This is a genomic window from Solibacillus sp. FSL W7-1472 (genome assembly GCF_037969775.1).
Classification (GTDB): domain Bacteria; phylum Bacillota; class Bacilli; order Bacillales_A; family Planococcaceae; genus Solibacillus; species Solibacillus silvestris.
In genome coordinates, this window is record NZ_CP150208.1 from 327843 (window position 1) to 385513 (window position 57671).

Consider the following 57671-nt stretch of genomic DNA (forward strand, 5'->3'; position numbering starts at 1 on the left):
ATGGGGGCAGCTGGTCTAGAAATTAATAATTCTACAACATCGATTATGAGTATCCTGTTATTTGCTGCAGTAATCGATTACTCGTTATTCGTATTCTCACGTTACCGTGAGGAATTAAACCATTATGAAAACAAATATGAAGCGATGAAATATGCGATGCGTGCAACTGGCGAGCCGGTATTCTTTGCTGGTGGTACAGTGCTTGCAGCAATGCTTGTTCTATTCTTCGCAGATTTCCGTGACTACCAAAACTTCGCGCCAATCTTTGGTACAGCGGTCTTTGTTATTATGCTAGGTTCCATCACATTAGTTCCCGCGTTATTCGCACTATTTGGCCGTAAAGCATTCTGGCCAAAAGTACCGAAATTCGGTGAATCAAAAGAAGTGAAACATGGAATTTGGGGAGCAATCGCCAAGTTTGTTGTGAACAAACCTTATTTATCAGGCGGATTAGTTCTGATTTTCATGATTATTACTTCATTAAATGTATTTAATTTAGAGTATGAATTTGACACGGTGAAATCATTCCCGGAAGAATTGCCATCCCGCGTCGGCTATGAAATCGTCGAGTCGCGCTTTGATAAAGGGGAACTTGCACCGACTTCCTTATTAGTTGAAAGTGAACAGGCCTTAACAGAAGAGCAAAAACAAGGTTTAATGGAAGCATTATTAGCCGAAGATGAAATAGCTTCGGTACGTTCATCAGCCGTTTCGGACGATGAAACAAAAATGAAATTGTCAATGGCGTTTGATCTAAATCCATATGATCCGGAAGCAATCGATAAACTTGGAGAAATGCGTGACAACAGCGCGGATTATTTAGCGGCAGCCGGGATTAACGGTGAACTGCACTTTGCAGGAACAACGGCTAAATTGCTGGATGAGCGTAATGTAAACAACGCTGATATCATTAAAATTGTAATTTTAGAAACGATTTTAATTTTAGTACTATTGTTTGTTCTTACGAAGTCTTGGAAAATGCCGATTTACATGATGGCAACAATTTTAGTGTCGTATTTATCGGCATTGGGATTAGGGTTATTCCTTGTCGACGTATTATTTGGTTACGATGCAATCAGTACGCGTGTACCTGTCTATGCATTTATCTTCCTAGTTGCGTTAGGTATTGACTATAATATTATTTTAGTGTCCCGATTCCTTGAAGAACGCAAACGTGCCACAGTAAAACAGGCGCTGGAAATCGCCATTCGCAATACAGGCGGTGTCATTTCATCAGCGGGTGTTATTCTGGCAGCGACTTTCGCGGCTTTAATGACGATGCCAATTGCCGATTTATTCGTATTCGGCTTTATCGTCTCAGTAGGTATCCTTATTGATACATTCCTAGTGCGTGGTATGCTATTACCAATGTTGATATTAACATTTGAAAAAGACAAGAAGTAATGGTTAGATTGAGGGGCATCGAGTATTTCGATGTCTCTTTTTATGGATAGAATGAGAGTAAATTTATATGTAATGGAACTTCAAATAAAAGGCGGTGATCCAATGCGGATATTAGTTGTAGATGACGATGCATTTATACGGAAATTAATCGGCATCCATTTGAAAAAAGAGGGATTCGAAGCACTGTTTGCAAGTGATGGTATGGAAGCGCTGAATTTATTGCAGCAGGAGCCGGTAGATTTGGCCATTGTCGATGTAATGATGCCGAAAATGGATGGCGTAACATTGACGAAAAACCTAGCCGAAATCGGTGTGCCCGTATTGATGCTAACTGCCAAAACAACGCTGGATGATAAGGAAAAAGGGTTTTTGGCAGGGGCAGATGACTATATGGTGAAGCCATTCGAGCCGAAAGAACTGCTTTTTAGAGTACGTGCAATTTTACGCCGCTTTCAAAAAACTGAACGCAGTCAAATAAAGATCGCCAATATGCTCATTGACCGGCAAACGTATGAAGTAAAGGTAGGAGAACAAGTATCGTTACTGCCTTTAAAAGAATTTGAGCTATTAAGCATCCTATGTTCAAGACCGGAAGTCGTATTTACGCGAGACCAGCTAATGGAACAAGTGTGGGGCTATGACTATGACGGGGATGATTTCACACTGACAACACATATTAAGCGTCTACGCAGCCGGTTGGAAGAAGTGAATGCACAAGTGAAAATTCAAACTGTACGAGGAATCGGCTATAAAATAGAGGAATTGAAATGAAAACATTATACAGGCAATATATTGTCGTGACATTGACAGTAATTATTATAAGCATTACGATGTCGATGCTGTTAATCGGTCAAATTTATAAATCGCAAATCAGACCTGATACAGATGCCAAAAATTATGGGGTAGCACAGGAAGTACAGCAAATTTTAAAATCAATGCCAAAAGAAAGTGCTGATGCCTACTTTCAATCCATTGCAAAGCTTGGCTATCAAATAGGGGTCATCTATCCCGATGGAAATTTAGTTTCATACGGAAGTGCGTTTAAAAAAACAAATCTCACGCCTGAAATGTTAAGTATTATCGGTAAGGATGAAGTGTATCACGGCATTCGTGATTATTATGGTTCTTCTTACTTTATGAATCATTTCGCGAACGATATTAAAAATACAATTGGTGTGTCGTTTCAACTAGATGATGAGAGCTATGCCTTTTTCATACGGCAGGAAAATGCCACACTCTTTTCTGAAATGCATTTATTGATCGTTAGTTTTATTATTATTACCGCTGTCGTAATTTTATTGACGATGATTTTGCTTGCCCGTCAGATGGTAAGACCATTGAAACAATTGCAGCAGGCAACAAAGCAAATTGCCCTTGAAAATTACGATATTCAATTAACGATTGATCGGAATGATGAGCTTGGGCAGCTTGCAACACAGTTTCAAAAGATGGCTAATCGTCTTGCTGAAAATGATCAGATTAAGAAAGACTTCATCAACAATGTATCGCATGACTTTCAATCGCCTTTGCTCAATATTCAAGGCTATGCGAATGTGCTGAAGGATGCGGAAAATACGGAAGAAGAACGTGTACAGTATTTGGAAATTATAGAACAGGAAACAAAGCGACTATCCGCATTAACAAAGCAATTGTTATTACTAAGCTCGCTTGACCAGAAAAACTTACCTGTCCAAAAAAAGACTTATTCATTAGATAAACAGTTGAAGGAACGGCTATTTTCAAAGCGATGGAAACTGGATGATAAGCAGATGGAGTTAGTATATGAGCTGGAGCCAGTTGAAGTTTTTGCAGATGAGCAGTTAATGGAACAAGTATGGGACAATTTGCTGTCAAATGCCATTCGTTACAGTGAGGACAAAGGGAAAATTATCGTAACCTGCAGTAAAAAGGACAATCAGATTTTTGTGACAATAAAAGATAACGGCATTGGTATTCCAGAACAAGCACTTGAAAAGGTAAAGGAACGATTTTACCGGGTAGACCCTTCGCGATCGAGTCAAAGTAGCGGATTAGGCTTGGCGATAGTAACAGAAATCGTTAACCGGCATGCGGGACAGTTTGTTATTGAAAGTGAGCTTGGAAAGGGAACTAAAGTGACAGTTGTTTTAAATGTACAATAAATAGAAGGAGGGCGTGTTAAAGGGGAAGTGAGACTTTTAACACGCCCTTTTTTATTATTGAAGTTCTTTTAATGAAGAGAGGGATTCGATTGCACCTACTTTTTCGCATACTTTTGATGCAGCACGGTTGGCGAATTCGATCACGGTTACCCATTCATTAAACGAGAGATTTGTGTCTTCATATTTACTTAACTGATATAAAACTGCACCGACAAACGCATCACCTGCACCGGTTGTATCAACGGAATTTACGGGAAATGCCGGAACGGTTGTAATTTGTCCATTTTGAATAAGCATTGTACCGGAAGCGCCTTGTGTAATGGCAATTGTTTTATCGTTTAACTGTGTCAGCCATTCAATTGACTGTTCGAAGTTATCTGTTCTTGCGAATAATAACAGTTCTTCATCACTCATCTTAATGAAATTTGCAGCTTCAATAAAAGGTTCGCATTTTCGAATAAATTGTTCAGTATCATGCTTCCACAAGTCAGCCCGGTAATTCGGATCAAAAGAAATAAAATAATCTTGCATTAACATTGTTTGCATTAATTGCTCGTACGTCTTACTGAAAGGTTCGCTTAAAAGGGCAGTGGCTGAGCCAAAGTGAAACATATCGGATATCATTAGCTGCTGTAAATTCAAATCTTCGATACATAATAACTCATCGGCACCGCGATTGAAAATAAAATCCCGCTCCCCATCTTTCTGTCTTGAAACAAAGGCCAAAGTAGTAGGTGCAGACGGATCCATTATAAGCTGATCTGTATGAACACCTGCTTGCTCCAACGTTTGTTTCAAAAAGTGGCCAAATGCATCGTTGCCCACTTTTCCGCAAAAATATGCCTGTCCTCCAAGCATCGCGATGGTTGCTGCTACATTTGCGGGAGCACCACCAGCCTGTTTTTCAAATGTTTTCGCTTCTATAATGGATACTTCCGTATGCGTTGTAAAAAAATCGATGAGCAATTCGCCAATACAAAGAATTTTTTTCATATCCGTTTCCTCCAAATATATGTGTTTCACTAAATTTTGGCATAAAATAACTAGAATTAAAAATATTTACCCTATGAGTTTATAAAAAGCGACAAAAAACGTGAGTACGGAAATGTACTCACGTTTTATCTTTTACTCATTTAATTGCAATTTTAATATTCAGAGGGTGGTTTTATCTTATAAAATTCTGGGGGAATGTTATAGAGAAAAAATGTGACACCTTTTTGAAAATATAAAATTGCACCTTATATATCGAGTATGAATTATTAACTTACCAAATCATATCTGTTAAGATGAATAACAGGGTAGGGCAAAGTAAGCAGCCTAATCCTGTGTAGAAAGTAGCTGTAACGGCGCCATACGGGACCAATCGTACATCCGTTGCAGCTAATCCTCCCGTAACACCGGAAGTAGTTCCTAATAATCCACCATACACCATTGCAGTTAATGGATTGTTAAGTCCAATGAACCTTGCAATAAATGGAGTTCCTACCATTACGATGACCGATTTTACTAACCCTGCTGCAATACTGATTGCAATAACTTCTGAACTTGCACCTAATGCAGCTCCTGTTACTGGACCAACAATATAAGTAACTGTGCCGGCACCGATTGTAGCAAGACTTACAGCATCTGTATAACCGAAAATAAGTGCAAAAATAATACCAACTACAAACGATAATGCTACACCGATAAAGAGTGATGAAATCCCGCGAATACCTGCTTTTTTAATTTCGTCAAAGTTTGCTCCGAATGATGTAGCTACAATAGCAAAGTCACGAAGCATACTACCGCCAAGTAAACCGATTCCTGCGAATAATGAAATATCAGCTAAACCTTTAGTTCCTTCACTGTAAACTCCTCCGAAATAAGCTAATACTAATCCAAGAACGATCGCAATAGCGGAGCCATGAATAAGTCCCTTTGTTAATTTATTCGAAATCAAGTATGCGACATACATTGTAATACCGACAATGACGAATCCTGTGATTAAACCGTTAGATTCTAACGCAGTTTTAAGAGCATCCCACATATTAGTTTACCTCCCCTGTTGCTGCGTTATTTTTATTGAACTCAATGGCAGACTCTTTCGCCTTTTTTCCGCTCAATAATGGAACACATAACCAACTAATAAGAACAACTGCAATTCCTGCAATGATCGCAAGAGGACCTCCAGTTAATGCACCTAATACATTTTGACTTGCTGCCATTGCAATAACGATCGGGATATACATTGCATTCCAGAAAGCTAGGCCACTTTGAGCAGGCAGACTGATTTTCCCATTCTTCTGTAATTTATCAACGACTACGATTAATAGTAACATCGCAATACCTACGCCACCCACATTCGAATCAATCCCCATTAAAGCGCCGATCAATTCACCGCAAAACATTCCAAATAAGAAACACCCAGCTAAAATGGCAACACCATATATAACCATAATTCCACCCCTTTATATTGTTTAGAACAGTCGACTGTATTCTGAATATAGAATAAACAATAATATTTACATAAGCAAGGAAAATATTATTTTTTTAAGAGAAAAAATGATTATACGATTGAAATTTACGTTTTAAAGATATAATATGTATTGTATACAGTCGACTATGTTTAGTTAAAAGGAGAAGGTTTAGTTGAATTATTTTGAGAGAGCATTGGACAATGCCTTATCGATTAGAATCGCCAATAACTTGTTGGAACAAGTGTTGAGTGGCGAGTTAAGACCAGGAGATCAAGTCGTTGAATCGATATATGCAGAACAGTATGAAACGAGCCGCTCCCCTGTAAGAGAAGCAATTTATTTATTAGCGACAGAAGGAATTATTGAACGTGTTCCAAGAAAAGGGGCATTTATAAAAGGCTACACATTAGATGATATGAAAGATCTATTGGATGTGCGCAATCATTTGGAAATGCTGGCAGCAGAACGTTTAGAAAATCCCAGTAAAGAAAAAGGCACACTGAAAGAAATGAAAGCCGTATTAACTAAAATGACAAAAACGAAAAGCTATACAGAATATACGCACTTAAACTATCAATTTCACTTTCTTATATTCAAGTTAAGCAACAGTCCTGTTCTGAATGATATGTACAGTAAAATTGCGCTGCCATTACTGCGAATTCAAGTAATCCATTTTTCCAATAACGAAATTATTGAAAAATCGATTATCGAGCATACAAAAATATATGAATGCTTAAAGAATGATGACTTGGATCAGCTGAAATCCATATTAAGAAAGCATACAGAGGATGTTATTTTCAGCGTCCGAAATAAGCAGTTATAAAGCAAAGGGAGGGGGAAGTCAATAATGAAGCAGGCATGGCTTTTTCCAGGGCAAGGTTCGCAATATGGCGGGTTTTTAGATGCACTTCCTACACACCCAACTATTAAAGAAACCTTGGATGAAGCTTCAGATGTTTTAGAAACAGAAATTAAGCTGCTTGCAACAGCTGAAAAATTAAAGAGCACAAAAAATGTCCAGCTTACTATGCTGACGGCCGGTGTTGCAACAGCCCGGACCTTTCTAAATGAAGGCGCAGCACCAGACTATTTGGCAGGTCACTCGGTTGGCGCATTTGCCGCCGCGGTGACAAGCGGGGTACTAACATTTAAAGATGCCCTGCATTTAGTTTCACTTCGTGGGGAACTGATGGAATCTTTGCAGGATGAGGCGTATGGAATGGCAGTTGTTGTAGGCTTACCCGAATCAACTCTTATAGAAATTACGCAAAAATTCCATACGGATCAAAAACCGGTCTATGTATCAAATCGCAATGCACCGCAGCAGCTGACTTTATCAGGTCATAAGGAAGCGATGCAAAATGTACTGGACTACGTATCTGGAAAAGGGGCAAGTTCAGCAAAGATGCTGAATGTTTCTACACCATCCCATTGTCCATTGTTTCTACCTGTTCAGGAAAGATTAGCAGTGGAACTGGAGAACATAACGCTTCAAAGGCCGAAATTTCCGTTGATTGCAAATCGCAATGCACGGGTACTTCGCCAGCCTTCTCATATCGTTCAGGATTTGGCTGAAAGTATTGCTTTACCTGTCAGATGGCATGATGCAACTTCGATCTTATTTGAAAATGGAGTTCGTCAATTTATTGAAATGTCGCCAGGGGATGTGTTAAAAAAACTTGCCAAAAATGCGTTTCCAGAGGCGGATAGTTATAGCGTGGAAAAGAATGGGTTTACTGATTGTCTATATTTAGCAAAAAATGAAGGGGTGTAAATATGGTATTAATTCAACAGCAACGTTCTTGGTCAACAAGATTGGAAGGAAAGAAAAAGAGATTAGCGGAAGTGGAGCATCTAGTAAAGGGTGTAACAATTCCAACAGAGAAAATTGTAGATGTACTTGAGTTGCTTATTAAACCGGGGGATCGGGTTGTTTTAGAAGGAAATAATCAAAAGCAGGCGTCATTTTTATCTCAAGCACTCGTAAAGGTCGATCCAGAGCGTGTACATGATTTACATATGATTATGTCCAGTGTGTCACGTCCGGAACATTTAGATATTTTTGAAGAAGGCATTGCTAAAAAAATTGACTTAAGTTTTGCTGGTCCGCAAAGTTTGCGCATCGCCCAAATGATTGAGGATGGAAGGTTAATTTTAGGGGATCTGCACACGTATGTTGAACTTTATGGAAGATTATTTATCGATTTAATTCCGAATGTAGCGTTAGTTGCAGCAGATAAAGCAGACCGCTTCGGAAATTTATATACAGGACCAAATACAGAAGAAACACCAACAATTGTAGAAGCAGCAGCTTTCCGTGATGGAATTGTAATTGCTCAAGTAAACGAAATTGTGGATGAATTGCCACGTGTCGATATTCCGGGTTCTTGGGTCGATTTCATCGTTGAAGCGGATGAACCATATGAGCTGGAGCCGTTATTTACACGTGACCCGCGCCATATTACAGATATTCAGATTTTACAGGCGATGATGTGTATTCGCGGTATTTATGAAAAACATGGCGTTCAATCATTAAACCATGGGATTGGTTTTAATACAGCTGCAATTGAACTGCTATTACCTTCATATGGTGAACAATTGGGCTTGAAGGGGAAAATATGCAAAAACTGGGTTCTTAATCCGCACCCGACATTAATTCCGGCGATTGAAACAGGCTGGGTAGAAAGTGTTCACTGTTTTGGCGGTGAACTAGGGATGGAAAAATATGTGCAGGCACGTCGAGATATTTTCTTCACAGGGAAAGATGGCAGTCTTCGTTCGAATCGTACATTGGCGCAGCTTGCAGGTCAGTATGCAGTTGATCTATTTATCGGTTCGACGTTGCAAATGGATGCATACGGCAATTCTTCGACGGTAACAAAGGGACGTGTTGCAGGTTATGGTGGTGCACCAAATATGGGACATGATCCGGGCGGACGCCGTCACTCAACGGAAGCTTGGTATAACATGATGACGAGTCAGGATGAATTGGCTCGCGGGAAAAAGCTTGTTGTACAAGTTGCCGAAACATTCCAGGATGCCAACACACCTGTTTTTGTTGAACGTTTAGATGCAATTGATGTAAAGAAACAGGCGAATTTAGCAGTTGCCCCGGTCATGATTTATGCGGAAGATGTTACACATGTTGTGACAGAAGAAGGGATTGCCTACCTATATAAAACTGATAGTCCTGCAGAACGAAGAGAAATGATTGCTTCGATTGCAGGGGTAACGCCGCTAGGGATGGAAAATGATGTAAAGCGTACAAAATTACTTCGCGAGCGCGGTTTAGTGGCAATGCCGGAAGACTTAAATATTTTACGCGGTGAAGCGAACCGTTCATTGTTGGCAGCAAAAAATATTGACGAGCTTGTTCAATGGTCTGGCGGATTATATGAGCCACCATCAAAATTCAAAAGTTGGTAAGGAGCTGAAGGAATGAAACAGCATGTGATTTGTAAACGGATTGCTGATAAGGCTGTTGAAGCATTAATCGAAGAAGTTCAATTGACACCAAAGCCAGGTTTAGTAGATACAGAAAACAATGGTGCACATCATGATTTATCTTTAACAAAAATGCAGAATTCAGCACATTCTTTGCACAATACGTTTTATCAAATGGCAATGCTGAGTTTCAACCGACCGCCAACAGTAGAAATAAGGGAACAATTTGGTGCAATTGGACGGAATGGTGAAAAGGAAATGTTTGCGGTTACTGAAAATAGTAATACGCATAAAGGGGCAATCTGGTCGATTGGATTACTTTGTTCCGCAATAGCTCGAAGACAGGGCCAAGTGCTCTTCCCGCAAGTATTTAATGATGCTGCGGAAATGGCCAATCTTCCGGATCAATATATTCCAAAGTCCAAAACAAACGGAAGTAAAGTGAAAGAGAATTATGGGATTCCAGGTGCCAGAGAAGAAGCACAGCAGGCGTTCCCTCATATTCAAAAGTTTAGTTTGCCAGCATTTTTACAAGCGGCTCAAAGGATGTCGCTAAGAGATGCTAAACTTCATACGTTACTAGTATTGATTGCAAATTTAAACGACACTTGTTTACTTCATCGAGGCGGTCTGGAAGGATTGGAGTTTGCGAAACAGGAAGCGAAGAAACTGCTAACAAACTTTTCAATTTCAAATATGAAGAAACTAGATGAGTTATATATTAAGCACTGGTTATCTCCAGGGGGATCGGCTGATTTGTTGGCGGCTACATTATTCGTAATTAATATGTCAGATAAACTGAAAAGGGGTGCACAGCATGGAAAAGTTGAATTACACGTTTCAGGCAAATCGTCCGGTTACTAAGCAAGCACATATTGGGGTTGTAGGATCGGGGGATTTAGAAATACTGATCCAGCCAATCGAAGGCTCGGAAACAAAAGTAGAAGTTCGTACAGGTATTACGGGTTATGCTGAAACTTGGCAAAAAGTAGTGGAGCGTTTTGTTTTACAGCAAGATATATTGGCTTCAATTAAGATTAATGATTTCGGGGCAACACCAGGTGTCGTATCGATACGACTTGCACAGGCAGCGGAGGTGGTTTTCGGTGAATAATTCTATTAAATTACCTGTAAGTATAGTAGAGAGTAAGGCAAGAGAACGTGCACTATTACTACTAGATGAAGGAACAGCAAATGAAATATTAGGTCCATTCGACTTTTTTGAATCACCACATTTAGAAGCACAAAATATTGTACCGCAAAGTGATGACGGGATGATCATAATGCAAGGGACAATTCGAGGTCGTCGTTCATTAGTTATTTCAATAGAAGGAAGTTTCCAAGGTGGGGGAATCGGTGAAGTTTCCGGGGCGAAATTTGCAGGTGCCTTAGAGCGTGCATATGAATCTTGTGAAGCAGGGGAACTGATTTACCCGGTCATCATTTACGATACAGGCGGCGTTCGTCTCCAAGAAGCAAACTACGGGTTGCTTTCGATTGCTGAAATTAGTTCGGCGATTGTTGCTTTGAAAAAGTATGTACCTGTAATCGGCATAATTCCGGGGAAAGTCGGTTCTTTCGGAGGGATGTCTCTAACAGCTGGACTTTGTTCTGCTCTAATCATGACACGAGAAGGTCGACTTGGTATGAATGGCCCTGAAGTAGTTCAGCAAGAAGCGGGTATTCAAGAGCTAAATGCAAAACAGAAACCTTTCATTTGGAAAATGATTGGTGGATCAATGCGCTACAATTCGAAATTAGTCGATGCTGTTATTGAGGATGATGTTGTCAATTACTTAGATACGCTGGAAAACTTATGGACAAATAACAACTTCAAACAAAGAACAATGGAGTACGATACATTCTTAAATATGCTGAACCATTTGCAGTTTGAACAGAAAATCGGTACTGATGAAGCCCAGGAGATTTTAAGTAACCGATCGGAATTGGCAGCTGGTGAAGCAACGATTACAGATGGGGAAAATACGAGCAGAGGCCGTACGTGGTTTAATGCATTTACAAATAATGCACCATCAATTTCAGAAACGCCATCTGTTTTAGTGGCAGATGCCCATTTAAATGGAGAAAAAGCTCGTTTCATTGCTGTTGTGCCAAACAGTGAAAATAAATTTTACCGTGCCCGCAATGGGGAGTTTGGTCTGCAGGAAGCCTGGACGGTTGCGAAATATGTTCGTCAGGCAATCGAAGAAGATAAGGATTCAGCAGAAAAGAGATTAATCGTTCCAATTGTCGATGTTCCGGGTCAGGCATTCGGCTACCATGAAGAATTATTCGGCATTTATTTAGCGTGTGCAGCAAGTGTTGAGGCATATGCAGTTGCTCGACAAAGTGGGCACCCAATTGTTACATGTGTTGTAGGAAAAGCAATTTCAGGGGCATTTCTGGCACACGGTATGCAAGGAAACCGTATTATTTCGCTTGATGATTCAGAAGTGCAAGTACATGTAATGTCCAAGAAGTCTGCAGCTCTTGTTACAATGCGTACTGTTGAAGAATTGGACGAATTCGCGAAGTCTGTTCCATCGATGGCGTATGATGTCCATTCATTCAAAACACTAGGTGCATTATATGAGTTAATCGACGGTATTAACGCAGACGAACCAACTAATGAACAAGTTCAAAAAGTCATTCATTCGATTACATCGGCAAAAGAAGATATTATTCAGTCCGGAGATAGAACGTTGGCAAATCGAATTCAATCAACAATAGCGGTTGAAAATGGTCGTAAGGCATCGATTGCTGTACGTGGGAAAATCGCACAACAATGGAACTAACTGTACATGATCTAGTGTTTTTGAAGTCCATGGATCAGATTGATTACTTTGGTCAATATCCTGATTGGATGAATGAGGATGAAATGGCTCAAGGCATTGCTGTTGTGAGACGAATGAAAGTAGAGGACGGGAAAGTTGCGATAGGCTTTCGTGGGGACAATCGGTCTAAACGATTTGCAGCGATTACAACTATAACTAACATTAAACGAGTAATTCGGCCGTTTGATGTTCTGGCAAATTCATATCCTGCAACCCATATCCAGTCGCTTACTTATATCGAAAAGGTATTGGATGGTTTGAAATGGGGAATTGGCGGAAGTGTAGGTTTTTCGATGGCAACAGGAATCACTGTTTGCCATGAAAACAGTGATATTGATATTATTTTATACTGCAAAAGGTTGCAGGAACTCGATCAGTTGACACCAATTTTTTCTCAGCTGCAGAAAAGTAAAAGTGCTCACCGTGTTGATGTCCAAGTGGAGATTTTAGGCGTTGGGGCGGTTGTTTTAGCTGATTACTTAAACCACTCTTCTTTTATAGTAAGAACGAGTACTGGACCGATCCTGCTTGAAAAAGAGTCATTGATCTATAAGGGATAGCAAATTATATAATTTTTTCCTCATTAAATAACGAACAGTTATTTAATGAGGGTTTTTGTTATTCGAAAAAAAAAGGCCTATTTCTAATTAAAGAAATAGGCAGTAGGGAATTAAATCAGTCGGTTTTTAGCCGTGAATACATATTGATATCGATAAAGTTTCCTTTAGATTTTTCGTATTGTCTAAGAGTTCCTTCAAACTTGAAATCAAGTTTTTGTAAAACCTTGATTGAATTGACATTAGCGGGTTCTACTTTTGCCTCAATTCTATTCAGTTTTAAAGTTCCGAAAGCACATTCCAGTAACGCACTAATACCTTCTGGAGCAAATCCCATGCCCCAATAGGCTTTGGCAATGTCGTAACCAATCTCCGCCTTTGCATTGTCAAAATCTATAGCGTTAAATCCACACGTACCTATTATTTCATTCGAATCCCGTTCAATCATGCTGAAACGAACAGCTTTACCGGCCTGAGCCAAACCCTCAAGCAGTTCGATCATTTCTTTCGCCTGAGTTTCATGCGTAAAGCTGGATATGTTCATGAATTCAGTTACATGTGGATCAGACCATATTTTAAACAAGCTGGGTGAGTCTGAAGGTTCCATTCTTCTCAAATACAATCTTTTAGTATTCAGTTCTAGTATCAATTTTATTACCTCCAATATTTTTTAATCAGTTAGATAAAAAATATTGCCATCTGCGCATAGTTCAGTCCCTTCAAGGTTATAGATTTTATATTCAGATGATACCAGGAAAAGGAAAATAAAAAAACACCTACACATAAATTCGTGTAAGTGTCTGTATGTTGTTATGGCTGTATTGCTTATGTAAGCAGCCACATTGCCGTAGTTATTATAGAAAGTTTTAAACCACCACTCCTCAAAGTGGGTGTTCGCAAATGCTATCCTGTCTATCCTGAAGTCAAAAGAGTCCAGGCACGCCATTCCAACATCGATGTAAAACTCCCTGTATAAGTATAAAGGTTAAAACTTAATATTCGTACGTACAACGTAGCCTTATTGTTATCTTATAGTAAGTTAATGTGGAATGCAATAAAGTATGTTTTAAAAAAAAAGTCAAATAATTTGAATGGTTTTATTGAAGTTTTTCGAAATCAAAAGCTGGATTTATTACCAAAATAAAAAAGCCTTCCTTATATATTAGGAAGCCTTCCGTTATTATTCTGTATGCTGCTGTAAAATATTTTCTGTTAAAAGTGCAATATCGATGACTGTCTTTTCCGTTACAACATCCGATAAAATTTCGTTACGGAAATAGTCTACAGATACCGGCAGATCGATCAACAGTAACTTGCTTAGTGCAGTTTCATACATATGAACAAATTCTTTGTCGGTATTTCCTCGCTTCAGTTCTGAAAATGACTCGTAAAACTGATCCAGCTTATCAGCAAACTCAAGCAGTCGTCCTTCAATTGTATGATCCTTGCCTTCTTTCATACGGTCAAAAAATACGTCCTGTAAATCAAGCGGAATTTCTTCCAGAATAAATTTTTCCATCATTTTCTCTTCGACATGTGAAAGCATTTGCTTTAGTTCAACGCTTGCATGTTTGACAGGTGTTTTAATGTCCCCGATAAACACTTCGGCAAAGTCATGATTAATCGTCTTTTCATATAACGATTTCCAATCAATTTGACTGCCTGCACGTTCCTCCAATGTTGCAAAAAACATCGCATACTGCGAAACCTTCCACGAGTGTGCTGCCACATTATGCTCTTCAAATTTAAAGCGGCCCGGACAACGGATGATACGCTCTAAATCATTTAAACTGGTAAAAAACGTATGGATACCTATAATAATCACTCCTTTTTGTTTATATCATCATTGTACTATTAGTTATACCCGAAAAATGATTTTTTAAAAGTGTTTAACCGAAATTTAACGTGCGGTTTACATTAAGGGATGATGTTTTTCTAATTAAATGAAAAAAATTCTAAAAAGCGTATTCAATTGTCCAATTAAAGTTGGATTATCTAATATAGTATGAAGAATTTCTAAAATGTCTCCTCGTTTTGCTAATATGTGATTCAGAAGTGCCAATAACAGGAGTCTAATTTCTAATAACTAAAAAAATCTTCTAATATCTTCAATCCTGCCAAATGCAAAACCTGTATTTAAAAACAGAAAGGACGCTCACGTAAAATGATGAGCGTCCTTTCTTATTTTTAAAACTAAACCTGGACGTCAATCATTTGTCCTTTATAAGGGTGGGGTGCTGGAGTTGCTTGCGGTTGGGGCATTGCTTCAATCATTTGAATAGCGGTTGCCGCGCCGGTATTCATTGCCTTGTCTAAAATACTCATCTGCACAGTTTGCTGTAGCGAGGCGAGCTGAGCTGACATGATGGTGTTTAATTCCATAGTAAACCCTCCTTTTCATTTGTACTACCCGTAAAAGCCCGATTGGTTCGGGCCAACACGAAGTTGGTCACATAAATGTTGTCACAGGATGTGACGGTTTTAACTTGTGTTCCTCCAATCCGTAATGGGTGAAAAACCCCCTACTGGTTGAAGTTTCACTTTATCCCGCTTTAACGGGCAGTAAATTATCTGCCTCGAAAGCGTAGCGGCAGAGGCAAAGCTTCGGCTTCTAACTGGGAAATCAACTGCCCGTAAAAGCCCGATTGGTTCAACTAACAACCAGTAGGGGATGAACACCCCCTACTGGTTGAAGTTTTACTTTATATCGTCAAAATTGAAAGAATTATTAAAGGAATAGGCGGATTTGTAATAAGTCTGAAAACGAATTCCCATTTATTATTTCTTCTTTTCCTGTCACTTCGCAAAAAAATGGAAAATCTATGTATAAATCGCTTCAAATTTAGTAATAATTATCCAAAAGCTCTGCAATGTGCTTGTAATGGAGGGTTCATATCCGCGTCATCGTGTTGCAATGTATTTGCTGTAAGGTTAAAGCAGAGTCAAAACAAATTAAATTTATTTGGGAAATATGGAGGGACAGAAATTTGACAAAGAAAAAATTAATGGCAGTTCTATTGGCAGGAGTATTCGCTACAGGGGGGCTATTTGCATCTCAAGCTTCTGCAGATACTTATACAATCCAACCTGAAGATACACTTTATAAAATAAGTAAACAGTTTCAAACATCAGTTGAAGAGATAAAGGAATTGAACAATTTAAATAGTAATACAATTTTTGTTGGGGATACATTAAAAATTGGTGGTCATGATGAGAAAGTATATACGATTTCACCAGGGGATACGTTGTTCCATATTGCATTGGCCCATGATGCAACAGTTGATCAGTTACAAAAATGGAACAATATCGATTCAGATTTAATTTATGCGGGTGACGCCATTACAGTATCCGGATCTCAACAGGAGTATGCCAAGAGTGAAGTGAAAAGCGCGACAGGCGGTACACAAGCGAAAACTTCAACAAGTTCAGTTCCTGATACAGGAAGAACAATGACTGTTGAAGCGACAGCATACACAGCCTATTGTGAAGGATGTTCAGGTACAACGGCAAATGGTACGGATTTACGCGCCAATCCAAATTTAAAAGTAATTGCAGTAGACCCACGAATCATTCCGTTAGGGACAAAAGTTTGGGTTGAAGGATATGGGGAAGCCATTGCAGCTGACACAGGCGGGGCAATTAAGGGAAATAAAATTGATGTATTTATTCCAGATTTAGATAACGCCTACGAATGGGGCCGCCGTTCAGTAACAATCAAAATTTTAGACTAATATGAAAGAAGCCACTCAAATTTTGAGTGGCTTTTTTGTATAATCAGCCCTCTTTATTGAAATACTAGCTGCAAGGAGGGGATAGTGTGCGAGTAATTAGCTTATTTGTATGTGTACTATTATTAAGCGGATGTAATTTATTTCAAAAGGAAACCGTCCCGGTAAGTGCACCAGAAGCATTATCTGCGAAGGCGCAGATGTATGATACAAAGAACAACCTAGTTGGTGAAATCTTATTTAAAGAATCATCTAAAGGAGTCGAACTGACTGCTGTTTTAAATAATTTACCGCCGGGTGATCACGGAATCCATCTACATGAGTTTGGGAAGTGTGAACCTCCAAGCTTTGAATCGGCAGGTGCCCATTTCAATCCAACGAAAAAGCAGCATGGCGTCGATAATCCAGCAGGCCCACATTTAGGGGATCTTCCGAATATTACTGTGGATGATGCAGGTGAAGTGGAATTAAACTTTGTGACAGCCGATTTTACACTTGAAAAAGGGAAAGAAAATTCCCTGTTTGATGAAGATGGCACATCTGTTGTCATTCACGAAAAAGCAGACGATTATAAAACAGACCCATCAGGGAATTCGGGAGCTCGGATTGTATGTGGGGTAGTTAAGTAATAGTTAAAGCACGGAATCGAATGCTAAACACGAAAAATACCATTTTCTCCAAAAGTGAGAAAGGGTATTTTTTATTTTAAGTAATAAATTAGAAGTAGAAATGCAATTTGAGTTGTAGATATCATATATTAGAAAAATAAATTTATTCATTTATTATGCATAACATTACATTATTTGATAGAAGAAATTGATTTCGAAATTTAAAAAGTTAGTGAAAAACATCATTCTATAGCACTTTTATGCTTTTAATAGAAGATTAAAAAATACCGAATAATTAGACTTTTAAGATATTAATTGACTTTTGAATATTTGTGTATGTAAAATGAATTCTATAATAAGGTAAAAAGGGGGATAATTTCATGTTCAAGTCTAAAAATATGCTTTTCTTATTAGTGCTAAGTGCATTCATTTTAGTTCTGGCTGCATGTGGTGCAGATGATGAGGCTGAAACATCATCAGGTACTGAAACATCAACTGGTACTGACACAACGGATTCTGGTTCTGAAAAAGCAGATTTCGGGGATGTTAAATTTTTAAGTATTTTAACAGGTGGTACGCAAGGGACTTACTATCCATTAGGAGGAACATTTGCGGATTTAATTACAACGGATACAGGGGTAAAAACAACTGCTGAGGTATCACAAGCTTCAGCTGCCAACATGACAGCTTTAGCTGCAGGTGATGGTGAAGTTGCATTCGTTCAAACTGATATTGCTTACTATGCAACTCAAGGTACTTTAATGTTTGAAGGACAAAAAATTGACTCTGTAGTAGCATTAGGTGCTTTATATCCGGAAACAGTTCAATTAGTAACATTAGCGGATTCAGGCATTAAAACATTTGCAGATTTAAAAGGTAAAAAAGTTTCTGTAGGTGCACCAGGTTCTGGTACTTATGCAAATGCTGAGCAATTATTGGAAATCCATGGATTATCAATTGAAGATGATATTCAAGCACAAAACTTAGACTTCGGTGAATCTACTGATGGTATTCAATCAGGTCAAATTGATGCAGCATTCATTACAGCTGGTTACCCAACTGGTGCTGTAGAAGCTTTAAATGCTACAAATGGTGTACACATTATTCCGGTTGAAGCAGACAAAGCAGCAGAATTAATCGAGAAATACCCTTACTATGCAGTAGATAATATTCCTGCTGGCACATATGGTTTAGAAGCAGAAGTTCCTGCTGTTTCTGTAGGTGCAATGTTAGCGGTAAATAAAGACCTGCCAGAAGATTTAGTGTATGCAATGACAAAAGCAATCTATGATAATACAGATAAAATTGGTCATGCTAAAGGCGAATTTATTAAAGCTGAAACAGGCTTAGACGGAATCGGTATTGAAGTACACCCAGGTGCACAAAGATACTTTGACGAAGTAAAGTAATTAGGGAAAACTAAGGGCCTCTGTCGCAAAAAAAGCTTCAGAGGCCTTTGTTGTATTTTTATATTTAAGCGAGTGATCATCCAAATGAAAAAATGGATTTTTATCATCCTTGTTCTTCTAAGTATTATCGTTTGGTTTATTCCTTTTGAACGGAGCATAACTTTTACAGAGACAAGAGTAGAAAAGCCGGTTCAACACTTTTTGCCGTTAAAGAATGAAAATGAGTTCCAGCTGGTTTTCACCCATTCCATACATTTAACGGATGTGACAGAGAGCTATAAAGTGCTGCCTACAAATGAATTTCAGCTGCTTGCAATGGAATACACCGATGTAGCTATTGGGATGCCCGGACATGCAGAGGAAGGGCAGACTCTTCATTATGAAGATGGTGTTTATACACTTCAATACAACGATGCAAAATTAGAAGAATTTACGTTACATATTGGGAATGTCAACTATAAATTAAATCTTCAGCATAAAGGCATAGTCATTCCTTTAAAAAAGCATTTAGTACGTGGGAAATCCTATTTAGTAACAATTAAAAGATTGTCTTTATATGACAAATTGAAAGGAGTCGAATTAGATGACTGACAAAAAAGCGGCTTTAGATCCTGGAGCTTTACACGAATCACTTACTTTGGAACAGCAGCAGGAATTATTGGAAAAATACGATTTGGAATCGAATCAGCGTAACCCTCAAAATTTCATGAAGCATATTATCTATTTTGGTTTGCTGGCATTTACACTTTTTCAAGTATACACGGCAATTTTCGGACAGTTTCCAGCGCAAATCCAGCGTACGGTTCACCTAGGATTTGCACTGACGTTTGTGTTTCTATTATTCCCGGCAAGCCGTAAGCTATCAAAACGGACAATTCCGTTTTATGACTATATTTTAGCTGTTATTGCTATTGTTGTAGGGAGTTATTGGGTAATCAATTATGACCGGCTTGTTCAAAGTTTAGGTCAACTTCAAACAATGGATTTCTATATTGGAATTCTGGCGGTAATTATCGTATTGGAAGGTGCCCGTAGAGCGGTAGGATTGCCGATCACAATAATTGCCGGGCTGTTTTTACTTTACGCATTTTACGGTCCGTATATGCCGGACTTTATGGCACACCGCGGGCAAAGCTTAGATAGCATTGTAAACTTGATGTTCTTCTCGACAGACGGGATTTTAGGGACACCATTGGCAGTATCTTCTACATTTATTTTCGCGTTCCTATTATTCGGCGCGTTCCTTGTAAAAACGGGGGTAGGGGAATACTTCAATGACTTAGCGATTTCGGTTGCCGGAAAATTAGTAGGTGGTCCTGCCAAAGTAGCGATTTTCTCATCTGCCCTGCAAGGCACAATTTCAGGAAGTTCTGTAGCGAATGTAGTAACTTCCGGATCATATACGATTCCGATGATGAAACGTCTCGGCTACAATAAAAACTTTGCTGGTGCAGTAGAAGCATCGGCATCAACAGGTGGTCAGTTAATGCCGCCGATTATGGGTGCTGCAGCATTCTTAATGGTTGAGTTTATCGGTCGTGATGTTACGTATTGGGATATTGCCAAGGCAGCTGCCATTCCGGCAATTTTATACTTTACAGGTATTTGGATCATGACACACTTTGAAGCGAAGCGTTTAGGATTACGTGGCTTAAAAGATGAAGAGATGCCGGATCGCTCTAAAGTATTCAAGAAAATCTATTTACTTATTCCAATTGTATTAATTATCATCCTCATGATGTCTGGTGTACCGGTAATTCATGCGGCGCTATACGGTATTATCTCCTGTATCATCGTCGGGTTTATTAATCCGGATGTGAAATTCGGTCTTAAAGAAATTATCGATGGAATGGTTGATGGTGCACGTTCGGCATTAGCAGTAGCTGCTGCAACAGCTTGTGCGGGTATCATCGTCGGTGTTGTTGTAAAGACAGGTCTAGGGCTGTCTCTTGCAAACAGCTTAGTAAAATTAGCAGGGGGCAGTATTCTCCTTACATTATTCTTTGTAATGATTGCTTCGTTAATTTTAGGTATGGGTGCACCGACAACGGCAAACTATGTTATTACATCAACGATTGCTGCACCGGCTATCATTGCATTACTTGCACCGGATGTACCGGCAAGTGCAGCTCCACTGATTGTAGTTTTATCAGCGCACTTCTTCGTGTTCTATTTCGGTATTATAGCCGATATTACACCACCTGTTGCGCTCGCCGCCTTTGCAGCATCCGGTATTTCAGGAGGAGATCCGATTCGTACCGGTGTGAACTCCGCGAAGCTTGCCATCGCGGCATTCATTATTCCGTATATGATTGTCTTCTCACCGGCATTGCTTATGATTGATGTAACGATCTGGCAAATCTTATGGGTAGTGTTTACTGCAGTCATGGGTATGATTGCAATAGGTGTCGGAATTATTGGCTACTGGTATCGCCCTGTGAGCTGGATTGAACGCATTGTTTTATTGGCAGCAGGTTTAGCGATGATTTATCCTGAATCATTATCGGATACAATTGGACTTATTGTATTTGGAATTATGTTCGTGATTCAATACGTTACTAGAAATAAAGAAAACGGTTCAAAAGTGGCCATTTCATAAAAAAGAGAGCGTCTGAATATTTAATTCAGGCGCTTTTCTATTTATCTCGAAAATAGATAGATTTAATACTTTTTATGCATTAAGTGCATTTATTTGTTGATTTTCTTGAAAATCCATTATATTATTTAAATTAATTAAAAATTCAAATAATTAAAGGGGAGAAATAATATGTCAACACTTTTAAAGTCGACGTTTGAAACATACTTATTTGACGAAGAGGTGGAATTTGAGTTAGCCGAGCAGCAAGAGGTAACGGAAAGTGAAGAACGCACTCAATATCCCCAAGGGTTTTTCTCAAGCTTATAAAGGAGTTTTTAAAATGAATTTAAAAATATTACGGCGTCTATCCAGCGAAACTATTTGGATAGATGTCGTTTTTTTAGGCACTAATAATGTAGTATGCGAAAATTGTACTGTATAATAGAAGTACTAAATAATATTCGAGGTGCGTTTCATGTTAGCGGTTAATTCTACGGAACAAATGATTTTTGATTGGTTTCAATATTTCCATGCAAACCCTGAAGTAAGCTGGAAGGAGATAAAAACAACAGCAAAATTAGCAGAAATTTTAGATGATATGGGCGTAAGCTATAAAAAATTTAACGATGTGACTGGCCTTGTCGCGGAAATCGGAAAAGGCGAAGAAACAATTGCGGTTCGCGCGGATATTGATGCACTATGGCAGGAAGTGGATGGCGTTATGCAGGCAAATCACTCTTGTGGACATGATGCAAATATATCGATTGTTTTAGGTGCGCTCTATGCATTAAAGAATGAACCTTTGAAAAAGAAAATCCGATTTATTTTTCAACCGGCTGAAGAAACAGGTGGCGGGGCATTGGCGATGATTGATCGCGGTGTAATGGAAAATGTTACCCATTTATTCGGTGTTCATTTACGTCCTATGGAAGAGCTGCCATTAGGGAAAGTATCACCCGCAATCTATCATGGTGCTGCAGCATTCTTAACTGGGACAATTACTGGTATTGATGCACATGGCGCTCGTCCGCACCAGGGAAAAAATGCGATTGATGTCGTCGTAGCGATTCAGCAAATGCTGAAAAATATTCATGTCGATCCATTTGAAGTATACTCTGCGAAGATAACAAAAATTGTAGCAGATGGCGGAAGCGTCAATATTATTCCGGGTAATGCGACCTTCTCGATCGATGTGCGTGCACAGAAAAATGAAGTCTTGGCGCAAGTACAGCAGGAAGTTGATAAAGGCTTGAAACAAATTGCGGAGATGTTCGATACTGGGCTGGCATGGAATTGGATGGATGTTACACCAGGTGCGGAAGTATCATCCGAAGCGGCTGCAATTGCAGAACGCTCGATTGTTGAAGCACTTGGAGAGCAAAGTTTAGCACCGGCAGTGATGACACCGGGAAGCGATGACTTCCATTTCTATACGATCAAAAATACTGAGTTGAAGGCAACGATGATCGGCGTTGGTGCAGATCTTGGTCCTGGACTCCATCATCCGAAAATGACCTTTGATGCAAAGGCATTGCTTGATGGCGCCAAAGTAATAGCAACAACATTGAAAAACAGTGCAACGAAATAAGAAGGTAGGGCGATGCTATGAAGTTTATAGCATCGCTTTTGTTTTGCGCTTGAATGGTTGCCGTGATATTAGAAAAGTTAACCCGGATATAAGACAAACGGCGATACTTATTAGAAGATCGGGTACCTATATTGGAACATCTCGGCCCTTTATCGGAACATCGGCCCTTTATTAGAACATCAGGAGTTTATTAGAACTTTTCAAGCGATATTAGAAAAAGTATGCCATTTATTAGAAAAACGTGCCTCCAGCAATCCGGACCAAATAAAAAAGTGCCGCGATTACTTGGCGGCACTTAAAACAAAACCTTATTTCATCGGGCAAAATCCGCAAGCCATTAAGCCTGGGATGTCTTTTGAAAAACAGCAGCTTTTGCGGACAGGCTGATTGATGAGAGCGGAAGGGCTTTTTCCGCCTGTATAATTTAAAAACAGCGATTTGTCCGAGAAGTAGCGCCAAACATTTTTATCTTCAAGCATGTCCAAGTCCTCGAAAGCGCGGTCAGCCAATGCCGGATTTTCGAGTAATGTATGGAAGTGCCAAAGCATGTATCCGAAAATATTTTCCCATAAAGTAAGCGGCGAAATGGACGTTGTTTTACGCAACTGGCCAATGACGACCGATGTCTTATATAAAATGTCCGTCATCACTCGTTCGCGCTCATCATCTTCCACATAGCGGAAATCATTTGGGTTTATATACATCCCGAGTGTATGAATGCCGAACTCCTGTACAATAGCAAAGCGCAGATCTTCAGGCTTGCCGTCCCAAACTTCATCATACGTAGTCAGCATATAAAACTGCATTGCGACAAACATGCCGTAGCGACGTCCGAAGTGGGAAATGGCTGCAGCTTCTGTAGCAGCATTTGTAATGCCCATCATTAAATTGCGGAAATCCGTCAAATAGAAGTCTTTATGTAGATTCGCCAATGTAAATAATGGACGGTCAGGTTCTTCGGTAAAAATACTATAGGAATTTAATTGTCGTACTTGATCATAAGAAAGTGCAGGCATACATATCACCTTTTCTAAAAAAATATTTATATTTACTATACCATTTCTCTTCCCAAACGAGGTGAAAAACGCTAAAATGAATAAAACAGATAAGAAAGGTTGGTTTTTAATGACGAAACCGATTTCTATACCAAGACCATTAGTTCGTGTAAATCAGTGGGTAATATTTTTATCAGTCGTTGTCACATGGGTGTCAGGACAATTCTGGATTTTGGGCATTCCGTTAATTGCAAATTTACTTGGGATTTTCACCGGGTTTAATCCAATTATGCGCTTTGCAAAATTGTTTTTAACGAAAGATATTAAGTCATATATTCCTGAAGAGATCGGACAGCAAAAGTTCAATTCAGCGGTTGCGAGCCTATGTCTGGCAGGCGGAATAGCAGGGTTTGCCTTTAATCTGCCAGTCGTTGCCTATAGCTTTACGATTATGGTGGCAGTTGCATCATTTGTAGCAATTTTAGGCTTTTGTATCGGTTGCTTTATGTTGTTCCAATACAAACAGTACCAATATCGCCGTTCATTAAAAAATACTTAAAAAGATTTTTGGAAACGGGTTGACAATGATACTGATAATCATTATCATTATAACTGTAGCAAGAGCTTATTTGTAATACAGTACAAATAAGTCTGAGCTAACAACTTTTCTCCAGGAGTTTGTTAGCTCAGCCATAGCGTTCTAAACCCCCTCATTTAGAATGTAAGTTTGACTGTGTGTCAGACACTGAGTTTTTCACCCTTTATATTTTTCTTCTAGTTTTTCTTCCTTTGTTGGGAGACCCATTGCCCGTGTCGCTTACAGATACGGGTATTTTTGTGTATAAAAAAATTTCTAAAACTTTTTTGAAACTTATTTTGAATTTCTCCGTCTGTACGTTGCTTCAATAAAAAACGTAGGCGGAGGAAATGATGAAAAAGTTAATTGCAGTAGGGTTTATCGCTATATGCGTATTATTCCTGACAATTGAATATAGAGGTTCTAGTGAAAAGATTGAACGAGCGGTTGCAAACGAAAAAGAAATGGCAGGTAGAGAAAATGGAACCCAAATAGAACAGGCAACACATCTATTTGAAAAAGTTATCGTCCTGAATGAGGAACAACCGATTTATATAAAAGATAATACGCTCACTGAAATTGGAGTGGGACATCCGAATACTTCTTTTGCAATTGTAGGTGAAGATGAGCTTTACTATGAACTACGATTCGGAAAAATTTCAGCCTTCATAAAAAAAGGTAGTGCCACTGTAGAAAAGCGATCGCTTCAGACGTTAGTAAATACAGAAATAACAAACTCAATCAAAACGACAGAACAAACAAAAGTATATGAAGAAAAAAATCTTACGAGCAGTGTGTTGCTGCAGCTTTCACAAGGGTTTCGCTACCCGATAGTGGGGGAGGTTGATGGGTGGTTTGTCATCAAAGTAGGAGAACGTGCCGGTTATATACATAAATCATCAGTTGAAATAGATGAAGGAATTCCAGTTTTAGTGTATCATCATATTTTGCCGAAAGAAGAAATGGTGACAAGTACAAGTACGGTTTCTGTGCAATCATTTGAACAGCAAATGGCCTTTTTAGCTGAAGAGCAATTTACAACAATTTCGACAACACAGCTTTATGATTATTTGGAAGGTCGCCATATTTTACCGGTTAATTCAATTCTCATTACATTTGATGATGGTTTATTATCGACGAAGGTCTATGCCTATCCAATTTTAAAGGAACATGGATTTTCAGCGGTACAGCATATTATATCTTCTCGTACAGGACGATTTGAAGGCGAACAAGTATTTGACGGCAATGGACCGCTCCAATTTTTCACAGCCGATGAGATGCAGCAAATGACGGACGTTTTTCAGTTCGAAGCGCACACACATAACTTGCATCAGTTCAGTAAAGGAGCAGGAATCGCATTAGAGATGTCGTCTGCTGACATTGCGATGGATTTGCAGCAAAATGTTAATATGCTGACGGATGCAATTTCTTTAGCGTATCCATTCGGTCATTACGATGAAGATATGATCGAAGCGATGAAGGAAGTAGGGCTGTTAATCGGTTTTACGACAAATGAAGGTTATGCTAATATGCAACAATCAAACTATGAGGTCAATCGATTCGGCATAACTGAAAATAAAACATTTGAACAGTTCACGTCCTATGTAAAGGGGGTGAACTGGTCTTAGAAATATAAGAAGGTGTTAATCGTTACATGAGAGAATTTGATGCAATTGTTGATGAGCACACGCGTTATTTAGTACGCATCGCTTATTTGTACGTTAAAAATTGGGCTACCGCCGAGGACATCGTACAGGAAGTATTTGTAACATACTTTCAGAAGAGCGACCAGTTTCGAAATGAGGCGTCATTGAAAACGTATTTAACAAAAATGACAGCAAATCGTGCAAAAGATTATTTACGCTCATGGAAGCATAAAAAGGATGTTGTTTTTGAGACGATTTTTGCTCAAACAAAAGGTACGGATGAAGAAGTTATACAAAAAGAGCATCTTGCATCACTTGAACAGAAGTTATTCCAGCTACCACTGAAATATCGTGAGCCGCTCATTTTATTTTATTATGACGAACAGTCCATTGCCGATATTGCACAGTATTTACAGCTGAATGAAAATACGGTGAAAACACGTTTGCGTCGAGCAAAGCAACAATTGAAAGAGTTTTTTAGCGAAGAGGGATTGGAGGAATGATGCATGGATCCATTTAAAAAACAACTGGATGAAATGATGGGTGATACACGCTTGCAGGAAAGTCGTATTAAGCAACGTGTGAAATCTGAATTGACTCCGCCCGCCCGAAAACAGAAACGTTCATGGCATGTTCAATTAGTGACGGCAGCTGTTGCAGCAGTTGCGGTATTCCTATTTATGACGGCCGTTCCTTTTACGCAAAATTCGGGGAATGAAGGACGGGGTGCTCCTTATGACCCGCTTGATGATTTAGCGGAAATTGCTACTCTTCAAAAAAAGGAGCAATTATCAACAATCGATTATGATTCCTTTGCACAGCTACCAGTGCTGGAACAATTATCGGATTTACAGTATGTAGATAAAGAAACCTTTACACTTGCAGGGAAAAAGGGACTTTACCATACAGTGATAGAACGTCAGGAAAATTTATTTGATGAAGCTGTATATGAAGCAGGCGATGTTGTACGAACGATGACAAATACGAGCAGTCATTTACCAATTTACGAAAACGCCTATTATGAAGTAGTCGCTGTTCCAGGAGACCGTGTCGTTTTGCAGGACGGCAAGCTAACGGTAAATGGGAAACCTGTAAGATCGGAATTAAAAGAATTGTATGAGGAAAACGGCAATACGATTGCAGGAGGCTACGATCAATTATTAAATGCGCGTGAATACTTTTTGGTGAATCATTTCCCGGCAGAAAATACAATGCAGGCAGGAACAATTACCGCTGTGCATAAAATTTACGGGGAAGTCGTAGCATTGGCAGAGCAAAGTACAACAGCATCAATTTATTTTGGTTTAGAAAACGACTATTCACCAGAACAATATTTTGATCTTTATTTGTATGATCAGATTTTTGGAGATGGGTCAATTAGTGAAAGGTTAACTGCTAGTGACATTCCATTTCCGCATTCGAACCGTTTAGGTGAACTGTTTTTGGAAGCATCTTACCGAAATGTTACGTATTTATCCGAATCGGAAGTGGAAATACGCTACCAGTATGACCGTGAATCTGTTGGGGAATATGTATTCAAAATGTATAAAAATCCGACCGGCATTTGGCAGTGGGGAATGTAGGAAAAAGGGGTAGTGACGAAGATGTCGCTACCCTTTTTCATTTGCTGTTTGTAATCGTTTATTCATAAGTACTGTGTGATAGCTATGTAGCAGCATGCCGATAATGATGACCGCCAGTCCGATTAAAGCAATCGGCTGCGGGAGTGGTACACTTAGTAAAATCATTTCACCGACCATCGCAAAAAGAACTTCTGTCGATTGTGTTGCTTCAACTGCTGCCAGTTTTCCTTGGTCATGGCGTACACGGTCTGTAGCGATAAAGAATAGTATCGTGGCAATGACGCCCGAAGAAACAGCAACGAGCAGTGATTGATACACTTGGCTCGCGGATGGAAGGCCAACAGTAAACAATGCATAGATTGCAAGCAAGATCCATGCAGGCAAGGAAGCGATTGTCATCCCTAGAACCCGTTGAAACGGATCCACTCTACCGCCGCAAAGTTCCATCATTTTCCGGTTGCCGAGAGGGTAGGCAAATGCCGCAACGACAACGGGTAGTATACCGAGGAGCAGGCTATCCATTGAAACCGATTGTGCTTGCGGAATTTGGATAAGCAAAATCCCGAATAGAATAATGCCTGAGATGCCGAGTGAAATAAGCGGGATTTTTGCCCTGATGTTTTTTCCGGCGATGGACGTTATGAAAAGGGGGGCAAGCAATACACCTGCTACAATCGTAAATTGCCATGTACCTGATACGAGCCAGCCTGGACCGAATGCCGCGGCAAATGTAAGCGGCGCATAAAATAATACAAACCCGACAAAGCTCCAAATGAGCCACGCACCTGGATGTTCTTTCATTTCACTCGATAAAATACGAAATCCGACTTTTCCCCGAATCGCGACAATGGCAATAAGAAAAGGAAGCATGAAGAAATAGCGGAGCGAAGAACTCCATAGCCAGCTGCCGCCTTCCAATTCCATTGAATGATTCAATACAAATGTAACCGCAAAAAATAAAGCCGCTAAAATGCCAATCAGTATTTCCTTCATAACACACCTCACTTAACTGTATTGAATTTTCTGTCTATTAAGTATACAAAAAAATGAAGCGAAAGTAATCGCTCCATTCAATTTCATTCATTATATTTTTGCCGTTGTATCGGGTCCTCCAATGTCTGAGGCTCACACGATGTGAGTCATTGGGGGCATGCCAAAAGGACGTGGCGTTTTGCCCACTCGGAGTTGGACGGGCGCTTTAGCACTTTTGTTCTAACGCTGTTCAAATAACTGAACGATTTCAATAATGACTTCCGTCGCTTTTTCCATTGTTTCAGCTGATACAAATTCATATTTGCCGTGCATATTTTCGCCGCCTGCAAATATATTCGGTGTTGGCAAGCCCATGTATGAAAGCTGGGAACCATCAGTACCGCCGCGAATTGGCTCAACAATCGGTGTGATATTAAACTTAGAAAACGCTTCTTTTACAATATCGACGATTTCCATAACAGGCTCGATTTTTTCGCCCATATTATAGTATTGATCCTCAATCGCTACTGTAATTGCTTCCTCACCGTATTTCTCCTGTAACTCTTTGCCGACCTTTGCCATATACGCTTTTTTCTCTTCGAATTTAGCGCGGTCATGGTCACGGATAATGTAAGACATTGTTGTTTCTTCAATGCCGCCGTTGAAATGCATTAAATGGATAAAGCCTTCATAGCCGTCCGTTTTTTCAGGAACTGCATCTTTAGGCATTTCGTTTTGGAATTCAATCGCCATTGTAATCGAGTTCACCATTTTATTTTTCGCCGAACCCGGGTGGATATTCGTACCGCGTGTCGTTACTTTTACGCCAGCTGCATTAAAGCTTTCAAATTGTAATTCACCAAGCGGACCTCCATCCATCGTGTATGCATAATCCGCACCGAATTTTTCGACGTCAAATTTGTGTGGACCGCGCCCGATCTCTTCGTCCGGTGTAAATGCTACACGGATTTTTCCGTGCTTGATTTCCGGATTTTTCACTAAGTATTCCATCGCAGTCATAATTTCAGCGATGCCGGCTTTGTCATCAGCACCAAGCAATGTATTGCCATCTGTTGTGATTAACGTTTGGCCAACATAGTTCTTTAAGTTCGGGAAGTAGTCCGGTGCCATTACTAACCCATTATTTAATGTAATCGCTTCACCGTCATAGTTATCGATGCGCTGAGGCTGTACATTTGTTCCTGTGTAATCCGATGTTGTATCAACATGCGCTAAAAAGCCGAGTGTCGGTACGTCTTTATCTGTATTCGATTCAAGTGTTGCAAAAAGGTAGCCGTTTTCGTCAAGTGTAATGTCTGTTAAACCGATTGCTGCCAATTCATCTTTTAATACATGTAATAAATCGAATTGCTTCATTGTAGAAGGGGTTGTGTCAGAGTTGAAATCTGATTGTGTATCAATTTTTGCATAGCGTACTAAACGTTCAATTACTTTCTCTTTCATCCGAAAAAGACCTCCTAAATACTTATTGCTTTCATTCTACACTTTTTATTTCGGAATTTGAACTAATTATCTTCATTCAGCGGCTACTTAAGTACCCGCTGAATGAAGATAAGCCTCTGGCAGATGTCACAGATTTTTTAAATGAATAATGAAGTCAGCCTAAATACGTCACATCGTGTGACAACGGCTGACTGACCCACATCCTGTGTGTCTAAAAAATCTGGACACGATTACGCTTTAGCGTAATCGATCATAATCAATTATGCTGAGCATGAGGAAAAACTGTGCGCCGTAATACGTAAACATAATCAAGATATGGGAATAGGCAACCTCAAACATAAAACGGTTAATAGCCAAGACCGAATCCGACATGATAAAGAGGGTGGCGCCGATGACAGCAAACTTACTGCCTGTTCGGAACGATGTCCATCCCATCGTTAAAATTACTAAAATATAAGCAGTCACTGCAATGGCGAGTACAGCATCTCCTTTTTTAAGAAGACTTCCTGCAATCCAGAACATCATAACCGCACCATATAAAGCTAAAAAAAACTTTACGTACAGTGGTGTATTCTGCTGATTTGTTGAGCGGAAAGCAAAAATATAGAAAATATGACCGACCAGAAAAAAGCTCAGTCCAATAATGAACCACTGCAATGTATAGTCGCCAACCGCACAGAAAATTAAACCAATAGAGATCAGCCAGTAATATGGTGATTTCACATGTACTTTCGTTAAAAATGCGAGCACTATAAGGAAAATCATTGGCAAAAGCTTAAAGACCATTTTTAATGAACTATCGATCGATTCAAAAAAGAACACATAGTACAAGCCAAGCCCGAAGAAAAGTAAAATCAGAACTTTACGTGCCATCTATTAACCCCCAAGTAAAAATATTTATATAAAATTAATGTAAAACCAAACTATCAATTTATAAAAATGCAATATATGCTCTATTATGCCAGAAATTATGCAGTTTTACTTGTTTATGAATCTTTTTGGGAGGTTATTCGTACATAGTAAGTAAGAGAGGGTGATTGTTATGGGACAATTATTGCTAATAACGGCAATTGGATCACTTTTGATCACATTATTATTAATGCCGTTATCAAAAAAAGTTCGCAATAAGGAGCTTTCATCAAAAACATTTACGAGCTTATTCATTACGACATTTATTGTAAGCTTTATATCAGTATTCTTAACAGTATATATTTCAAAAATCGATCTAAGCTGGACGATTTTCTTATACGTAATACCTGTTGTAGCCATTATTGGGGCAATATTTGCTGTTGGGAAGGAGCAAAAAATTAAATCAGCCATCGTGCTTGTTGGCATTATTGGGATCGGCTATTTAGTAAGTGCACCATTTTTAAATGCAAATGAAAAATTCAAATCTTCAGAGATGAAAGAAAAAACGGAAATTTCGTCGTTTGATGAGACGAAAACACCGGCAAGTGTACCGCCAAAATTTGTTAAAAACAAAATGAAAAAAGCGTTTGGACAGGTTCCAAACACGAGCTATTATGAATTAGGAAACCTGCAAATTCAAAAAGTAAATGATCAGTATGTTTACATTGCACCTGTAGAATTTTCAGGATTCTTTAAATGGTTCAACGGAAAAACAACACCTGGTTATTTCACGATGAGTGCTACAGACTCAAGCGATAATCCAAAGTTTGTGAAGGCTGAAATGAACTATGTTCCATCTGCTTATTTAAATAAAAACCTGGAGCGTCATATTCGTCTTCAAAATCCATCATTAATTTTCTACGGAGATCCGCAGCTTGAAATTGATGAGGATGGTAAACCGTATTACATCCGTTCTTACGGGGAATTTATTTCAGCACGTAACGGCTTTGATGTAAAAGGGGTTGTACTTGTTGATGCGGAGACAGGTGCAACAGAGAAAATCGCGATTGCAGATGTACCGGCATTTATCGATGGTGCGGTATCACCGGAAGCGGTAAGTTTGCAAAATAGTTATTACGGTAATTATGTGCACGGATTCTGGAACAGTCTAGTCGGTAAAAAGGATGTTAAGTTGCCGAGCGATGAAGGTACGGAAGCAAATGTAAGCCCGATCTTTATGGAAGATGGGGAAATGTATTATTTCACTGATTTTACAAGTCCGAAAGAGGGCGTTGACTCGATGCTTGGTTATGCATTAACACATGCACGTACCGGTGAAGCGACGTACTATACCGGAAATCTGGAAGAGTCTTATATGGATTCCCAAGGGGCTCTTGAAATTATCGAGAAAAAGTTCATCGAAAAAGAATGGGAAGGTGAAATGCCGATCCTTTACAACTTCTACGGTGAAGCGAGCTGGCTGTCAGCTGTACTCGATGCGAACGGATTCCTGCAAAATTACTTTATCGTGTCAGCAGCAAATCCTGAAATTTCGGCGTATGGTACAACACCAAATGAAGCGTTAAGACTTTATAAAACAGCGCTAAGTCGTGGCGGAAGTACGGTAGACGGTACTTCAAATGCTGAAGAAGCAAAGGCGACGGTAAAAGTCGTGCGTGTTTATAAAGAGCGTGTAGGGGATTTCACGATCGTATCATTCCTGGCAAATACAGGTGAAAACTTCATTGTTTCTACAGAAGTTGCACCGTTTGCAATTTACTTGCAAGAAGGCGATCAGGCGACCATTACGTATGCGAAAACAGGGGAAGATTTCCAGCCTGTGAAAGCATTGCAAATTGAAGGATTGAAATAAACAAAGAAATTTGGGCAGAAGTAGAAGTACCGCTGGATAAGAAGAAAACTCTTATTAAGAAACGGATACTTTGTAAAATTGATTGGAATGTAGGGCGACTCCAGCGGGAACAGCACGACGCCTGAGACTACAGGCTCAGGCCGTGCCCGCGGAAAGCGTCCCGGAATGGAAATCAATTTTTAACGCTCAGCAAAAAAATGCTATTTTTCTCACAGAGAAAAATAGCATTTTTGGTTTATTAGCCTACTTCCAAGTGAAACCTTGTGAAGCGAGGAACTCTTTCATATGTGGACGATTTTGTTCTACTAAGTAATCAGCCATTTGCTTTGTCCATGTTGCCGTCTTTTGATTTGAAGATCGGCTGCTGTAATAGTCTTCCATAATTCCATCATACTCATCTAGAAGCGTATCGTATTGATCAACGTCATAGCCATTTTCATGCAATACCGCAGCTACTGGTAAGCGCGGTTTTGTTTCATTGCGTTTTGTCGGTGTACCAATCGTCATCGCAAATAGCGGGAAAACATATTCCGGTAAATTGAACAGCTCGCTAATTTCCTTAGGATTTGTACGGGCACCGCCAATATAGCAAATGCCGTAACCCATTGATTCTGCTGCAATAACAAAGTTTTGCGCAAATAATGCAACATCTGCTACACCTACAAGCACGTTTTCAGCCGTGTCAGCAGAAATATCGACTCCGTGCTTTTGACCAGCTACCTGCAAACGTTTGAAATCTACGCAAAACAAGAAAGAGGCACCAGCTGTTTTGAATTGGAATTCGTTTTTAGACAGTTCACCCAGCTTAGTTTTCTTTTCTTCATCCGTTACCCAGATAACACTGTATGCCTGCACAAAATGCGAGCTTGCCGCCATTTGTGCTGTTTCGATTAAATCGATGACAGTTTCTTTTGAAATTTCCTCACCTGTATATTTGCGAACAGATGTGTGACTGCGTAATAATTCTTTTGTATTCACGTGAACATCTCCCTTTTATGTAATAAAAATCTTAATGGTATATCCTTCAAGCTTATTTTAGTCAATATTTTAGTTGAAGTCGATTATAAGCGTCTATTCAATTCATAGGGAGGAAATTTTTGCATATCGTTAAATACAGATAAGAGTAATCAGAATAGAAATCTGAAAATTTTAATTTTTTGTGTTGACATATCGGATTAGTATGTTTTATACTGAGACTCAACGATGGAACACAAATCACATAACTCTTATCAAGAGCGGCGGAGGGAATAGGCCCTGAGATGCCCGGCAACCAGTAAGTGATGAACTGACTAAGGTGCTAAATCCTACAAAATGGACAATCATTTTGAAAGATAAGAGGAGGCAAACTTGCTCATGCGCAACCCTCTTCTTAACTGAAGGGGGTTTTTTTCATTTAAAAAATCCTCCTCAAAAACACCGATTTCACCATCGATTAAATTTTTGGGGGTATTAAAATGACAAATTTAAGACCAGAAACATTATTATTACACGGGGGTCAAAAGCCAGACCCGGAAACAGGAGCAATTGCAGTTCCGGTTTACCGTACAACGGCCTATGCATTTAATGACACAGCTCATGCGCAACGTCTATTTGCATTACAGGAAACAGGCAATATTTATTCAAGAATTATGAACCCGACAGTCGGGGCATTTGAAGAACGGGTTGCTTTATTAGAAGGGGGCACAGCTGCAGTAGGGCTTTCATCTGGCGCAGCAGCAGTAGCATTTTCTATTTTAAACGTAGCCGGTGCAGGGGATGAAATTGTTGCGGCAGGTTCACTTTACGGTGGGACTTATAATTTATTCGCGACAACATTGCCTCGTTACGGCATTACAGTAAAATTCGTAGATGAATCAAATCCTGAAAATTTCCAAGCGGCAATCACTGATAAAACGAAGGCAATCTTCGCAGAAATTATCGGAAATCCAAGCTTGAAAGTACTGGATATTGAAGCGGTAGCAAACATCGCTCATGACAATGGTCTTCCTTTATTAATCGACAGCACATTTGCTTCCCCATATGGAAGTAATCCGATTGAATTCGGCGCGGATGTTGTCATTCATTCTGCAACAAAATGGATTGGCGGTCATGGAACGACGATCGGCGGGATTGTCGTTGATGCCGGTAAATTCGACTGGACACAAGGAAGACATCCAGGGTTTACAGAACCCGATACTTCATACCACGGTCTAAGATACGGAATTGACACAGCAGGCGCTGCATTTGCGACAAAGCTTCGTGTTCAACTATTGCGTGATTTTGGTCCAACATTATCTGCTGACGCGGCATTTAATTTCCTGCAAGGACTTGAAACGCTTCATTTGCGTATTGTCCGACACAATGAAAATACACAGAAAGTTGCCGAGTATTTAAGAAACCACCCATTTGTGGAGTACGTGAATTACAACGGCTTTGAAGATTTTGCGACACATGATTTAGCGAAAAAGTATTTGAAAAACGGCTTCGGATCAATCATTACGTTCGGAATTAAAGGCGGACGTGAAGCTGGCCGCCAAGTAATCGATAACGTGGAATTGTTCTCACATGTAGCGAACGTTGGCGATGCCCGTTCATTAATTATCCATCCTGCGAGCACAACACACCAACAGTTATCTGCGGAAGAATTAAAAACTGCCGGCGTATCTGAAGAACTCATTCGCTTATCGATCGGGTTAGAAGCAGCGGAAGATATTATCGCGGATTTAGAGCAGGCATTAGCGAAAGTTGCAGCGGAAGTTGGAGTAGAAACAAACGCATAATGCTTTAAAAATAGGCTTAGCTTTTCCCATTCGAAAAGCTAAGCAATTTTTAGAAAATTAATCCCTACTATTTTTATAAGTTTTATTGACAAATTAAATACCTAGTAATACAATTGGGATAATTATATTACCAACCGGAAAAATTTAAAGTGATGTTGCAGCATCATTGGAAGAAAAGGAGTTGTTCAACATGGGGAAAGTATACAGTGCACAAAACGTTGCAGCCTATATTATTTATGAACTAAATGACGTAAAGGAATTTGTGAACGCTTGTGCGATCCAGCAAATTTTGGCGGATGTGAATACGATGTGGCAGCATGTTTTCGGACACAGTGCTTTCTCAGAACAAGCTCACGATCTTGCCACAGCGGGTTATGTTATAAAAGAAGTTGCCGAGGAATACAGAATTCATGGTACAGCCCATATTTTGTCGCCAGCTAGAGAGTGGTTCTTAAAATATGGGGAATTTCAGTTAGTAGAGCGCCCATACGCGGTCCCTGACTTCTCGGCAAAAGAGGAAATCGTCATGACCAAGATTTTAACTGCCTATCGTTTACGGGCATATAATGATATAAACGTGGCAGTATAAAATAATTCCGGAACACTAGCGAGCCCCCTTGCTAGTGTTTTTTTATTCGGTGATTTTTTTACACGGTGTATATGGTTTATTAGAAGTATGAAAACGATTATTAGAAGAAATTTTGGGGATATTAGAAGAAATGTCGATGTTATTAGAATTTGGGTGAATTTGAAGGTTGGGTACGCTTATTTTCCGGGCAGGAAATGGTTATTGAAACCGGTGTTTGCGATTTATTAGAACAATGATGAGCGATATTAGAAGAAGTGTGAGCGATATTCGCAAATGGAGTGTGGATATTAGCAGATTGCGACCCCATTTTAGAACATTAACCGGTTATATTAGAAGATCGCAATTTTATTAGAACATTTCAAAATATATTAGACGATTTCCGAATATATTAGAACATAACAAAACTCTCTCAACTACTTAGCCCCAAACACAAGTAGTGACTGGAAATATTAACATCATAGTCTCCAAATTAGCTCTTAAAAAATAAAATTTGAATGAATATTGACCGTTTACAGTAAACAAATGTCCTTCTAGGCGAGATTATCCTTGTTTTCATGTATTATATAGGATAGAATTTTCTTTAAGATAAATTTTTTGAATTATTCGTTAATATATGCGTGTTAAGAATTTGGAGGAGAAAGGCAATGGCAACAATCAAGGCAGCGATCTTAGGATTTGGCACAGTAGGTCAGGGAATTTACCATATTTTAAATGAAAAGAGGCAGGAGCTTCGCGAAAAGCTGGGTGTTGAACTGGAGGTCGCGAAGATTTTAGTAACCGATGCAAGCCGTGAGCGTGTACCGGGCACAAAACATTTAATGACGGAATCAATGGATGACGTACTGGCGGAAAATAATCTGCAAGTTGTATTTGAAGCGATTGTAAATGAAGAGCCTGCATTCACTTACTTAAAACGTGCTGTTGAGGCAAAATGCCATGTCATTACAGCGAATAAAGTAATGCTTGCAAAACGGGGCGAGGAGCTCGAAGCATTGGCGAAAGTAAATGGTGTATTCGTCGGCTTTGAGGCAACGGTAGCAGGTGGTGTGCCTATTATTAAAACAATGAAAAATATTCTTCTGGTCAACGAAGTAAGCTGCGTTCAAGGAATTTTAAATGGAACAACAAACTATATTTTAACAAAGATGCGTGCAGAGGGCTGGAGCTTTGAACAAGCATTGAGAGAAGCACAGCAATTAGGTTATGCAGAAGCGGATCCATTTAACGATGTATCGGGTCAGGATGCATTTAAAAAGCTGATGATTTTATCGAGCCTTGCATTTGGGGAACAGCCAAATTGGGCAGAGGTAGAAGTGATCGGAATCGATACAATTTCATCAGAACAAGTAGCGGAAGCAACAGCGCAAGGTCTTCGCTATCGTCATGTGGCAGAAGTGGAAAAACTCGAAGACGGTACAATTCATGCAAAAGTGGCACCACTACTCGTGAACAATGAACATCCGCTTTATCCTGTAGATGATGTGTTCAATGCGGTGACGATGGAGACAAACTATATCGGAACATTATCCGTAATTGGGCCTGGCGCCGGGATGTATCCGACAGCAAGTGTAATGGTAGAGGATTATGCTGAGATTATCGGGAAACGTGCAGGGTTTACAGTCACTATTTAATAAGAAGAGATTAAAAAGAAGCGAACTCGATGAACGAATTCGCTTCTTTTCTATTAGTCCTCATCTTTTATATCGACATCTTCGGGAATCGGAGTGTTTTTCCAAATTTCAATTTCTTCTTTAATTCGTTCGAGTTGCTGATGGTACGTATCAAATTGCGCACTATTAATTAAAAAGTGTTCACCATCATGTACTGCTTTTATACGACCAGCATAAATGTACTGTAAAACCTGATGTTCAGGCATGCCTATATCTGCTGCAGTTTGTTCTACTGTTTTAAACATCATGATGCCTCCTTTTTAGTTTAAGTTAATCTTATTATAAATCGATTTTAACAAAACTTCATCTCGTATGGACTTCTAACGTATGATAGCATAATTAATAAAAATGGGGTGTAGGATGTGAATATTTTACCGTATTTGTTTGTGCTTATGGCCGCCATGCTCTGGGGGACGGTCGGAACAACACAAACCTTTTTAACGGAAGGGATTTCTTCGTTTGCGGTAGCATGTGTAAGGTCGGGTATTGGCGGAGGCGTTTTACTACTTGCGGTTTTGGCAATGCGGAAAATTTCATTTCGTAACTGGTCATGGAAGTGGACCATTTTAGCGGCGATCGCGATTGCTCTATTCCAAAGTCTGTTTTTCACATCTGTCCGCTTTACTGGAGTTGCAGTAGGAACGGTTGTAACAATCGGCAGCGCGCCTGTATTTGCGGGATTCATCGAGTGGATCTTTTGGAAAGTACGTCCAACTCTCGTATGGGCAATTGCAACAGTGCTCGCCATTGTCGGCTGCCTGCTGTTATTTATGAATCAAGGTGAGACGGCGATCAACCCGCTTGGCATAGGGTTAGCATTGGCTGCAGGTTCCATGTTTGCCCTTTATACGAATGTGAGTAAGCAGTTGATGAAACGGGAAGAAACATTGCCTGCTGTTGCAATGACTTTTTCCATTTGCGCCTTATTTTTATTGCCGCTTGCAGCAAAAGACGGTTTTGGCTGGCTGACAGAAGGCGTGAATATATGGCCGATTCTTTTTATGGCACTTGCTGCTACAAGTTTGGCATACATATTATTTTTAGGCGGCTTGAAGAAAATCAGTTCGTCGGCCGCGGTAACATTGAGCTTAGCCGAACCTTTAACAGCCGCATTACTCGGTGTGTTTTTAGTAGGGGAACATTTAACATTTGTTGCATGGACTGGTGTTAGTCTATTATTAGGTGGAATAATTGTGTTAACATTCGGCACAAAGAAAGCTGCTTCATAGGAGGCAGTTTTTTTGCTTTGTTATGAAAAAATCACTGATGTGGCACTGTGCCTGCGTTTATTAGCCGATACTGTGTTGAAAGTAGAAAGTTCTGGCCCGAAAGTGGAACCATTTAAATGAAAAGTAGAATTTTTGGCCGTGAAAGTAGAACAAATCCCGTATAAAGTAGAACCGGCTATTTTTATAGACAATACTTCCTCGAAAGCAAAATCTCATTTAATGTAAAATAAGAAATCTTAAGAATTTCTTCAGATTTTCAGTAGTTAGATGTTAAGAAATGGGCTTTATTATAAACTTATAAGAAAAAGTTGTGAGGTGAGCAAAGATGAATCAGCTGACGGTGCTCGTAACAGATGACGATCAGGACATCCGAGACGGCATAGAAATTTATTTGAAAAATGAAGGTTACCGGGTGTTAAAAGCGGCAGACGGGCTTGAGGCAATCGAACTGCTTGAACAAAATGAAGTACACTGTATGATTTTAGACATCATGATGCCGAAGATGGATGGGATTACCGCCACATTCAAAATTCGTGCAGAACGCAATATCCCGATTATTATGCTCAGTGCAAAGGCGGAACAAAGCGATAAAATTCATGGGCTTTCAGTAGGTGCGGACGATTATATTACAAAGCCGTTCCACCCGCTTGAATTGATGGCACGCGTCAAGTCCCAGCTAAGACGCTATGTCAACTTCGGCACGGCAGGAGAAGCCGCTCCGCTTGTTGAAGGACTGGAGCTGGACGCTGCAGCGCGGGAAATCCGTGTGGACGGAGAACCTGTCAAACTGACACCGACTGAGTATAAAATAACTGAGCTTCTACTAAAAAATGCGGGGCGCGTCTATTCAATCAGCGATATTTACGAACTCGTATGGAATGAACCCGCGTATAACGCAGAGAATATTGTTGCCGTGCATATCCGGAAAATCCGTGAAAAAATCGAAGCCGATCCGAAAAATCCCCGTTATTTAAAAGTGGTGTGGGGATTGGGTTATAAAATTGAAAAGTAAAATTCTCTCTTGGGTTGGAGCTCTCGGCGCGGTGATCGGTTTTTATTTTATCGGGACTTATTTTATCGACTATTTGACAGGGCGATTCGTGCCCTTAGTAAAGCAATTCCTATATTTTCTATAATTAAGTGAGGAGGAAGGAAAAATGAAAAACAATAAATTATACCTCCAGCTTTTTCTTATGTTTGTGGTGGCAACTGCACTCAGTTTAATTTTTACTAATGGCGGTCGTTATTTAGGAAAAACTTTTTATGAATCGCAAAACTATAACAACGAGGCAGAGAACTTAGTATACGAGTTCTCGCAATATGTGTTTAACACGCCGACGGAAGAGGAATTTAAAGGGGCTTTAACAGTATCGGATGAGGAAATGTACGATTACCGTACATATTACGGCTCCCTTGCTGAGCAAATTCAAAATATTAAAGAGCAGTATTCAAGCGAAATAAACACAACACAAGATCAGGAAGTAATTGAGGCAATCGAACAAGAACGTGATGCCAAAATTGCCGACATTAAGAAAAACTTTGAAGATGATGAGTATGTAAAAGAAAAAATACTAGTAATTAAGGAAAAAGCAATTCAGCAGAAGCTAAAAGAAATTGAAAGAGAAAAGAAAGAAGTTTTGAGCAAATACAATCACTTTGCTTATGAATTTAAAGATGAAAAAACCGGAGAAGTTTACCGTAATGGCGATATTAGTGAAAAGAGTGTCTTTAAAAAACAAGTAAATAATGTAGGGAAAAACCTCTCAGGTCTCTATCCGCTTAATTATTATGAGTATGATAGCATGGGGATTCTGCAAGATAGCTATACACTTGAGCAGGATTTATCGGATATTTCGGGTGTTGTAACTGTGCCGGCTAGTTGGATCGCAAACACTCATATAAGCAATGAAAAAAGTGCGTTTATCATTACGAAATATGTGTATTACGGCATTATTCTTGGGGGAATTATCAGTTTCGTTTTATTGATGACTTCTTTAAAACCGACGCTTGAACAGTTCAATCGTCAGTTCCAGCTACGTGAACTATTTGAACGTTTCCCTATTGATATTCGAATCGTAGCAACTCTTATTGCAACATACTTTGCATTTATATTTAATGGTTCTTTTACAAGATCCATACAGACGCTAATTTATCACTATACGGATAATCGTTCGGGTTTTCTTACGGATTTTATCGTGACAGGCGTTATCAGTTTTGCGCTTATTGTTGCAATCGTCTTTATGGTTGTTTCAATATGGGTAAGTTTAAAAGGGCAACGTGATGTGGAGAAAATCTGGCCGGAGACATTTACGGCGAAGTTTGTAGATGGTGCCATCTCAATGTTTGAAAATCGTTCAATCGGGATGCAGTCACTAATATTGCTTCTTGTTGTTTTCCTTGGAGGCTTTGGATTTGCCGTTGTTATGACAGCAGGCAGTTTCGGTGTTTTCCTGTTCTATATGTTTTTATTTGTAGTGTTCTTTATTCCGGCACTCTATATGTTCATGCGTCGTATGGGCTACCTGAACCGTATTATGCAGCATACTGAAAACATGGCACATGGCCGTCTCACAAAAGATTTAAAGGTGAAAGGGAAATCTCCTTTAGCAAGACACGCCGAAAATTTAAATGGGCTTCGTGAAGGTGTCCGTAACAGTATGAATGAACAGGCAAAAAGTGAGCAGATGAAAACAGAGCTCATTACGAATGTCAGCCATGATTTGCGTACACCGCTCACATCAATTATTACGTATACGGATTTACTGAAAAATCCAGCAATCACAGAGGAAGAGCGAAAAAAATATATCGACATTTTAGATGCGAAATCGAATCGTTTAAAAACATTAATTGAAGATTTATTTGAAGTATCGAAAATGGCAAGCGGCAATGTAGAAATTACGAAACAGCGCATAGACTTAGCACAACTGTTGCAGCAGGCGGTCGGTGAGCATGGAGAAGACTTTGCAGCAGCCAATTTGGATTTACGTATCAATATCGCAGAACAGCCGATTTATGCTCGTGTGGACGGGCAAAAATGGTGGCGTGTCATTGATAACTTAATTATTAACGCACGTAAATATTCGTTGGAAGGCACACGTGTTTACGTCAACTTGAAGTCGTATGAGGGGAATGCCGAATTGACTGTGAAAAATGTTGCGAAATACGAGCTGAACGAGGAAGCGTCCCAATTAATCGAGCGTTTCAAACGTGCCGATACATCACGTCATACAGAAGGTTCAGGGCTGGGGCTAGCCATTGCACAGTCAATTGTTGATTTGCATGACGGGCAATTGGACATCGCAGTTGATGGGGATCTGTTTAAAGTGACGGTTAGTATTCCAACAGATAAATAAGGAATGAAAACTGCAGCGAGGGGTGTGTGCCTTGCTGTAGTTTTTTATTTTGGTGGTGCGCGTGGGGATATATTGGAAGAAAAAAGTTTTTATTAGAAAAAGTGCATCGGATATTTGAAAGTTCGGATCTGTTATTTGAAAAGTACATGCACATTTTAGAAAATCCGGCGAGGCTATTAGAAAACCCCGGTTTTATTAGAACAAGCGAATGCCATATTAGAAAAAAGCCGAATTTATTAGAAAACTGCAACTGATCGTCTTTGACATTTTAAAAGATGATAATATTATTGACTAACGCCATAAGTCCAAAATATAGTAAAATAGCACATTGTAGATAAAAAATAAGTTAGGAGCAACATTCCGATGCGTATACTTTTAGGCATAGTAGCATTAGCGATATACAGTGGTCTCACTTTTTATCTTGGCTGGAATTTTAGGGCATGGCTGTTGTCGATTCAGCAATTTCGCTGGCCGATTATTTATTGGACAGTGCTGTTTTTCGTATCATACGGTTATTTTATAGGAAAGCTCCATCCACTGTTAACGCCCTTTTCGGTGCTCGGCAGCTATTGGATGTTCTTTTTGCAGTACGGGCTCTTCCTTTGTATCATCGCCAACTTAATCATCAAGTTTACACCGCTTACAACGAAAATGGTCGGTACAGGGGTTGTTGGTTTACTCGTTATTTTATTGATTGCAGGTACATATTTTGCTTATTCACCGGTAGTTCGAAATGCGACAATCAACATCGATAAACCTGGAGATGATATGCGTATCGTGATGGCATCGGATTTCCACCTCGGTTTGTTGTCAGGGAAAGGACATTTGGAGAAATTTGTTGCGCTTTCAAATGAACGAAATCCTGATTTAGTGCTTCTTCCTGGTGATATTGTCGATGATAGTCCAAAGCGCTTTGTCGAAAAAGACATGGTCGAAGTGATGAAAAATTTAAAGGCGACATATGGTGTATACGGAGTACTGGGTAACCATGAATATTACGGTAATGAAATACCGGAATTTAAAAAGGAAATGGCAGAAGCAAACGTTAAAATACTAATGGATGAAACAATTTTAGTGGCGAATCGTTTTTATTTAACAGGGCGGGAAGATGTGACGAACAAAAACCGTTTAGCCTTAAAAGAGATGCAGCCCGAAAAGGCAAACTTGCCTTGGTTTGTTATGAACCATACGCCGCTGGATTTGGATGAGCCGGCTCGTTTAGGAGTGGATCTCCATGTTTCGGGACATACGCACCGCGGTCAAATGTGGCCAAACCACCTCATAACAGAAAGAACTTTTGAGTTGGATTACGGCCTTCTCAAAAAAGAGCAGTTACATGCGCTTGTTTCGAGCGGCTTTGGTTTTTGGGGGCCTCCGACACGTATTGGCAGTCGCTCTGAATTATGGGTAATAGATGTAAAATTTAGCGAATAAGAAAGCAAAAAGGGGAACAGAAAATGGAATGGATTGAGCTATTAAAAGCTTTAATTTTAGGGTTTGTCGAAGGGATGACCGAATTTGCGCCAGTTTCCTCAACAGGACATATGATTATTGTTGATGATATGTGGTTGCAGACGAAGGAATTTTTAGGATCAGGTTCGGCAAATACATTTAAAATTGTTATTCAGCTAGGATCGATATTGGCAGTCGTTTTCGTTATGTGGAAACGATTACTAAGTTTAGTTGGATTATATAAAATAGAAGGACAGAAAAAGACTCGTTTTAATCTGGGACATGTAATTATCGGTATTATTCCAGCAGGTATTTTTGGCGTACTGTTTGAAGATTTTATCGATGAAAACCTATTCAGCATCAAAACCGTAATTGTAGGATTAATTATCGGAGCGATCTTTATGATTATTGCTGATAAATTTGGACCTAAAAAGCCGGCCATTACGACACTGGATGATATTTCGTACAGTAAAGCACTGAAAATTGGATTTATCCAATGTTTATCGCTTTGGCCAGGGTTTTCACGCTCGGGTTCAACGATTTCAGGCGGGGTATTGCTTGGATTGGACCATAAAACAGCAGCGGACTTTACGTTTATTATGGCCGTGCCGATTATGGCAGGGGCAAGCGGTTTGTCGCTTGTTAAGAACTGGGATCAAATTAACGCCGATCACTTTTGGTTTTATGCAGTAGGTTTTGTAAGCGCATTTGTATTTGCACTTATTTCGATTAAATTCTTCCTGAAGCTGATTTCTAAAGTGAAATTAACGCCATTCGCGATTTACCGAATTGTGCTGGCACTTATATTAATCATCGTTTTAGCTGTATAACAAGTAAAGGAGCTGTCTCGCAATAATATGCGCGGGACAGCTCCTTTTTGCCTTTATTTATTGAACAGATCAAATAATCCGCCGATGCCGCCTTCACCTGCGTCTTTACCGCCACCGCCTTGAGAAATCGGTGCTGCAGCAAACACACGGCTTGCCAGACGGCTGAATGGCAATGATTGTACCCAAACTGTACCAGGACCGGAAAGTGTTGCAAAGAATAAACCTTCTCCACCGAATAAAGCCGTTTTAATGCCGCTTACCATTTCGATATTGTAGTTTACATCTTGTGTCATCGCAACTAGACAGCCTGTATCAATGCGCAATGTTTCGCCTGGCTGAAGTTTACGTTCATAAATTGTACCGCCTGCATGCACAAAAGCCATACCGTCTCCTTCAAGCTTTTGCATAATAAACCCTTCACCACCGAAGAATCCTGTACCTAATTTTTTCTGGAATTCTACGCCAACCGATACACCTTTTGCCGCAGCTAAAAATGCGTCTTTTTGACAGATGATTTTGCCGTCCAATTCACTTAAATTCATAGGAATGATTTTACCTGGATACGGAGAAGCAAAATACACTTTACGCTTGCCCATGCCGTTGTTAGTGAACGTTGTCATGAATAAGCTTTCACCTGTAATTAAACGTTTTCCTGCGCCAAGTAATTTTCCCATTAATCCGGAGCCCTGATTTGCAGAGCCATCACCAAATACTGTTTCCATCTGGATTTGATCTTCCATCATCATTAAACTTCCGGCTTCTGCTACAACCGTCTCCTGCGGGTCAAGCTCCACTTCTACAAACTGCATATCATCGCCGTGTAAAACGTAGTCGATTTCATGATTTTTCATTTTTATGTCCCCTTACAATTCAATTTAATATTTACAATAATAGATACGCTTGAAGATTCCAAAAGTTTCAAAACGGAGAAAATAATATTTGGCAATGAATAATATTCGTTCGTTATTCTTTTTGAGAGAAAAAGGGAATAAAGTAGAGAATGTCGAATAATAAAAAGGTAAATGAGAATTTGTGAGGTGGAGAAATGAAGCTGTTAAATTTTATTGGTGGAGAATGGATAGAAGACAATTCATTGCAAACGATGCCTGTGATCAATCCTGCAAATGGTGAACAGTTAGGAACGATACCACTTTCGACAAAATTCCAAGTCGAACTTGCTGCACAAAAGGCGAAGGAGGCCCAAAAACAATGGGCACTTGTCCCTGCGCCAAAGCGTGCGGATTATTTATATGAAATTGCATTTAAACTGAAAGAAAAGAAAGAACATCTTGCGCAAATATTAACGAAGGAAATGGGCAAGGTCATTGAAGAAGCACGCGGGGAAGTGCAAGAAGGAATCGACATGGCACTTTATATGGCAGCGGAGGGAAGGCGTTTATTTGGAGAAACGGTCCCGTCGGAATTGCCGAATAAGTTTGCGATGAGTGTACGCGCACCGATTGGAGTGGCTGGACTTATTACGCCGTGGAATTTCCCGATTGCAATTGCAACATGGAAGTCTTTCCCTGCACTCGTTGCCGGTAATACGGTTATATGGAAGCCTTCTAACGAAACACCTTTCATGGCTTACGAGCTTGCCAAAATATTTGAAGAGGTCGGCTTACCGCCTGGTGTCGTCAACGTTGTATTCGGTTCCGGTCCTACGGTGGGAACAGCGATCGTCGAGCATCCGGACATCCGTGTGATTTCCTTTACAGGGTCAACAACGACAGGAAGCAAAGTAGCCGAGCTTGGCGGAAAACATCTGAAGAAAGTTTCGCTTGAAATGGGCGGGAAAAATGCGGTCATTGTAATGGATGATGCTAATTTGGATTTAGCGCTTGAAGGTATTTTATGGAGTGCTTTTGGTACGGCTGGGCAGCGTTGTACAGCATGCAGCCGTGTAATCGTGCATAAAAATGTAAAACAGGAGTTGGAAAATCGTCTTGTGGAAGCAACGAAGCAGCTGACAATCGGAGATGGATTGGATCCTTCAGTTAAAGTGGGGCCTGTCATTAATAAGGCCGCACTGGAAAAAATTAATCATTATGTACAGATCGGTAAGCAGCAAGGCGCAAACTTGCTGATTGGCGGAGAAATTTTATCAGAAGGCGAATTGTCAAAAGGCTATTACTATGCCCCGACAATTTTTACCGATGTGGAGGCAACTAGTATTCTTGCGCAGGAGGAAATTTTCGGTCCTGTTATTAGTATTATTGAAGTTAGCAGTTTGGAAGAGGCAATTGAAGTAAATAACGGTGTGAAGTTTGGCTTATCAAGCTCAATTTTCTCACAAGATATTAACAAAATCTTCAAAGCACAGCAGTTGCTTGATACAGGAATTGTTTATGTAAATGCCGGTACAACAGGTGCGGAAATTCACTTGCCGTTTGGCGGTACAAAGGGTACAGGAAATGGCCACCGCGATTCAGGGCAGGCAGCGCTTGATGTGTATACGGAATGGAAGAGTATTTATGTAGACTACAGCGGCAAGTTGCAACGTGCCCAAATCGATAATAACGCTTGATGATTCATCTACTCGAATCATCGCATCTCAAAAAATATGTGGACGCAATCACGCTGATGCGTAATTGACTTAATAAAAAAGGGGATGTTTACATGAAAGTAGTAGTGTTAGGTGCAGGATTGATGGGGAAAGAAGTAGCACGCGATTTAGTCCGTAGTGAAGATGTGAAGAAGATTTTTTTAGCCGACGTTTCAACAGCTCCTGCAATGGAATTCGTTAATTCATTAAATACAGATAAGGTGGAAGTTGTACAGCTTGATGCAGAAGATGACAAAGCATTGCGTGATGTCATCAGCCACGGCGATGTAGTAGTGAATGCGCTGTTCTATAAGTTTAATGAACGTGTGGCAAAAGCGGCAATTGATGCAGGGGTACATTCAGTAGACTTAGGAGGCCACATTGGCGGGATTACAGAATCTATTTTCGAGCTGCACGGTCAGGCGGTCGATAAAGGTGTCACGATTATTCCGGATCTAGGTGTAGCACCGGGAATGATTAATATTTTGACAGGTTATGGGGCGACAAAGATTGATTCGGTAGAGTCGATCAAACTTTATGTAGGTGGAATTCCAACAACACCACAGCCTCCACTGCATTATATTCGTGTGTTCTCGCTGGATGGAGTATTCGATCACTATACAGAGCCTTCGAAAATGATTCAAAAAGGTGTGCTTGCTGAGGTCGAGTCTTTAACTGGACTGGAGCCGATCTACTTTGACGAATTTGGAGTATTGGAGGCATTCTACACATCAGGCGGAATTTCAACGTTATATAAAACATTCCCTCATGTGAAGACACTCGAATACAAGACAATCCGCTATAAAGGGCATGCCGAGCAGTTCAAACTGCTTGCTGACTTAGGCTTCCTTGATAAAAACAATACCGTTGAAGCTGGCGGTCGTGAAGTAAATGTCCGAGAAGTAACAAGAGAAGTTTTGGAGAAAAAACTGGATATCGGAAATAATGTCGATGCCGTACTATTACGTGCAATTATTTCAGGTGAAAAGTCAGAAGAGCAAATTACGTATGAATATGAAATGGTCGTACGAAAAGATACAGAGCATAACGTGACAGCGATGGCCCGTGCGACAGCAAATACGATTTCAATCGTGGCCCAAATGGTCGGCAAAGGACTGATTGGAGAGCGCGGTGTATTTGCACCGGAAACTGTTGTACCAGGCCGTGAGTTTATTCAGGAAATGGCAAGCCGTGGTGTTGACATTAAAGAAACATCACACCGTTCATCGATGATTGTAAAGTGGTAGGAGTGAAGCGATGAATTTCGAGTTCACAGAAGAACAGACGCTTTTACGAAAAACTGTGAGGCAATTCGTTGATGCAGAGATTATCCCTTATATTGCGGAATGGGATGCGGGCGGTGGTTTTGACCCGAAAATATGGAAGCATCTCGCCGAACTGGGCTTAATGGGAGTTTGTGTACCGGAGAAGTACGGCGGAGCAGGAATGGACTATAATTCGCTTGCAATTGTCTGTGAGGAGCTGGAGCGCGGAGATACGGCATTTCGTACAGCCGTTTCCGTGCATACTGGCTTAAATAGTATGACGCTCATGCAATGGGGAACAGAAGAACAAAAGGAAAAATATTTGGTGCCCCAGGCAAAGGGAGAGAAAATCGGCGCATTCGGTCTGACAGAACCCGGAGCAGGCTCGGATGTTGCGGCGATGAGTTCATTTGCGAAGCGCAATGGGGACCATTATATTTTAAACGGTCAAAAGACATGGATTTCCTTATGTGATATTGCGGATCATTTCCTTGTTTTTGCGTATACAGATAAGGAAAAAGCGCATCACGGAATTTCCGCATTTATCGTTGAACGTGAATGGGCAAGGTTTAGCTCAAAGGCGATCAAGGGCAAATACGGTATTCGTGCAGGCAATACAGGTGAACTGTTCTTTGAGGACGTCAAAGTACCGGCAGAAAATTTGCTCGGTGAAGAAGGCGAAGGGTTTAAAATTGCGATGTCCGCATTGGATAATGGCCGTTTTACTGTTGCTGCAGGCGCGGTTGGCTTAATACAGTCATGTATTGAAGCGAGCGTCAAGTACTGCAAAGAACGAGAAACTTTCGGTAAACCGATTGGTGAGCATCAGCTAGTCGGTCAAATGCTCGCAAAAATGGAAGCCGGCTATGAAATGAGTCGCTTGCTCGTTTATCGTGCAGGTGAGCTGAAAAATAAAGGCGTGCGCAACACTAGGGAAACATCTCTCGCCAAATGGCAAGCGTGCGACTTTGCGAATAAAGCTGCGGATGATGCAGTTCAAATTCACGGGGCATACGGCTATTCCGATGAGTACCCAGTAGCCCGTTATTTACGCAATTCCAAAGCACCAGTCATTTATGAAGGGACACGTGAAATCCATACAATGATGCAGGCAGATTATGTGCTGGGCAAACGCGCGGATAAGAAATTACGCCGGATGCTGCCAAGCTGGCCGTTTGAATAACTTCATGAAGCGGAAGGGTTATGCAGACCTTTCGCTTTTTTATATTGTAAGTAGCAGACAGGTAATTCGGCCGGATTGACGAATATAAAGGTAAAAGTGGCTAATAAAAAATAAATACGGCTAATATATTTCAAATTGGCGAATACCTCGCTGGATTTGACGATTATGTTAAGTGAAATGACGAATATGAAAAGAAAAGTGACGAATAAGTCAGTCCAATTGGCGATTACTGCCTATAAATGGGCCAATAAATTTAAACTGTCGAGTAAATTAGACGTCTTAGCTATTTGGAAATTCACGTTAATATAAAATTGAAATAATGAATCAGTATTAAAGGGGAGATTTGAAATGGTAATAATTCGGAAAATGCATGTTGAAGACATACCTCAAGTTCAGGATGTGGCAAAAAAATCTTGGAATGCTACATATGAAGGAATCATTCCTTTTGAGATCCAAGAAAAATTCCTGAAAGTTGCCTATAATAACGACAGGATGAAACAACGATTGGAACGTTCTTTTCTTTTTGTAGCTGAAATTGACAGTATTGTTGTAGGGTTCGCGAATTTCTCTCCTGTTAATGATGAGGGGAAAGCGGAACTCGGGGCGATCTACCTTTATCCAGAATATCAGGGAAAAGGGATTGGCTCTGCTTTATTGCAAAAAGGAATTAATGAACTGGAAGGCGTAGAGGAAATTTATATAAACGTCGAAAGGGACAATGAAATCGGCAAAAGCTTTTATGATGCAAAAGGCTTTCAGGTTTTGAAAGAGTTCGATGATGATTTTGAGGGACATATATTAAAAACAGTGCGAATGGTTTTAAATGTATAGCTTTGTCAGTAAAGATAATCAAAGGGGGAAATAAATATGAATACTGAAGTTCAAAACCTATACAATAAACTCATTGATGCCTGGAATAGACGTGATGCTCAAGGGATGTCTGATCCATTTGCAGAACATGGAGTCCAAATTGGATTTGATGGAAGTAAACTGATAGGCAAAGAAGAAATTTTTTCGAATCTTTTTACTATTTTCGAAAACCATCCAACCGCTCCTTTTATAACGAAAGTAAAAGAGATACGTTCGCTGGGAACTGATGCAGCAATTTTATATGCTATTGCAGGAATGATTCCTCCTGGAAAATCAGATATTGAACCAGCAGTAAATGCCCATCAAACACTAGTCGCTGTGAAAAAAGACAACGGTTGGCAAGTTGAGCTATTTCAAAATACCCCTGCACAGTTTCATGGAAGACCGGAATTAGTGGAGGAAATGACGGAAGAATTAAGGGAGTTGCTTTAGTTTTAGTGGAGAGTGATAGGAATGGTTAATTGGAAGAAGAGTAAGGGAGTGCTGGGTGCGGTCGTTTTATGTGGTGTGTTTTGGATTGCCCATCTGGCACAAGTACAGGTAAACGAATTGGAAGTACAAATAAGTGCGCAATATACGTAAGGTTATACATAGTGTTTGGGTGTTTTGAGAGTGAAGAAGGGCGAGCTTAGCATACTGAGCTTGCTTTTTTATTTTATACAACGAATAGCAATCAATGTTTTAAATAAGCAGAAAGAGCGAATGCTAAATGAAGTATAAATGACTAAAAGAAGTGTAAATTATGATTCTATATATGGATAAAGGATTAGGTTATATTAACCGAATTTCGATATTTCAGTATATTTATTTGGATAATAAAATTATATATGGAATAATTTTATTATTCTAGAGATAAGAGGGGTTACAGAAGATGAAGAAACTTGCATACTTATTTTTAGCGATGTTCTCAAGTTTGATGCTTGCTGCATGCGCGGAACAAAAAAGTGAAGAGAAAGAAGTAATTACAACAACTGCTGATCAGAGTGACTGGTCCTATGAGGAATCGACTGGACCTGAACACTGGGGAGAACTCCATCCCAGTAATTTAGCATGTGTGAATGGAAGTGAACAATCGCCGATTAATGTTGAGTTTCCCGAAGTGAAAGCAGATGGAAATTTAAAAGGGAATGAGATTCACTATGAACCAACACCTTATACACTCGAAAATAACGGTCATACGATACAGGCGAATGCCACAACAGAAAGCAATCACATTATTATTGAAGACAATGAGTACAAGCTTTCACAATTTCATTTTCATACACCAAGCGAGCACCAGTTTAATGGGCAAAACTATGATATGGAACTGCATTTAGTACATAGTGACAAGGATGGAAAGCTGGCTGTTATTGGGTTAATGATTCAAGAAGGAAATGAAAATAAACAGTTTGCATCGATGTGGAATGAATTACCGACAGATAAAACGGCAAAAGGTAATTCCGAAAAGCATATCATTGACTTACAGGCTTTACTGCCGGAGAATGAAACAACTTTCCAATATGCCGGTTCATTAACGACACCTCCTTGTACAGAAGAAGTACAATGGATTGTTTTTGAGCAGCCAATTGAAATGTCAAAAGCACAAATAAAAGCTTTCCAGAAGATTTTCCCCGATAATCACCGTCCTGTTCAGCCGATCAATGAACGGGAAATCAATAAAAGTGGAGAATGAAGAAGTGAAGAATTGGTAGAGAACGATTCAGCATAAAAATTTTAATGAAGAACAGAGCAGAAATAGAGGTTTTCAATAGAGGGGGAGGGTCAATATTGTTTTCATTGACTTTTCCGATTTTCCAGGCAGCTCGCCAAATTTATATGATTTGTATAAAGCTCTGATTTGGATGTGCAGGAAAGGATTGATTTTTCCTGTACACCCAAATTCTACATCAATGTGACGGGTTCGTTTGTCAGTGTTCTTAAAATAGGTATAGTTTCTTCTATTATATATCAATACTTTACGACACCGTTTTCTTGATTGTAAGCAATTTCTTTTTTCTCTCGCCAACGGTAAAATATTTTCATTAAGGGCATGATTAAAATAAAAATAAAAAGTAGTCTAAAGGTTTGGAACATTGAAACAAGCGAGACTTCCGCATTAACAGCATCAGCTAATAACACCATTTGATCTAAACCGCCCGGAGCTGTGCTTAAGAAGCTTGTGGAAAATGTTGTATCCAATGCCGAGGACATTAAAAAACTTGATCCGAATGTTAGCGCAATTAATGCCAAGGCGCTGAAAATGCCACCTGCCAGTACACGTAATGGCAGTTTTATCATATGTGGCTTGAGCATTAAACCAATATGTGCACCAATGAGAAGCTGAGCAACATCCATAACGATTCCTGGTACTTGTGGCATTACAAGTGGTGTTGTGAGTTGCAGTGTAATTAATAAAATGATTGGTGTAATGAAAAATGCAACGGGTAAATGAATGCGTTTCATTAAATGGGAACATGCCCATGCCAGGACAATTAACAATATTAAACTGATTGTCAGCTTAGCATCTGCGGGAGGTTTACTTATAACCTGCCCAGCGACAATAAATGGTACAAATACAACAACTAGTAATAGCCGGATTACTTGAAAATAAGATATAATGCCGATTTCCTCAACCTTTTCTTCTTCAGCAAATATAACAATCTGACCTAAACCTCCCGGGATAGCTCCCAGAACTGCAGCTTTAATTGGAATTTTTGTCCATCTACTTGTCAAATAAGCAATACCGATTGAACCACCTATTAAAATGACGTTTAATATTAACATATAAAATATAATAGAGCCTAGTATGCCGAATAGATTAGTGTTAAATTGTACACCGATTACGGTACCCACAATGACGACACCTGCATCCCGCATTTGACCCGACCATTTGAGAGGTCCTTTATAAATGAATTGAGCTAACATGACAATAACTATTGGGCCGAGCATCCATGGAATAGGGATGTGCAACAAACTAAAAATATAACCGCCAATTAAAGATAAAATTAACACCTTTAGCATTGCCTTCAACAGTAACACCCCTTCCTATAGCAGTATACATAGCTATGATTATTATTAAGAAACCACCAGCTTTCATCATTATGAATACTGGTGGTACAGTTATTATGATTTCGCTAATTCTTTTACTTGTGCCTCACGATCAACATCGTCACGACGGCGGTCTCCCCAATATGCGGAACCGTTTTTAAGGTATTCTTCATATGTCCATTTTACTGGTTCCCAGTCTGGTTCGAAGATTAAGTAGCCGTTTGTGAAGATTTCAAGGCGTAAACCGCTTCCTGGATCTTTAACGTAAATATACATTGCTTGTGAAATCCCATGTTTCCCTGGACCTACGAATTGTACGTCAGCTTCGCATAAAATATCGGCAGCGCGCAGCAAGTCTTGAGCATTGTCTAACCAGTAAGCAATATGGTGCATTTCATTTGGCTCTTTTGAACGTGGGGTAGACATAACTGCAACGTCATGCACTAAGTTTGTTACCGATAACCAGCTTGCAACTTGCACATCATCCGGATTGACGAAATATTCGCGCAAATTAAAGCCTAATGCTTCTTTTAAATATTGCACAATTTCAGCATTGTCGTGAGAAGTTTGCAAATTTACGTGATCGATTCGACGTGGAGAAACACCTTTAGCCCAAGATTTATACGTTTGGTTTTTAAGTACGGATTTTCGTGATTCATCCGCAGGCGTCTTTTCCATATCATAGTAAAGTTCAAAACGGTGGCCGCTTGGTAATTCAAAGCGGATGGCTTCACCTTGTGCAACTTCTTCACCGGCTTTTATCCAACGTACTTCAGTACCCGCATCTTCTAATAACTGGGCAAATGTTGCTACATCCTTGCGTCGTTTTGTGCGCCAGCCGATATGATCGATATAAGATGACTCACCGGCTGTAATTGACAATGTATGATGTTCGAAATCACCCCAAGCCCGCAAATAGTGTACACCATCTACAACTTCTGTTTCTTCCAGACCAATTGTGTCACGGAAAAACCATAAAGATTTTTCAAGGTCTTCTGATACTAAAGCAACGTGCCCTAATTTTGCGATTTCCGGTGCGTAAAGAAATTTTTCCATTTATATTCACCTCATAAGATATTTGTTTTTATAAAAGATCATCTGAATCTTTTCAAATTCTACTATTAACCTTGAATGTTTGTATTAACACCGAATAAATGTCTACCGTAACCTAAAATTCCATCTTCATATAAAGAAGTAATGTGGGTTGCAATTGCCATTAAGTCACGAGTAAATAGTTCTACCGGATGACCTTTTAATAGCGCATGACCCCCTAATGTAAGTAATGACTTTACACCGATCTGTGTACATTTATCGATAACTTTTGCACGGATTGCTTTATATTTAGCCCCTTCGTAGGAACCACCTTTATCCGTTTGCATCATATTGATATATTCATTTAATAGCGTTTTAGCAGAAAGCAATTCAAGCTTCAGCTCTGAAAGCACACGTTGGCTGGTAGGGGACTCTTTCTCGTTCACGCCTGAGAATCGTACGCGACCTGCTGTGTGTTTTTCAAATTCATCAAGTACACGTTCCGCACCACCAACAGCCATTGCTGCAAAACCTACATAGAAGCCAGGGTAGAATGGCGTATTGTAGTATAAATAATCCTGGTCGAAATCTTCATATGGTGGCTGGCTGTTTTCAATAATTTTGCTGAAGCGTAAAATGGCATCAGGTTTTATAAAAATGTTATCGACGATTAGAGTATTGCTGCCAGATCCACGAAGACCAAGGGAATCCCACGTTTTTACAACTTCCAAGTCAGACACTTTTAGTAAAATCCCTACACGTTCAGGTTTTTCGCTGTCATCAAATTTCATCATTGCGCCCACGCCAACCCAATCACAATAGTTGATACCGCTTACAAAATTATACTTACCGGAAACAAGATAACCGCCTTCCGCCTTTTCTACTTTACCTATTGGGGCAAATACGTCGGCTACAAAACCTCCCTGATTAATGACTTCATCACGAATGTGTTTTGGGTAGTAGCATACCCAAGCGTTATGGGCTGAGAAAAAGTATGTTAACCATGCAGCTGAAAGGTTATGATAACCAACTGTGCTTACCAGATCAACGAATGTGCGCCAATCAAGTTGTGGATAACCAAACTCTTTAGGTAAAATTAAACGGTGAATTTCCTCTTCCCGGATAATATCCGCAATGCGAGGAGAAATTGTTGAATTGTGATCGGCTTCAATGGCTTCTAGCTCTGCTGCTTCACCGATACGCTTTGCTTTTTGCATTATTTCTTCATAAAGATCTTTATTTTCCACTACTGTAACCATTTAACCATTCCTTTCAAAGATAATTTATTGTGCTGTAACCTTTTGACCCTTTTCGACTGCTAAAAAGTCAATCACAAGTTTGTTAACGATTTCCGGCTGGTCAGTTTGCGCCTGGTGACCACAGTTTTCAATATATTCAAATTTAATGTTAGGTAACAGTTTTTCAAGTTTATAACCTGTTTCAACTGGTGCAACAGCATCTTGGTTACCCCAGATAAATAAGCCAGGGACTTTTAATTTTGGTAGCGTATCTTTTATACAATAGCGATCCCAAAGTTTTGGCTCTTCATTCATTCTTGCCAAGTAAGCATCAAATACTTGATTGGACTCTTTTACGCCAGGGCGGGTTGCTGCTTGATGACGCAGTTGAATTAATTCTTCTGGGATGACTGTATCTTCATTGGAATTGCGATACATAAATTTGCGTAACGATTCTTCGGTATAATCGTAACCTATTACTTCTAAGAACGAACGGAGCTTTCTTTCAGGTACTTCTTGCATCGCCTGATAAATTGTATTACTGCCGATATAAACAACTTTATTTACCTTTTCAGGGTGATCAATTGCATATTTGGCTGCAACGTAAGCCCCTTGTGAGTTACCGACAAGCGATACTTCATCTAGACATAAAGCTTCAATAAAATCATGTACATGATCTACCAAACTTTGATGTCCATTAACCGGCCATGCATGAGGGCGTACATCTGTAAAGCCCATTGATAATTGATCGATTGCATATGCGCGGAACCCTGCTTTTGCCAGAGCTGGCAGCATAAAACGCCATCCGGCTGCGCCACAAGCCCCAGGTCCTGCTCCGTGTAGTAATATCACTGCTGGTCCTTCTGTTCCGGCCCAAGAATAGTGCGTACGTACACCATTTGCTAATACGTAACTATTATGAAATCCGTCAAAAATTGTCATTGTTTTACCCCCTTGTGATGATAAGTAGTATTTTCTGCTTTGAGTATACCTGTAAAAAAATTTAAAAGTTATAGTGATTTTTATTGAATGAATAGTGAGAATCTTTAAAATTTATTGAAAAACAAATTTTATTTTTGTAATATGGGGAATAGAAAATCAAAGGGGAAGTGAATTTAATGAGTGAAATTGCATTCGATTCTAGTAAATCAAAAGATATTTTAATGTCGGCAAATGCCTTCCACACATTAAAAAACAATTTAGTTAACAATATTGGTTCCCAGAAAACGAAAGGCTTTTTATTCCGTTTTGGCAAAGAATTTGGGATGGAATCTGCAAAAAATACTCTTCAAAATAAAGGTTCCAAAGATCTTGTCGGTAAAAGACATTCGCGCTTAGGTCATGTTAAAGATGTTATTTTCATGGGGGAAATTATAGCTCACCCGGACGGCACGATTGAATGTAATAATACATGGGGACAATGGGTAGAATCATTTGAAGCAGCACTGCATCTTAATAATTACGGTCTGGCAGATGAATGTGTTTGTCATATGCTATGCGGTTTTGCAAGTGGTGCATTGACATATGAATTTGGGGAGTCAATTATTGCTATTGAATATAAGTGTGTGGCAAAGGGGGATCCATGCTGTGAATTTAAAGTTCGTCTGGAACGTGACTGGATGGAAGAGGAAGAAGAACTGATCAACCTTTATCAAAATGATAATATTTTATCAGAGCTCGAAATGACATATGATTCACTTCTGCATCATAAACAAGTGCTTGAAAAAATATCAAAGTTTCACGGTCAACTCACGCAAAAAGTAACTGAAAAACATTCATTGAATGAAATTATAGAGACTGCTTATGACTTGTTGAACATTCCGATTTTAATTGAAGATATTCACGGTAATCCGTTATGCGAAATAGGTTTTAATGAAGAACAGAAACTTTCAATAAAAAAAGATAAGGTGAAATTAGCGGAGT

Annotated in this window: 55 protein-coding genes, 1 other RNA gene and 1 riboswitch (2 of these 57 cut by a window edge); of the genes, 38 read left to right on the top strand and 18 right to left on the bottom strand. The window is 39.7% G+C overall.

Annotated features, from left to right (window positions below):
• The 3 genes from MKY07_RS01610 to MKY07_RS01620 all read left to right on the top strand — a co-directional run.
• A protein-coding gene (locus MKY07_RS01610) for an MMPL family transporter (RefSeq protein WP_339263599.1) crosses the window boundary here: on the top strand, window positions 1-1404 show its 3' portion. 699 nt of this gene lie to the left of the window's left edge; only the last 1404 of its 2103 coding nucleotides appear in the window; its start codon lies off the left edge, out of view; the stop codon is at window positions 1402-1404.
• Between the two features lie 102 nt (window positions 1405-1506).
• A complete protein-coding gene (locus MKY07_RS01615; RefSeq protein WP_039966977.1) occupies window positions 1507-2175 on the top strand; it encodes a response regulator transcription factor in 669 nt (222 codons plus the stop codon).
• A complete protein-coding gene (locus tag MKY07_RS01620) occupies window positions 2172-3545 on the top strand; it encodes a HAMP domain-containing sensor histidine kinase (RefSeq protein ID WP_014824906.1) in 1374 nt (457 codons plus the stop codon). Before MKY07_RS01615 ends, MKY07_RS01620 begins: the two co-directional genes overlap by 4 nt.
• 54 nt (window positions 3546-3599) lie before the next feature.
• On the opposite strand, the gene MKY07_RS01625 is transcribed toward MKY07_RS01620, so the two are convergent.
• The 3 genes from MKY07_RS01625 to madL form a co-directional block, all read right to left on the bottom strand.
• Window positions 3600-4538, bottom strand: coding sequence for a carbohydrate kinase (locus tag MKY07_RS01625; protein ID WP_339263600.1), 939 nt, complete (start codon window positions 4536-4538; stop codon window positions 3600-3602).
• 271 nt (window positions 4539-4809) lie between these two features.
• Window positions 4810-5571: a malonate transporter subunit MadM gene (gene madM / locus MKY07_RS01630; RefSeq protein ID WP_065217493.1), complete on the bottom strand. Its 762-nt coding sequence runs from the start codon at window positions 5569-5571 to the stop codon at window positions 4810-4812.
• A 1-nt stretch (window position 5572) separates the two neighbouring features.
• Window positions 5573-5980, bottom strand: a complete 408-nt coding sequence (gene madL / locus MKY07_RS01635; protein ID WP_008406216.1) for a malonate transporter subunit MadL — start codon at window positions 5978-5980, stop codon at window positions 5573-5575.
• A gap of 193 nt (window positions 5981-6173) precedes the next feature.
• Here madL and MKY07_RS01640 point away from each other — a divergent pair, with 193 nt between their 5' ends.
• From MKY07_RS01640 to MKY07_RS01670, 7 genes are read left to right on the top strand one after another with little or no spacing between them, the layout of a single operon-like run.
• Window positions 6174-6824: a GntR family transcriptional regulator gene (locus MKY07_RS01640; RefSeq protein WP_008406217.1), complete on the top strand. Its 651-nt coding sequence runs from the start codon at window positions 6174-6176 to the stop codon at window positions 6822-6824.
• A 24-nt stretch (window positions 6825-6848) separates the two neighbouring features.
• Window positions 6849-7775, top strand: coding sequence for a malonate decarboxylase subunit epsilon (locus MKY07_RS01645; protein WP_339263603.1), 927 nt, complete (start codon window positions 6849-6851; stop codon window positions 7773-7775).
• A 2-nt stretch (window positions 7776-7777) separates the two neighbouring features.
• Window positions 7778-9427 (top strand): malonate decarboxylase subunit alpha, encoded by a 1650-nt coding sequence (gene mdcA / locus MKY07_RS01650; protein ID WP_339263604.1) that lies wholly within the window; start codon window positions 7778-7780, stop codon window positions 9425-9427.
• A gap of 12 nt (window positions 9428-9439) precedes the next feature.
• Window positions 9440-10309 carry a triphosphoribosyl-dephospho-CoA synthase MdcB gene (locus tag MKY07_RS01655; protein WP_339263605.1) on the top strand — a complete coding sequence of 290 codons (870 nt, stop codon included), beginning with the start codon at window positions 9440-9442 and terminating at the stop codon, window positions 10307-10309.
• Window positions 10263-10559: a malonate decarboxylase subunit delta gene (locus MKY07_RS01660; RefSeq protein ID WP_008406224.1), complete on the top strand. Its 297-nt coding sequence runs from the start codon at window positions 10263-10265 to the stop codon at window positions 10557-10559. The genes MKY07_RS01655 and MKY07_RS01660 overlap by 47 nt, the downstream gene beginning before the upstream one ends.
• Window positions 10552-12240 (top strand): biotin-independent malonate decarboxylase subunit beta, encoded by a 1689-nt coding sequence (locus MKY07_RS01665; RefSeq protein WP_339263606.1) that lies wholly within the window; start codon window positions 10552-10554, stop codon window positions 12238-12240. Before MKY07_RS01660 ends, MKY07_RS01665 begins: the two co-directional genes overlap by 8 nt.
• On the top strand, window positions 12231-12839 hold the full coding sequence (locus MKY07_RS01670; RefSeq protein WP_339263607.1) for a malonate decarboxylase holo-ACP synthase: 609 nt from the start codon (window positions 12231-12233) through the stop codon (window positions 12837-12839). Before MKY07_RS01665 ends, MKY07_RS01670 begins: the two co-directional genes overlap by 10 nt.
• A 115-nt stretch (window positions 12840-12954) precedes the next feature.
• Here MKY07_RS01670 and MKY07_RS01675 read toward each other — a convergent pair whose 3' ends face one another.
• From MKY07_RS01675 to MKY07_RS01690, 4 genes are all read right to left on the bottom strand, one after another.
• On the bottom strand, window positions 12955-13485 hold the full coding sequence (locus tag MKY07_RS01675; protein WP_339263608.1) for a GNAT family protein: 531 nt from the start codon (window positions 13483-13485) through the stop codon (window positions 12955-12957).
• 181 nt (window positions 13486-13666) lie between these two features.
• Window positions 13667-13858, bottom strand: a non-coding RNA gene (gene ssrS / locus MKY07_RS01680) — 6S RNA.
• A gap of 158 nt (window positions 13859-14016) precedes the next feature.
• Window positions 14017-14661, bottom strand: a complete 645-nt coding sequence (locus tag MKY07_RS01685) for a YfbR-like 5'-deoxynucleotidase (RefSeq protein WP_008406231.1) — start codon at window positions 14659-14661, stop codon at window positions 14017-14019.
• 368 nt (window positions 14662-15029) lie between these two features.
• A complete protein-coding gene (locus tag MKY07_RS01690) occupies window positions 15030-15218 on the bottom strand; it encodes a YjfB family protein (protein WP_014824897.1) in 189 nt (62 codons plus the stop codon).
• Window positions 15219-15823: 605 nt separating this feature from the next.
• On the opposite strand from MKY07_RS01690, the gene MKY07_RS01695 reads away from it, so the two are divergent.
• The 7 genes from MKY07_RS01695 (at window position 15824) to MKY07_RS01725 (ending at window position 22747) form a co-directional block, all read left to right on the top strand.
• Window positions 15824-16567 (top strand): 3D domain-containing protein, encoded by a 744-nt coding sequence (locus MKY07_RS01695; protein WP_014824896.1) that lies wholly within the window; start codon window positions 15824-15826, stop codon window positions 16565-16567.
• Between the two features lie 86 nt (window positions 16568-16653).
• Window positions 16654-17193: a superoxide dismutase family protein gene (locus MKY07_RS01700; protein ID WP_087617141.1), complete on the top strand. Its 540-nt coding sequence runs from the start codon at window positions 16654-16656 to the stop codon at window positions 17191-17193.
• A gap of 359 nt (window positions 17194-17552) precedes the next feature.
• Complete coding sequence (locus tag MKY07_RS01705) at window positions 17553-18581, top strand: TAXI family TRAP transporter solute-binding subunit (protein WP_008406235.1); 1029 nt, start codon at window positions 17553-17555, stop codon at window positions 18579-18581.
• 84 nt (window positions 18582-18665) lie between these two features.
• A complete protein-coding gene (locus tag MKY07_RS01710; protein WP_014824894.1) occupies window positions 18666-19172 on the top strand; it encodes a DUF1850 domain-containing protein in 507 nt (168 codons plus the stop codon).
• The gene (locus tag MKY07_RS01715; RefSeq protein WP_339263609.1) at window positions 19165-21180 is read left to right on the top strand and encodes a TRAP transporter permease; all 2016 of its coding nucleotides are present in this window, start codon (window positions 19165-19167) and stop codon (window positions 21178-21180) included. Before MKY07_RS01710 ends, MKY07_RS01715 begins: the two co-directional genes overlap by 8 nt.
• A 168-nt stretch (window positions 21181-21348) precedes the next feature.
• Window positions 21349-21486 carry a hypothetical protein gene (locus tag MKY07_RS01720; protein ID WP_014824892.1) on the top strand — a complete coding sequence of 46 codons (138 nt, stop codon included), beginning with the start codon at window positions 21349-21351 and terminating at the stop codon, window positions 21484-21486.
• Between the two features lie 148 nt (window positions 21487-21634).
• Complete coding sequence (locus MKY07_RS01725; protein WP_014824890.1) at window positions 21635-22747, top strand: amidohydrolase; 1113 nt, start codon at window positions 21635-21637, stop codon at window positions 22745-22747.
• A 308-nt stretch (window positions 22748-23055) separates the two neighbouring features.
• Here MKY07_RS01725 and MKY07_RS01730 read toward each other — a convergent pair whose 3' ends face one another.
• Window positions 23056-23763 (bottom strand): Fe-S oxidoreductase, encoded by a 708-nt coding sequence (locus MKY07_RS01730; protein ID WP_014824888.1) that lies wholly within the window; start codon window positions 23761-23763, stop codon window positions 23056-23058.
• Window positions 23764-23872: 109 nt separating this feature from the next.
• Here MKY07_RS01730 and MKY07_RS01735 point away from each other — a divergent pair, with 109 nt between their 5' ends.
• From MKY07_RS01735 to MKY07_RS01750, 4 genes are all read left to right on the top strand, one after another.
• Entirely contained in the window at window positions 23873-24301 is a 429-nt protein-coding gene (locus MKY07_RS01735) for a DUF4395 domain-containing protein (protein ID WP_065217561.1), read from the top strand.
• Between the two features lie 371 nt (window positions 24302-24672).
• Window positions 24673-25947 (top strand): polysaccharide deacetylase family protein, encoded by a 1275-nt coding sequence (locus tag MKY07_RS01740; RefSeq protein ID WP_339263610.1) that lies wholly within the window; start codon window positions 24673-24675, stop codon window positions 25945-25947.
• Window positions 25948-25973: 26 nt separating this feature from the next.
• Window positions 25974-26468: a sigma-70 family RNA polymerase sigma factor gene (locus MKY07_RS01745; protein WP_008406246.1), complete on the top strand. Its 495-nt coding sequence runs from the start codon at window positions 25974-25976 to the stop codon at window positions 26466-26468.
• A 3-nt stretch (window positions 26469-26471) separates the two neighbouring features.
• Window positions 26472-27548, top strand: a complete 1077-nt coding sequence (locus MKY07_RS01750; RefSeq protein WP_339263611.1) for a S26 family signal peptidase — start codon at window positions 26472-26474, stop codon at window positions 27546-27548.
• Between the two features lie 27 nt (window positions 27549-27575).
• Here MKY07_RS01750 and MKY07_RS01755 read toward each other — a convergent pair whose 3' ends face one another.
• The 3 genes from MKY07_RS01755 to MKY07_RS01765 all read right to left on the bottom strand — a co-directional run bounded on the left by MKY07_RS01755 (window position 27576) and on the right by MKY07_RS01765 (window position 30857).
• On the bottom strand, window positions 27576-28541 hold the full coding sequence (locus MKY07_RS01755) for a multidrug resistance efflux transporter family protein (RefSeq protein WP_339263613.1): 966 nt from the start codon (window positions 28539-28541) through the stop codon (window positions 27576-27578).
• A 219-nt stretch (window positions 28542-28760) separates the two neighbouring features.
• Window positions 28761-29984 (bottom strand): peptidase T, encoded by a 1224-nt coding sequence (gene pepT, locus MKY07_RS01760; RefSeq protein WP_014824883.1) that lies wholly within the window; start codon window positions 29982-29984, stop codon window positions 28761-28763.
• 237 nt (window positions 29985-30221) lie between these two features.
• A complete protein-coding gene (locus MKY07_RS01765) occupies window positions 30222-30857 on the bottom strand; it encodes a lysoplasmalogenase (protein ID WP_339263614.1) in 636 nt (211 codons plus the stop codon).
• Between the two features lie 169 nt (window positions 30858-31026).
• Here MKY07_RS01765 and MKY07_RS01770 point away from each other — a divergent pair, with 169 nt between their 5' ends.
• Window positions 31027-32706, top strand: a complete 1680-nt coding sequence (locus MKY07_RS01770) for a hypothetical protein (protein WP_339263616.1) — start codon at window positions 31027-31029, stop codon at window positions 32704-32706.
• A 243-nt stretch (window positions 32707-32949) separates the two neighbouring features.
• On the opposite strand, the gene nfsA is transcribed toward MKY07_RS01770, so the two are convergent.
• Entirely contained in the window at window positions 32950-33684 is a 735-nt protein-coding gene (gene nfsA / locus MKY07_RS01775) for an oxygen-insensitive NADPH nitroreductase (protein WP_014824880.1), read from the bottom strand.
• Between the two features lie 245 nt (window positions 33685-33929).
• Window positions 33930-34044, top strand: a riboswitch (SAM riboswitch).
• Between the two features lie 116 nt (window positions 34045-34160).
• On the opposite strand from nfsA, the gene MKY07_RS01780 reads away from it, so the two are divergent.
• The 3 genes from MKY07_RS01780 to MKY07_RS01790 all read left to right on the top strand — a co-directional run bounded on the left by MKY07_RS01780 (window position 34161) and on the right by MKY07_RS01790 (window position 37685).
• Window positions 34161-35465, top strand: a complete 1305-nt coding sequence (locus MKY07_RS01780; RefSeq protein ID WP_008406255.1) for an O-acetylhomoserine aminocarboxypropyltransferase/cysteine synthase family protein — start codon at window positions 34161-34163, stop codon at window positions 35463-35465.
• A 190-nt stretch (window positions 35466-35655) separates the two neighbouring features.
• Window positions 35656-36054, top strand: a complete 399-nt coding sequence (locus MKY07_RS01785; RefSeq protein WP_339263617.1) for a hypothetical protein — start codon at window positions 35656-35658, stop codon at window positions 36052-36054.
• Between the two features lie 644 nt (window positions 36055-36698).
• Entirely contained in the window at window positions 36699-37685 is a 987-nt protein-coding gene (locus MKY07_RS01790) for a homoserine dehydrogenase (RefSeq protein WP_008406257.1), read from the top strand.
• A gap of 53 nt (window positions 37686-37738) precedes the next feature.
• Here the strand turns inward: MKY07_RS01790 and MKY07_RS01795 are convergent, their stop codons facing one another.
• Window positions 37739-37969 (bottom strand): hypothetical protein, encoded by a 231-nt coding sequence (locus tag MKY07_RS01795; RefSeq protein WP_008406258.1) that lies wholly within the window; start codon window positions 37967-37969, stop codon window positions 37739-37741.
• Between the two features lie 117 nt (window positions 37970-38086).
• On the opposite strand from MKY07_RS01795, the gene MKY07_RS01800 reads away from it, so the two are divergent.
• The 5 genes from MKY07_RS01800 to MKY07_RS01820 all read left to right on the top strand — a co-directional run bounded on the left by MKY07_RS01800 (window position 38087) and on the right by MKY07_RS01820 (window position 44588).
• Window positions 38087-38953, top strand: coding sequence for an EamA family transporter (locus MKY07_RS01800; RefSeq protein ID WP_065217475.1), 867 nt, complete (start codon window positions 38087-38089; stop codon window positions 38951-38953).
• A gap of 325 nt (window positions 38954-39278) precedes the next feature.
• The gene (locus MKY07_RS01805) at window positions 39279-39965 is read left to right on the top strand and encodes a response regulator transcription factor (protein ID WP_014824875.1); all 687 of its coding nucleotides are present in this window, start codon (window positions 39279-39281) and stop codon (window positions 39963-39965) included.
• A 145-nt stretch (window positions 39966-40110) separates the two neighbouring features.
• Window positions 40111-42306 carry an MFS domain-containing histidine kinase gene (locus MKY07_RS01810; protein ID WP_065217474.1) on the top strand — a complete coding sequence of 732 codons (2196 nt, stop codon included), beginning with the start codon at window positions 40111-40113 and terminating at the stop codon, window positions 42304-42306.
• Between the two features lie 363 nt (window positions 42307-42669).
• Window positions 42670-43740: a metallophosphoesterase gene (locus tag MKY07_RS01815; protein WP_339263618.1), complete on the top strand. Its 1071-nt coding sequence runs from the start codon at window positions 42670-42672 to the stop codon at window positions 43738-43740.
• 23 nt (window positions 43741-43763) lie between these two features.
• Window positions 43764-44588 (top strand): undecaprenyl-diphosphate phosphatase, encoded by an 825-nt coding sequence (locus MKY07_RS01820; protein WP_339263619.1) that lies wholly within the window; start codon window positions 43764-43766, stop codon window positions 44586-44588.
• Window positions 44589-44641: 53 nt separating this feature from the next.
• On the opposite strand, the gene MKY07_RS01825 is transcribed toward MKY07_RS01820, so the two are convergent.
• Window positions 44642-45439, bottom strand: coding sequence for a TIGR00266 family protein (locus MKY07_RS01825; protein WP_008406265.1), 798 nt, complete (start codon window positions 45437-45439; stop codon window positions 44642-44644).
• A 194-nt stretch (window positions 45440-45633) separates the two neighbouring features.
• Here MKY07_RS01825 and MKY07_RS01830 point away from each other — a divergent pair, with 194 nt between their 5' ends.
• The 7 genes from MKY07_RS01830 to MKY07_RS01860 all read left to right on the top strand — a co-directional run bounded on the left by MKY07_RS01830 (window position 45634) and on the right by MKY07_RS01860 (window position 52123).
• Window positions 45634-47115: an aldehyde dehydrogenase family protein gene (locus MKY07_RS01830; protein ID WP_008406266.1), complete on the top strand. Its 1482-nt coding sequence runs from the start codon at window positions 45634-45636 to the stop codon at window positions 47113-47115.
• Window positions 47116-47207: 92 nt separating this feature from the next.
• Entirely contained in the window at window positions 47208-48380 is a 1173-nt protein-coding gene (locus MKY07_RS01835) for a saccharopine dehydrogenase C-terminal domain-containing protein (RefSeq protein WP_065217472.1), read from the top strand.
• 10 nt (window positions 48381-48390) lie between these two features.
• Window positions 48391-49581, top strand: coding sequence for an acyl-CoA dehydrogenase family protein (locus MKY07_RS01840; protein WP_065217471.1), 1191 nt, complete (start codon window positions 48391-48393; stop codon window positions 49579-49581).
• A 348-nt stretch (window positions 49582-49929) separates the two neighbouring features.
• A complete protein-coding gene (locus MKY07_RS01845) occupies window positions 49930-50412 on the top strand; it encodes a GNAT family N-acetyltransferase (RefSeq protein WP_065217470.1) in 483 nt (160 codons plus the stop codon).
• Between the two features lie 36 nt (window positions 50413-50448).
• Window positions 50449-50883 (top strand): SgcJ/EcaC family oxidoreductase, encoded by a 435-nt coding sequence (locus tag MKY07_RS01850; protein WP_339263620.1) that lies wholly within the window; start codon window positions 50449-50451, stop codon window positions 50881-50883.
• 21 nt (window positions 50884-50904) lie between these two features.
• On the top strand, window positions 50905-51033 hold the full coding sequence (locus tag MKY07_RS01855; RefSeq protein WP_269454603.1) for a hypothetical protein: 129 nt from the start codon (window positions 50905-50907) through the stop codon (window positions 51031-51033).
• Between the two features lie 289 nt (window positions 51034-51322).
• Complete coding sequence (locus tag MKY07_RS01860; protein WP_014824866.1) at window positions 51323-52123, top strand: carbonic anhydrase family protein; 801 nt, start codon at window positions 51323-51325, stop codon at window positions 52121-52123.
• A gap of 275 nt (window positions 52124-52398) precedes the next feature.
• Here the strand turns inward: MKY07_RS01860 and MKY07_RS01865 are convergent, their stop codons facing one another.
• The 4 genes from MKY07_RS01865 to MKY07_RS01880 form a co-directional block, all read right to left on the bottom strand.
• Entirely contained in the window at window positions 52399-53451 is a 1053-nt protein-coding gene (locus tag MKY07_RS01865; protein ID WP_339264612.1) for an AbrB family transcriptional regulator, read from the bottom strand.
• A 102-nt stretch (window positions 53452-53553) separates the two neighbouring features.
• The gene (locus MKY07_RS01870; RefSeq protein ID WP_339263621.1) at window positions 53554-54534 is read right to left on the bottom strand and encodes a VOC family protein; all 981 of its coding nucleotides are present in this window, start codon (window positions 54532-54534) and stop codon (window positions 53554-53556) included.
• Window positions 54535-54599: 65 nt separating this feature from the next.
• The gene (locus tag MKY07_RS01875) at window positions 54600-55769 is read right to left on the bottom strand and encodes an acyl-CoA dehydrogenase family protein (protein WP_339263622.1); all 1170 of its coding nucleotides are present in this window, start codon (window positions 55767-55769) and stop codon (window positions 54600-54602) included.
• A gap of 24 nt (window positions 55770-55793) precedes the next feature.
• Window positions 55794-56690 (bottom strand): alpha/beta hydrolase, encoded by an 897-nt coding sequence (locus MKY07_RS01880; protein ID WP_339263623.1) that lies wholly within the window; start codon window positions 56688-56690, stop codon window positions 55794-55796.
• Between the two features lie 176 nt (window positions 56691-56866).
• On the opposite strand from MKY07_RS01880, the gene MKY07_RS01885 reads away from it, so the two are divergent.
• On the top strand, window positions 56867-57671 hold the 5' end (the start) of the coding sequence (locus MKY07_RS01885) for a V4R domain-containing protein (RefSeq protein WP_339263625.1). 1001 nt of this gene lie beyond the right edge of the window; 805 of the gene's 1806 nt are visible here — the first part of the coding sequence; it begins with the start codon at window positions 56867-56869; its stop codon lies off the right edge, out of view.

Bases quoted from the DNA above. Each gene is read 5' to 3' on its own strand.
- MKY07_RS01625 (WP_339263600.1), bottom strand. From the start codon at position 4,538: ATGAAAAAAATTCTTTGTATTGGCGAATTGCTCATCGATTTTTTTACA.
- MKY07_RS01670 (WP_339263607.1), top strand. From the start codon at position 12,231: ATGGAACTAACTGTACATGATCTAGTGTTTTTGAAGTCCATGGATCAG.
- MKY07_RS01710 (WP_014824894.1), top strand. From the start codon at position 18,666: ATGAAAAAATGGATTTTTATCATCCTTGTTCTTCTAAGTATTATCGTT.
- MKY07_RS01730 (WP_014824888.1), bottom strand. From the start codon at position 23,763: ATGCCTGCACTTTCTTATGATCAAGTACGACAATTAAATTCCTATAGT.
- MKY07_RS01815 (WP_339263618.1), top strand. From the start codon at position 42,670: ATGCGTATACTTTTAGGCATAGTAGCATTAGCGATATACAGTGGTCTC.
- MKY07_RS01865 (WP_339264612.1), bottom strand. From the start codon at position 53,451: ATGCTAAAGGTGTTAATTTTATCTTTAATTGGCGGTTATATTTTTAGT.
- MKY07_RS01860 (WP_014824866.1), top strand. From the start codon at position 51,323: ATGAAGAAACTTGCATACTTATTTTTAGCGATGTTCTCAAGTTTGATG.
- MKY07_RS01740 (WP_339263610.1), top strand. From the start codon at position 24,673: ATGAAAAAGTTAATTGCAGTAGGGTTTATCGCTATATGCGTATTATTC.
- MKY07_RS01660 (WP_008406224.1), top strand. From the start codon at position 10,263: ATGGAAAAGTTGAATTACACGTTTCAGGCAAATCGTCCGGTTACTAAG.
- madM (WP_065217493.1), bottom strand. From the start codon at position 5,571: ATGTGGGATGCTCTTAAAACTGCGTTAGAATCTAACGGTTTAATCACA.
- MKY07_RS01620 (WP_014824906.1), top strand. From the start codon at position 2,172: ATGAAAACATTATACAGGCAATATATTGTCGTGACATTGACAGTAATT.
- MKY07_RS01770 (WP_339263616.1), top strand. From the start codon at position 31,027: ATGGGACAATTATTGCTAATAACGGCAATTGGATCACTTTTGATCACA.
- MKY07_RS01840 (WP_065217471.1), top strand. From the start codon at position 48,391: ATGAATTTCGAGTTCACAGAAGAACAGACGCTTTTACGAAAAACTGTG.
- MKY07_RS01835 (WP_065217472.1), top strand. From the start codon at position 47,208: ATGAAAGTAGTAGTGTTAGGTGCAGGATTGATGGGGAAAGAAGTAGCA.
- MKY07_RS01645 (WP_339263603.1), top strand. From the start codon at position 6,849: ATGAAGCAGGCATGGCTTTTTCCAGGGCAAGGTTCGCAATATGGCGGG.
- MKY07_RS01705 (WP_008406235.1), top strand. From the start codon at position 17,553: ATGTTCAAGTCTAAAAATATGCTTTTCTTATTAGTGCTAAGTGCATTC.
- MKY07_RS01790 (WP_008406257.1), top strand. From the start codon at position 36,699: ATGGCAACAATCAAGGCAGCGATCTTAGGATTTGGCACAGTAGGTCAG.
- MKY07_RS01755 (WP_339263613.1), bottom strand. From the start codon at position 28,541: ATGAAGGAAATACTGATTGGCATTTTAGCGGCTTTATTTTTTGCGGTT.
- mdcA (WP_339263604.1), top strand. From the start codon at position 7,778: ATGGTATTAATTCAACAGCAACGTTCTTGGTCAACAAGATTGGAAGGA.
- MKY07_RS01875 (WP_339263622.1), bottom strand. From the start codon at position 55,769: ATGGTTACAGTAGTGGAAAATAAAGATCTTTATGAAGAAATAATGCAA.
- MKY07_RS01845 (WP_065217470.1), top strand. From the start codon at position 49,930: ATGGTAATAATTCGGAAAATGCATGTTGAAGACATACCTCAAGTTCAG.
- MKY07_RS01855 (WP_269454603.1), top strand. From the start codon at position 50,905: ATGGTTAATTGGAAGAAGAGTAAGGGAGTGCTGGGTGCGGTCGTTTTA.
- MKY07_RS01720 (WP_014824892.1), top strand. From the start codon at position 21,349: ATGTCAACACTTTTAAAGTCGACGTTTGAAACATACTTATTTGACGAA.
- MKY07_RS01780 (WP_008406255.1), top strand. From the start codon at position 34,161: ATGACAAATTTAAGACCAGAAACATTATTATTACACGGGGGTCAAAAG.
- pepT (WP_014824883.1), bottom strand. From the start codon at position 29,984: ATGAAAGAGAAAGTAATTGAACGTTTAGTACGCTATGCAAAAATTGAT.
- MKY07_RS01820 (WP_339263619.1), top strand. From the start codon at position 43,764: ATGGAATGGATTGAGCTATTAAAAGCTTTAATTTTAGGGTTTGTCGAA.
- MKY07_RS01765 (WP_339263614.1), bottom strand. From the start codon at position 30,857: ATGGCACGTAAAGTTCTGATTTTACTTTTCTTCGGGCTTGGCTTGTAC.
- MKY07_RS01850 (WP_339263620.1), top strand. From the start codon at position 50,449: ATGAATACTGAAGTTCAAAACCTATACAATAAACTCATTGATGCCTGG.
- MKY07_RS01795 (WP_008406258.1), bottom strand. From the start codon at position 37,969: ATGTTTAAAACAGTAGAACAAACTGCAGCAGATATAGGCATGCCTGAA.
- MKY07_RS01615 (WP_039966977.1), top strand. From the start codon at position 1,507: ATGCGGATATTAGTTGTAGATGACGATGCATTTATACGGAAATTAATC.
- MKY07_RS01750 (WP_339263611.1), top strand. From the start codon at position 26,472: ATGGATCCATTTAAAAAACAACTGGATGAAATGATGGGTGATACACGC.
- MKY07_RS01880 (WP_339263623.1), bottom strand. From the start codon at position 56,690: ATGACAATTTTTGACGGATTTCATAATAGTTACGTATTAGCAAATGGT.
- MKY07_RS01745 (WP_008406246.1), top strand. From the start codon at position 25,974: ATGAGAGAATTTGATGCAATTGTTGATGAGCACACGCGTTATTTAGTA.
- MKY07_RS01690 (WP_014824897.1), bottom strand. From the start codon at position 15,218: ATGGAATTAAACACCATCATGTCAGCTCAGCTCGCCTCGCTACAGCAA.
- MKY07_RS01810 (WP_065217474.1), top strand. From the start codon at position 40,111: ATGAAAAACAATAAATTATACCTCCAGCTTTTTCTTATGTTTGTGGTG.
- MKY07_RS01735 (WP_065217561.1), top strand. From the start codon at position 23,873: ATGACGAAACCGATTTCTATACCAAGACCATTAGTTCGTGTAAATCAG.
- MKY07_RS01830 (WP_008406266.1), top strand. From the start codon at position 45,634: ATGAAGCTGTTAAATTTTATTGGTGGAGAATGGATAGAAGACAATTCA.
- madL (WP_008406216.1), bottom strand. From the start codon at position 5,980: ATGGTTATATATGGTGTTGCCATTTTAGCTGGGTGTTTCTTATTTGGA.
- MKY07_RS01715 (WP_339263609.1), top strand. From the start codon at position 19,165: ATGACTGACAAAAAAGCGGCTTTAGATCCTGGAGCTTTACACGAATCA.
- MKY07_RS01805 (WP_014824875.1), top strand. From the start codon at position 39,279: ATGAATCAGCTGACGGTGCTCGTAACAGATGACGATCAGGACATCCGA.
- MKY07_RS01655 (WP_339263605.1), top strand. From the start codon at position 9,440: ATGAAACAGCATGTGATTTGTAAACGGATTGCTGATAAGGCTGTTGAA.
- MKY07_RS01870 (WP_339263621.1), bottom strand. From the start codon at position 54,534: ATGGAAAAATTTCTTTACGCACCGGAAATCGCAAAATTAGGGCACGTT.
- MKY07_RS01825 (WP_008406265.1), bottom strand. From the start codon at position 45,439: ATGAAAAATCATGAAATCGACTACGTTTTACACGGCGATGATATGCAG.
- MKY07_RS01725 (WP_014824890.1), top strand. From the start codon at position 21,635: ATGTTAGCGGTTAATTCTACGGAACAAATGATTTTTGATTGGTTTCAA.
- MKY07_RS01785 (WP_339263617.1), top strand. From the start codon at position 35,656: ATGGGGAAAGTATACAGTGCACAAAACGTTGCAGCCTATATTATTTAT.